The following is a 57,178-nucleotide window of genomic DNA, read 5'->3' as shown; positions in this document are numbered from 1 at the left end:
CCGCCACCTTCTTCGAGTGCCTGACCGGACGCAAGCCCTTCACGGGCGACAACTTCGCCGAACTCGCCCTCCAGCACCTGGAGGCACCCGTCCCCGACGGACAGGCACCGGAGCCGCTGCGCCCGCTCATCCGCCGGGGCCTCGCCAAGGCCCCGCACGAACGGCCGGAGAACGCGGCCGCGTTCGTCGGCGAACTGGAGTCGGTCGCCACGGCCGCGTACGGCCCGGACTGGGAGGAGCGGGGCCGGGGCCGCCTCGCGGCCCTCGCCGCGCTCCTGCCGCTCCTCTTCCCCTCGTCCGGCGGTACGGCCCAGGGCGCGACCGCGCTCGCCACGACCACGCTCACCCGGCCGAGGGCGCCGCGCCTCCGTCGCCGGTTCCCCCGCGGACTGCCCGCCGGGGCGGCCGCGCTCGTCCTGGCGCTGCTGCTGGCCCTCGCCGCGCGGGCCGGGGGAGAGGAGCCGGACGGGGACCGGGCCGCGCAGGCCTTCGCGACGACCGACACCGCGTCGAGCGCGTCCCCACCGGCCCCGGGCACGTCCCCCTCCGCCTCCCCTTCCCCCTCCTCCGGGCCCACGTCCACGTCCGCGCCCGCACCCACGCCGACGCCCACGGAACCCTCCGCCCCGTCGGACACCCCCGCCCCGACGAACAACACGCCGACCGCCACGCCCACCGCCCCGACCGCTCCGGCCACGGAACCTCCGCCGCCGACGCCGCCCCCCACTCCCCCCACCACCCCGCCGACCACGCCCCCGACGACGCCGCCCGTCTCCGTGACGGCCGTCTCCGTCACGAGCCTGCGGCAGACCGGGCCCGCGACCGCCGAGGCCACCGTCGAGATCACGACCGACGGCACGGGACCGGTGACGCTCCTCGTCGAGTGGTCCACCGGCGACGAGAAGGGGTCGCCGGGCGCGCCGGACGGCGCCGAGACCTTCCGGCGCGAGGGGGCCACCCGCTACACCCTCACGCTCCCGCACGCCTTCCGGGGCACCGGGTGCTACTGGGGAGCGCGCGCGACCACCGACCCGGCCGCCGCCGACGGCGGTTCCCTCCAGCAGGTCTTCGCCCGGCGGTGCGTGATCTCGTGAGCGACGACGACTACAGCGCCACCGAACTCGGCAGCCACTGGTTCGAGGGGCCGGGCCCGGAGCCCGACCGGCGGGAGGGCGAGGTCCTGCGCTTCGGGCCGGGGGTGACCGCGGCCGCCGCCCGCCGCGCCGGGAACACCCCCACCGCGGTCGAGATCTGGCACGGCACCCCGCCCGGCACCCCGCCGTCGCGCCCGCCCCGCCCCCGGCGGCCGCGCCGCCACGCGCTCGCCGCGCTGGTCCTCGTCGCCGTCCTGGCCTTCCTCGCGTGGCGGGAGTACGGCCCCCGGGTGGCGGTGCGGGACGTCGCGGTCACCGTCCCCGGGGCGCTCGGCTGCGACGGCACGGCGGACGTCGTGGGCGTCGTGCGCACCGACGGCCGGCCCGGCACCCTGACGTACCACTGGGAGCGCAGCGACGGCACCCGGTCGGCGCCCCTGCGCGAGACCCTGGCCCGGGGGCAGGAGGAGGCCCGGCTCCACCTCCTCTGGACCTTCCACGGACCCGGGGTCCACCGGGCCGTGGCGCGCCTGGTGATCACGTCGCCCGCCGCCCGCACGGCCGAGGGGACCTTCACGTACCGCTGCGGGTGAGCGGATCCCTGCGGGCGGTGGCCGCCCCTCCCCGGACCGGGGCGAGGGCGGCGAACCGCCTCTCGGTGTCGTCGAGCAGCCGCCGGCGCTGCTCCGGGGTCCTCCCGGCGACGCGGTCGAAGTTGATCCACCGCAGGTTCCGGACGCCGATCTTGCCGAAGGTGCCCTTGAAGAGGATCTTGGTCAGCGGGTCGCGGTACCACCAGCGGTAGGCCTTGTCCGGGGTGGTCATGACGGACAGGACGGTGACCCCGCCGAGGCGCGGCATCAGGTTGTGGAACGGATTGCCCTTGGCGCCGGGCCGTTCGGCGAACACCACGCCCTTGGTGAGCACCCGGTCGAGGAAGCCCTTGGTGGCCGCCGGCATCGCCTCCCACCACACCGGGAAGGCGAACACCAGGTGGTCGGCGGCCAGCAGGCGCCGCTGGTAGTCCTCCACCCGCGGGTCGACCACGGCGCCCTGCCGCCAGGCGACGAGGTCCTCCCGGGTCATCACGGGCGAGAACCCGTCGGCGGCCAGGTCGATGACGTCCACTTCGTGCCCGGCCGCGGTGGCGCCCCGGACGGCGGCCGCGGCGACGGCGGCGGTGAAACTGCGCCGGTGCGGCGCGTTCTCGGCCGAGGCGAGGGTGTAGGGGTGGTCGAGGACCAGCAGGACGCGCACGGGGACTCCCGGAGGACGAAGGACCGTTTCGACAACAACCGTTGCAGTTGAAACGGTTGTCTGTCAAACGTATGGGCTACCCTGGCCCCATGGACAACCAGCCGCCGCTGCCCGACGACCTGGCCACGCTCTGGTACCTCACCCGCCGGGTCGCGGGACTGATGGACCGCAGCGGAGAGACGCTGTTCCAGCGGGAGTTGGGCATCTCCCTGGCGCAGTTCCTCGTGCTCTCCGTCATCGACGCCCACCCCGGGACGCTCAACCAGCAGCAGGTCGCCGACCGGCTCGGCCTGACCAAGGGCACCGTCAGCCGCCAGATCGACCACGCGGTCTCCGCCGGTCTCGTGGAGGTCCGGCCGTCCCCGCACAGCCGCCGCGAGAACGCCGTCCGCCTCACCCCGGCCGGCACCGACCTGGTGCGACGCGGCGACGCGGCGTTCGACCGGGCGCGCGAGGGGGTCCTGCCGCTCGTCGACCCCGACGACCTGCGCGCCGCCGTCCGCGTCCTCGCCCGCATGAACGACGCCCTCGGCGCGTACCGCTGAGGCCCGGCCCCGGCCGCGCGGCTATCGTCGGCCCCGCGAGGCGCGGACGTCCGGATCCGGCCGCCTCCCCGCTCTCCTCCGTCACCCGAAAGGCATCCCCATGACCCAGCAGGCCTCCTCCCCCGACGTGCGCCGGGTGGACGCCCGGCACCGCTACGAGATCCTCGTCGACGGCGAGCGCGCCGGTCTGACGGCCTACCGCGACCGCGACGACCGCCGGGTCTTCTTCCACACCGAGGTCGACGACGCCTACGCGGGACAGGGCCTCGCCGGGATCCTCGTCGAGCGGGCCCTCGACGACGTCCGCGCCTCCGGGATGCGCTTCGTCCCCGTCTGCCCGTACGTGGCGAAGTTCCTCAAGAAGCACGAGGAGTTCGCCGACATCGCCGACCCGGTCACCCCCGAGGTCCTCCAGTGGCTGGACGCCCAGCTGGGACGCTGACCCCCGGCCGTTGGCCGACACGCGAACAGATGGCGCGAAAACCTGTGTCCGGGCCGGTAAACCCCGTTCGGATCAAGATCACTGCATGGAGGTAAAGGCCCCGTTCGCATGGGGCGAGGCGGGTGCGACGGCCGTTACTGTTCCCCCGGATCCGGGCGAATCGCCGGGTCTTCGCACCCTGTTTCTCCTTTCGGCGGTGTGACGCGCCCAGGCGCCGGTCACCGCCTTCGTGGAAGAGAGCCCGCCCGATGACCGTTGACGACCGCCCGGAAGCACGGCCAGGGCCGCCCAGGCAGTCCAGTCTGAGCACCTCGGCCGCCCGCAGGCTCGCCCACACGGCCAAGTCCGCCCCGCAGATGCAGGAGATCACCTCCCGCTGGCTGCTGCGGATGCTCCCCTGGGTGGAGACCAAGGGCGGCGCCTACCGGGTGAACCGCCGGCTCAGCCACACCGTCGGCGACGGGGGCGTGGAGTTCGTCCAGGACGGCGCCCGCGTCCGGGTCGTCCCGCGCGAACTCGGCGAACTGGCCCTGCTGCGCGGCTTCGACGACGAACGGGTGCTGACCGCGCTCGCCGCCCGCTGCGTCCAGCGCGACTTCCGCGCCGGGGAGGTGCTGACCCGGCGCGGCGAGCCCGCCGAGGGGATCCACCTGATCGCCCACGGCCGGATCGGCCAGACCTCCGCCGGCAGGTACGGCGGTGAGGACCCCGTCGCCGTCCTCGCCGACGGCGACCACTTCGGCGAGAGCGCCCTCCTCGACGCCGACGCCGGCTGGGACCGCACCGCCACCGCCGAGACCTCCGGCACCCTGCTCACCCTCTCCCGCGCCGACTTCGCCGCCGTACTGGCCTCGGCGCCCGGCCTCCAGGCCCACGTACGGGAGTTCGGCTCCCGGGCGGGCCGGCCGAGGAACAAGTACGGCGAGGCCGCGATCCCGATGTCGTCCGGCCACACGGGCGAGGTCGTGCTGCCGGGCGCCTTCGTCGACTACGAGCCCGCGCCGCGCGAGTACGAACTCTCCGTCGCCCAGACCGTCCTCAAGGTCCACACCCGCGTCGCCGACCTCTACAACGGCCCGATGCACCAGACCGAGGAACAGCTCCGGCTCACCGTCGAGGCGCTGCGCGAGCGCCAGGAGCACGAGCTGATCAACCACCGGGAGTTCGGCCTGCTCCACAACGCCGACTTCAAGCAGCGGATCCAGCCGCACTCCGGCCCGCCCACCCCGGACGACCTCGACGAACTGCTCTGCCGCCGCCGGGGCACCAAGCTCTTCCTCGCCCACCCCCGGACGATCGCGGCGATCGGACGCGAGCTCAACGCCCGCGGGATCTACCCGGACCACGTCGACCTCGACGGACAGCGGGTCCAGGCCTGGCGCGGGGTCCCGATCCTGCCCTGCGACAAGATCCCCGTCAGCGCGGAGAACACCAGCTCGATCCTCGCCATGCGCCTCGGCGAGGACAACCAGGGCGTCGTCGGCCTGCGGCAGACCGGCCTGCCGGAGGAGTACGAACCGGGCCTCTCGGTCCGCTTCATGGGCCTCGACGAGAAGTCGATCGCCTCCTACCTGGTCACCACCTACTACTCCGCCGCCGTCCTGGTGCCCAACGCGCTCGGCGTCCTGGAGAACGTGCAGATCGCCCGCAGGCGCTGACGCCCGGACGCACCGGCGCCCATCGGCCCTCTCCGCACAGCCCGTTCGGCACGGACCGTTCGGCCGGCACAGCCCGTTCGGCACGGTCCATTCGGCACAGACCGTCCAGTACAGCCCGTTCGTCCAGTACAGACCGTTCAGCACGGCCCGGAGCCCCCGGGCCGGGCGAGCGCGCCCGGAACCGGGCCGCCCGCCCACCCCTCCAAGGAGCCACGGATGCCCGAACCCGGGCCTTCCCCCCTGCGGTCGGGCCTGCCCACCGCCGCCTCCCACGCACTCGCCCCGCCGACCGCCCCCGCCCTCCCCGCCACTCCCGAGGCCGCCCCGGCCGCACCGCCCCGGCCCGACCTCGAACGGATCCTGCGCGGCCCCAGCGGCCTGGGCACGGCGGGCCTCTCCCCGATCCCGCGCGCGGAGCCCCCCGTACCCCCGGTGTCCGAAGGACCGCCGGCGGACGGGCGTCCGATCCCCGGCCTCTACTTCCACCCGGTGCCGGAGCCCGACCCCGCGCGCGTGGCGGAGGTCAGCCGCCGGATCAAGGAGTGGGCGGTGGACGAGGTCGACCTGTTCCCCGACGACTGGGAAGGGCAGTTCGACGGCTTCCTGGTCGGCCGCTACATGGTCGCCTGCCACCCCGACGCCCCGACCGTCGACCACCTGATGGTCGCCACCCGGCTGATGGTCGCCGAGAACGCGGTCGACGACTGCTACTGCGAGGACCACGGAGGTTCCCCCGTCGGCCTCGGCGGCCGCCTCCTCCTCGCCCACACCGCCCTCGACCCGCTGCACACGACGGCGGCCTACCAGCCGCGGTGGGCGGAGTCGCTCCACGCGGACGCCCCCCGGCGCGCCTACCGCTCCGCCATGGAGTACTTCGTCCGGCAGGCCACCCCGTCCCAGGCCGACCGGTACCGGCACGACATGGCCCGGCTGCACCTCGGGTACCTCGCCGAGGCCGCCTGGGCCGAGACGGACCACCTGCCGGAGGTGTGGGAGTACCTCGCGATGCGGCAGTTCAACAACTTCCGCCCCTGCCCCACCATCACCGACACCGTCGGCGGCTACGAACTCCCCGCCGACCTGCACGCCCGGCCGGCCATGCAGCGGGTCCTCGCGCTCGCCGGCAACGCCAGCACCATCGTCAACGACCTGTACTCGTACACCAAGGAACTCGACAGTCCAGGCCGTCACCTGAACCTGCCCGTGGTGCTCGCCGCGCGCGAATCCCTCTCGGAGAAGGACGCCTACCTGAAGGCGGTCGAGGTCCACAACGACCTCATGCGCGACTTCGAGAGCGAGGCCGCCGCCCTGGCCGCCGCCTGTCCCGTCCCGAGCGTGCTGCGCTTCCTGCGCGGCGTGGCCGTGTGGGTCGACGGCAACCACCACTGGCACCGGACCAACACCTACCGCTACAGCCTGCCCGACTTCTGGTAAGAAACGGAAACCCCCAGTGACCAGCACCGACACGACCACCACCGACGCCGCGTTCGTCCCCGGCCCCGCGACCCCCTACCAGGGCGACATCGCGCGCTACTGGAACGCCGAGGCCCGGCCCGTGAACCTGCGCCTCGGCGACGTCGACGGGCTCTACCACCACCACTACGGCGTCGGCGACGTCGACCACGCCGCCCTCGGGGACCCGCGGGACGCCGCGTACGAGAAGAGGCTCATCGCCGAGCTGCACCGCCTGGAGTCGGCGCAGACCGACGTCCTCCTCGACCACCTCGGGGACGTCGGGCGCGAGGACACGCTCGTCGACGCCGGCTGCGGCCGGGGCGGTTCGAGCGTCATGGCCCACCAGCGCTTCGGCTGCAGGGTCGAGGGCGTCACCCTCTCCTCCGCGCAGGCCGAGTTCGGCAACCGGCGCGCGAAGGAACTGGGCATCGGGGACCACGTCCGCGCCCGCGTCTGCAACATGCTGGACACCCCCTTCGAGAAGGGCTCCGTCGCCGCCTCGTGGAACAACGAGTCGAGCATGTACGTCGACCTGGACGACCTCTTCGCCGAGCACTCCCGGTTCCTGAAGGTCGGCGGCCGGTACGTCACCGTCACCGGCTGCTGGAACCCGAAGTACGGCCAGCCGTCCAAGTGGGTCTCGCAGATCAACGCGCACTTCGAGTGCAACATCCACTCCCGCCGGGAGTACCTGCGGGCGATGGCCGACAACCGGCTCGTCCCGCAGGCCGTCGTCGACCTGACCCCGGCCACCCTGCCCTACTGGGAGCTGCGGGCCACGTCGTCGCTGGTCACCGGCATCGAGGAGGCGTTCATCGAGTCGTACAGGGACGGCTCCTTCCAGTACGTCCTGATCGCGGCCGACCGGGTCTGAGCCGGTCGCACCGGAAGAGCCCGCCGGGGGCGACGGGACCGACCTCCTACGGTCCCGTCGCCCCCGGCGTCCGCCGTTCCCGCGTCAGCCGTTCCCGGCGCGCCCGGGGCCGTCCCCGAACGCCTCCAGGACGCGCTCGGCGGCCAGCGTCGCCGTCAACTCGCCGTCCCTGACCTGACGTTCGAGCAGGGGCGCGAGCTCCTTGACCGCCGGGTTCGTGCGCAGCCGGTCGAGGAGCTCCTCGCGGACCATGGTCCAGGTCCAGTCGACCTGCTGGTCCTGCCGCTTGGCCGTGAGGCGGCCGGTCGAGTCGAGCAGGGCGCGGTGCCGCTCCAGGCGCCCCCACACCTCGTCGAGGCCCGAGGACTCCCGGGCGCTGCAACTGAGCACCGGTGGCGTCCAGAACGCGTCGGCGCCGTGCATCAGCCGCAGCGCGCCCGCCAGTTCGCGCGCCGCGGCCCGCGCGTCGCGCTCGTGCGGGCCGTCCGCCTTGTTGACGGCGACCACGTCGGCGAGCTCCAGGACGCCCTTCTTGATGCCCTGGAGCTGGTCGCCGGTGCGGGCGAGGGTGAGGAGCAGGAAGGAGTCGACCATGTTGGCGACGGCCGTCTCCGACTGGCCGACGCCGACCGTCTCCACCAGGACCACGTCGTAGCCCGCCGCCTCCATGACGACGATCGACTCCCGGGTCGCCTTCGCGACCCCGCCGAGCGTGCCGGCGGTGGGGGAGGGGCGGACGAACGCCGCCGGGTCGACGGCGAGCCGCTCCATCCGCGTCTTGTCGCCGAGGATGGAGCCGCCCGTACGGCTCGACGACGGGTCCACGGCGAGGACCGCCACCCGGTGGCCGAGCCCGGTCAGCATCGTCCCGAACGCGTCGATGAAGGTCGACTTGCCCACCCCGGGCACCCCGCTGATCCCGATCCGCACCGCCCGGCCGCCGTGCGGCAGCAGCTCGGTCAGCAGTTCCTGGGCGAGGGCCCGGTGCTGGGGCCGGGTGGACTCGACGAGGGTGATCGCCCGGGCGATCAGCGCGCGCTTCCCGTCGAGCACCCCCTTCACGTACGTGTCGAGTCCGATCACAGGTCGTGCCCGAGGCCGGCGGCGAGGCGCGTCACCAGGTCGTGGGCCGCGTCCGGGATGACGGTGCCGGGCGGGAAGACCGCCGCCGCGCCCATCTCCAGGAGCGTCGCCACGTCCTGCGGGGGAATCACCCCGCCGACCACGATCATGATGTCCTCGCGGCCCTCCGCCGCCAGCTCCTCCCGGAGCGCCGGCACGAGGGTCAGGTGACCCGCGGCCAGCGAGGAGACCCCGACGATGTGCACGTCCGCCTCGACGGCCTGGCGGGCGACCTCGGCCGGGGTCTGGAACAGCGGGCCGACGTCCACGTCGAAGCCCAGGTCGGCGAAGGCCGTGGCGATCACCTTCTGGCCGCGGTCGTGGCCGTCCTGGCCCATCTTGGCGACCAGGATGCGCGGACGCCGTCCCTCGGCCTCGCCGAAGGCGTCCACCAGGGTCCGGGTGCGCTCCACGGAGGGCGATTCCCCTGCCTCGTTGCGGTACACACCGGAGATGGTACGGATCTGGCCCGCGTGGCGCCCGTACACCTTCTCCAGGGCGTCCGAGATCTCGCCGACGGTGGCCTTCGCGCGGGCCGCGTTCACGGCCAGTTCGAGCAGGTTGCCCTCGCCGCCCGCCGCGCGGGTGAGCGCGTCGAGCGCGTCCCGGCAGGCGGTCTCGTCCCGCTCCTCGCGCAGCCGCCGCAGCTTGGCGATCTGCTGGGCGCGCACCGAGGAGTTGTCGACCTTGAGCACGTCGATCTGCTCGTCGGTCTCCACCCGGTACTTGTTGACGCCGATCACCGGCTGCCGGCCGGAGTCGATCCGGGCCTGGGTGCGGGCCGCGGCCTCCTCCACGCGCAGCTTGGGGATGCCCGCGTCGATGGCCTGCGCCATGCCGCCGGCGCCCTCGACCTCCTGGATGTGCTGCCAGGCGCGGCGCGCGAGGTCGTAGGTCAGCCGCTCGACGTACGCGCTGCCGCCCCACGGGTCGATGGTCCGGCAGGTGCCCGACTCCTGCTGGAGGAGGAGCTGGGTGTTGCGGGCGATGCGCGCCGAGAAGTCGGTCGGCAGGGCGAGCGCCTCGTCGAGCGCGTTGGTGTGCAGCGACTGGGTGTGGCCCTGGGTCGCCGCCATCGCCTCCACGCACGTGCGGGTGACGTTGTTGAACACGTCCTGCGCGGTCAGCGACCAGCCCGAGGTCTGCGAATGCGTGCGCAGCGAGAGCGACTTGGTGTTCTTCGGGTCGAACTGCCTGACCAGCTTGGCCCACAGGAGGCGGGCCGCGCGCAGCTTGGCGACCTCCATGAAGAAGTTCATGCCGATCGCCCAGAAGAACGACAGGCGCGGTGCGAACGCGTCCACGTCGAGCCCGGCCTCGCGGCCCGCGCGGATGTACTCGACGCCGTCCGCGAGCGTGTACGCCAGCTCCAGGTCGGCCGTCGCGCCCGCCTCCTGGATGTGGTAGCCCGAGATGGAGATCGAGTTGTAGCGCGGCATCCGCTGCGAGGTGTAGGCGAAGATGTCGGAGATGATCCGCATCGAAGGACCGGGCGGGTAGATGTACGTGTTGCGGACCATGAACTCCTTGAGGATGTCGTTCTGGATGGTCCCGGCCAGCTTCTCGGGCGGTACGCCCTGCTCCTCGGCGGCCACGATGTAGAGCGCGAGGACCGGAAGGACCGCGCCGTTCATCGTCATCGACACCGTCATCCTGTCCAGCGGGATGCCGTCGAACAGCTGGCGCATGTCGTAGATCGAGTCGATGGCGACGCCCGCCATGCCGACGTCGCCGGTGACGCGCGGGTGGTCGCTGTCGTAGCCGCGGTGGGTCGGCAGGTCGAAGGCGACCGACAGGCCCTTCTGGCCGGCCGCCAGGTTGCGCCGGTAGAAGGCGTTGGACTCCTCGGCGGTGGAGAAGCCCGCGTACTGGCGGATCGTCCAGGGCTGGTTGACGTACATCGTCGGGTACGGGCCGCGCAGGTACGGCGCCATGCCCGGACGGGTGTCCAGGAAGTCGAGGCCCTCCAGGTCCTGCCCGGTGTACAGCGGCTTGACGCCGATGCCCTCCGGGGTCTCCCAGAGCAGGTCGTCGCCGCCCGCCGCCTTCTTGACGGCCGCGCGCCACTCGTCGGGGCCGCCGCCCGCGGCGGCGGGGGTCCCGAGTTCGATCCCGGAGAAGTCGGGGACGGTCATCGGGACACTCCCATGCGGTCGAGGGCGGTGGTGAGCAGGGCGACGGCGTCACAGCCCGCGAAGAGGTACGTGTCGACACCGGAGTACCGCTGCGGGCGGCCGGCGAGGAACACGTGCCCGGCACCCGCCGCGCGCAGTCCGGCCGCGGTGGCCTCCGCCTGCTCCTCGTACAGCGCGTCGCTGGAGCAGAGGCAGGCCTCGCGGGCGCCGCTCTCCTCGAACGTGCCCTCGGTGACCGGCTCGATGCCGCCCGCCTGGAAGAGGTTGGCGGCGAACGTCAGCCGGGCCGAGTGCGCGGCCGCCGGGCCCAGCGCGGCCAGGTAGACCCTGGGCCGGGCGCCGGTCGCCGCGAGGTGGGCGTCGGAGCGGGCGCGCAGCGCCTCGTACGCCTCGTCGCGCCGGACGCGGGGCAGTCCGCCGGAGGGCGGCTCGGGCGCGGGCGCGCGCTCGACGGGCTTCTCCGCGAGGTGCGGGAACTCGCTGACGCCGGTGATGGGTTCGCGGCGGGTGGCGAGCTTCTTGCTCCGGGCGGCCCAGGTCTCGGCCAGGCGCTCGCCGGTGAAGCCGGAGCGCAGCGCGGCCTCCTGGCCGCCCTCCCGCTCGATCGTGCGGAAGAACTCCCAGGCCGCGTGGGCCAGTTCGTCGGTGAGCCGCTCCACGTACCAGGAGCCACCGGCCGGGTCGATGACCCGGGCGAGGTGGGACTCCTCGATGAGGACGGTGGAGGTGTTGCGGGCGATGCGGCGGGCGAACGCGTCCGGCAGGCCGAGCGCGTCGTCGAAGGACAGCACGGTGACGCTGTCCGCGCCGCCGACCCCGGCGGCGAGCGTGGCGATCGTGGTCCGCAGCATGTTCACCCACGGGTCGCGGCGCGACATCATCACCGGCGAGGTCACCGCGTGCTGGCGCTGCGCGCCCGCCTCCGGGGCGCCGGAGGCCTCGGCCACCCTGGCCCAGAGCCGGCGCGCCGCGCGGAGCTTGGCGATCGTCAGGAACTGGTCGGCGGTGGCCGCGTAGCGGAACTCGAGCTGTCCGCAGGCCTCCGCGACGCTCAGACCGGCCCCGGTGAGTCCGCGCAGGTAGGCCACGCCCGTCGCCAGCGAGCAGCCCAGCTCCTGCGCGGCCGAGCCGCCGGCCTCGTGGTACGGCAGGGCGTCCACGGTCAGGGCCCGCAGGCCCGGGTAGCCGTCGGCGCAGCGGCGCGCGAGGCCGGCGACGGACGCGAGGTCGTAGGAGGCCCGGCCGGTGCGGGCCTCGTGGCCCAGCGGGTCCGCGCCCAGGTTGCCCCGGGCCGCGTCCGGGGCGACGCCCCGCTCCTCGTACAGCCGGAGGAGGCGCTCGGCGGCCGCCGCCGTCTCGTCGCCCGCGTCGAGGACGACGGGCGCGAGGTCGAGGTAGACGCCGTCGAGGGTCCGGTCGAGGGCGTCGACCGGGATGCCCGTGCCGCCGACGCCCAGCCACAGGGAGGTGACGCCGTTCTCCAGGTCGGAGAGGACCGCGCCGTTGTCGGCGGTCAGGTGGCGCTGGCGCACGTCCCAGCCGCCGGTGGTGTTGCCCTCGGCCCGGCCGCCGCGCACGAAGGGCGCGAAGCCGGGGAGGCCGGGGTCGGGCGCGGCATCGCGCGCGGTGTACAGCGGGCGCGTGTCGAGGCCGTCCTCCAGCAGGGTGGACAGGGCGTCCTCGGCTTCGGCGCCGGAGACCTCCTTGCCCGATTTGCGCAGGACGCCCGCCACGAGGTTGTGCCACTGCTCATGTGGCGCGTCTGGAAATTCGGACGCCAGGGAGAGCCCGTCGTCAGGCAGGACCGTCATGTTCGGATGCTAGGGGAGATCTCCAAAGGATCAGGAGAGCGCACGACTGTGACCTTCTTCTCTTCGCCGCGATAAGTTAGGTTAGGCTTGCCTAAGTAACGAGCTCCGGCCTTTCCGTCCCCTGCTCCGGGAGAACCAGCATGCGCCCCTCCAGCACCCGTGTCACCCGCCCCACCCCCGCCGAACGGGTGCGCTCGATCCTCACCGCGGCCCACTCCATGACCGTCGTCACCGACGGGGGCGAGCAGGAGGTGCACCGCCTCGACGGCACGGGCCCGATGGGCCACATCCACCTGCACGACCCCTCCGAGGACTGCCCCGCCGGACGGGCCGCACGCCTCCCCGTACGCCTGGAACTCACCGACATCGCCCCCACCCCGGTCCGCGACCGCCTCCGCGCCCGCGTCACCCTCACCGGACTCCTCGACGCCCCCTACGAGTCCGAGGCGACCCGCAGCACCTGCATGGAGTTCGGCCAGGCCCTCCTGGAGGACGCCGAAGGACGCACCTTCGTCGCGCTCGACGAACTCCAGGCGACCGAGCCCGACCCGATGGCCACCTGCGAGGCGGCCATGCTCACCCATCTGGTCGACGACCACGCCGAACTCGTCCCCCTGCTGCTCCGCCTCGTCCGGCCGCGCCCCGAGCGGGACATGATCCGCGCCCTTCCCGTCGCCCTGGACCGCTACGGCATCACCCTGCGCCTCGAACACCCCACCGGCCACCAGGACGTCCGGCTGCCCTTCCCCACCCCCGTCAGCGACATCGACGAGGCGGGCCCCCGCATCCACGCCCTCCTCGCCGCCGCCCGCCGCTCCTCCCACCCCAACCGCCTGCTGACCTGAACGGCCCCGCCCCGGGTACCGCGCCCCGTCGACATGCCGAAGCGCGGTCGCGGGCGAAGAATGAACGGGTCGGCCCGTACGTCGTCGGCGCCGGAACCGCTCGGGGACTCCCCACCGGACACGGCCACGCCATGAACGCAGGAAGCCCGGCCAAGGGTCGGCCGTCACCGCGGAGAGGCGCCCTGTACCGCACGGGTCACTGGTGCGCCCGCCACTTCGTCGTCGTCATCGTCCTGTGGCTGGCGGCCGTGGCGGGCCTCCAGGTCCTCGACCGGGCCGTCGGCGGCAGTACTCCGACGACTTCGACCTCCCCGGGGTCCAGTCCGCCCAAGGCCTCGACGTCCTCGAGGCGCACGCCCCCGCGGCCGGCGGCTACGGCGCCCAGATCGTCCTGAACCGGCCCTCCGGCCCCCTCGCCGACGAGGCGTCCGCCGTCAACTCCACCGTCGCCGCCCTGGAGAGGCTGCCCGACGTCCTCAGCGCCCAGAACCCGCTGCCGCCGCCGGGCACCACCCCGCCCGCCACCCCCGCGGGGACCCCCGACACCGGACCGCTCTCCGCCGACGGCAAGACCGCCTACATCACCGTCCGCTTCGGCGTGCAGCCCTCCACCCTCGGCACCGACCACCTGAACGGCGTCGACACGGCGGTCCCGCCGCTCCGGGACGTCGGAGTCACCGTCGAGTACGGCGGCACCCTCGGCGAACCGGCCCGCCCCGAGGCCGACGACCGCACCAGCGAGGCCATCGGCTTCGCCGTCGCGATCGTGGTCCTCGTCATCGGCTTCGGCAGTCTCGTCGCCGCCGTCCTGCCCCTCGTCACGGCGCTCCTCGGGGCGGTCTGCGGCCTCGCCCTCCTCGTCCTCGCCTTCGCCCTGCTCTTCATCCAGCTCGGCCACATCGGCGACGGCGCCGATCCCGAGTCCTTCACGGACCGGCGGGCCTACGACCTCGTCTCCACGGCCTTCGGCCCCGGCGCCAACGGCCCCCCGACCCTCGTCGTGGACCAGTCGGCCGTCCCCGCCGACGACCGCTCCTCGGCAGACACGCCTGGTGGATCCCCGACCGCCCCGACCGCCTCCTGCCCCACCTGGACACCGAGGGCGAGGGCGAACCGGAACGGGCCCCGGCGGGCAAGCCCTAGGAGGAGGCGGACAGCTCCCCGAGCAGTTTCCAGGTGCGGCGCCGGTCGTCCTCGCCGTTCACGTCCGTCGCGGTGAACACCACCTCCGTCGCCCCCGCCTCGCGGTAGCGCCGCACCCCCGCGGCCACGGTCTCCTCGTCACCGATCAGGGCCAGGTCGGCGGCCCGCCCGGCCCCCGAGAGCTCGATCACCCGCTGGTAGGAGGGGATCCGCTCGTAGAGCGCGAGGGCCTCGGCCGAGGCCTCCCGCACGGCGTCCGCGTCGGACGTGACCACGCCCGGCACGAGGGCCACGACCCGGGGCGCGGGACGGCCCGCCGCCTCGGCCGCCGCGTTGACCGCGGGCACGATGTGCTCGGCGAGCGCCCGGGGACCCGCCAGGAACGGCAGGATGCCGTCGGCGAGTTCACCGCTCACCCGCAGCGCCTGCGGCCCCATGGCGGCGACCAGGACCGGCACCGGCGGCTCGGCGCCCGGCACCGACGCCGAGTACGGGGTCGTGGCCGTCAGGAGTTCCCCGTGGAAGTCGGCGCTGCCCGTTTCGAGCAGCGGACGCAGAGCGGTGAGGAACTCCCTGAGCAGCCCGATGGGCCGCTCGTACGGGATGCCGAAACCGGTCTCGGTCAGATGGCGGGTGCCCAGGGCGAGCCCGAGGTGGTAGCGGCCGCCGGTGGCGGCCTGCGCGGTCTGCGCCTGCGCCGAGACGACCAGCGGGTGCCGGCCGAAGACCGGGATGGCGGCCGTCCCCACCTGGAGGCCCGGCACCTCGCGCCCGACGATCGCGGCGAGCGAGGGCGAGTCGTACGCGAAGGACTGGCCGAACCACGCGGAGTGCAGGCCGGCGTCGCGCGCCTCCCGCGCGAGCCGCACCGTGTCGTCGATCGGAAGCTGACGGGAGGTCGAACTGAGCGTTGCTCCGAGAGTCATGCACCCGGCAACGGGCCCCTCCCCGAACGGCATTCCCGTTCCCGTGTGACAAACATGTGTCGCGGGGCAGAGGCCGGGAGCGGCCCGCCGCGGCACCGCCCGCCGCATCCCGCGATGATGGGGGCATGAAGACTCTCGCCGAGGTGGACGCACTGGCCGACCGCGCGCACGCCGGACAGGTCGACAAGGCAGGCGTCCCGTACGTCGCACACGTCCGCGCGGTCGCGGCCGGCCTGGAACCCCTCGGCACGCACCTGGCCATGGCCGGACTGCTGCACGACGTCGTCGAGGACACCGAGTGGACGGCGGAGCGGCTCCGCGCCGCCGGGATCCCCGACCGGGTCGTCGCCCTCGTCGAAGCCGTCACCAACCGGGCGGACCTCACCTACGAGGAGAAGATCCGGCGGATCACGGCCGACCCCGACGCCACCCTCGTGAAGATCGCCGACAACGCGCACAACAGCCGCACCGACCGGTCCGCCGCCCTCCCGCCCGACCAGCGGGAACGGCTCGCCGCCAAGTACCGCGCGGCCCGCGCCGTCCTCTGGCCCGCCGCCGACCCCGACCGCATCGCCACCGTCCTGCGCGTGGTCAACCCGGACCTCCTGGCCGAACTCGACGCCCCCGCCCCGGGCACCGGCACACCCTCCTGACCCGGTGTGACCCGGGTCACGGGAACCCGCTCCCGGGGCCGGACAGACCACAGACGTGAACATCGACACGCGCGCACGCATCCGGGACGGGGACCCGTCGGCCTTCGCCGAACTCTTCGACACCCACGCCCGGAGCGTCTACAACCACGCCTTCCGGCTGACCGGAGACTGGTCGGTCGCCGAGGACGTCATGGCGGCGACCTACCTGGAGGCGTGGCGGCTCCGGAACAAGGTCGACCCTGACGGCGGATCGCTCCGGCCCTGGCTCCTCGGCGTCGCCACCAACGTGGCCCGCAACCACTGCCGGGGCAACCGCCGCTACCGGGCGGCCGCCGCCGCGTACGCCGCGGCCACCCCCGAGCCCTCCGTGCCCGACCACGCCTCCGAGGTCGCCGGACGGCTCGACGACCGCCGCCGCATCGCCGCCACCCTGCGGGCGCTCGGCACGCTCCGCCGCACCGAGCGCGAAGTCCTCGTCCTCTGCCTCTGGGAGGGCCTCGCCTACACCGAGGCGGCCCGGGCCCTGCGCGTCCCCGTCGGCACCGTCCGCTCCCGGCTCTCGCGCGCCCGCGCCAAGCTCCGCGACGGCGCCGAGGCGGAACTCGCCCGGGAGGGAGAAGAACTCGACCCGCGAAAACGGGAACCCGCCGCCCGCCCCCGACAGACAACAGGTGATCGCGTGAACGCGGTCCGGCCCGCGCAGGAAGGAATCCGATGAACCCCGAACCGACCGACCCCCGTACGGCGAACCGGCACGAGACCGGAGACCTCTCGGCGATCCTCCCGGCGATCGAGGAACGAGACCTTCCTCCGGGCCGCCACCAGTTCCACAAGGAGCACCTGATGAACCGGATCCACGACGACCGCCGCGCCGCCGCGCCCCGCAACCCCTTCCTGCGGAAGGCCGTCCTCCTGCCGGCCGCGACCGCGCTCGCCGGGGCGCTCGCCGTCGGCGTCCTCGTCCTCACGCCGGGCGGAACCCCCGACACCGACGACCGGGCCACCGGACCCGCCCTCACCACCACCATCGGCGCCGCCGACACCCACGGCGCGCCCCGCCTCCTCGACCGCATCTCGCTCGCCGCCGCCGGGGCCGAGGCCCCGCGCCCCCGCGCGGGCCAGTACGTCTACATCGAGACGCGGAGCGCGTCCACGCACGTGAAGACCGTCGACGGGGTCAGCAGCCTCGTCGGCGTCCCCCTGCACACCCGGCAGTCCTGGCGGTCCCCCGACGGCCGCAGGGGCTGGCTGATCGAGCCCGGTACCACCGGCCCCGAGGGCATCACCCTGGAAGGCACCGACGAGAAGGGGGACCCGCTGGAGCCGCACATGGGCGCGCCCTCGCACGACTATCTGGCCGCCCTGCCCACCGACCCCGACAAGCTGCTGCGGAAGATCTACGAGGAGACCGAGGGACAGGGCAGGGGCAAGCACCAGCAGGCCTTCACGACCATCGGTGACCTGCTCACCGAGAGCTGGCCGTCCCCCGAACTCACGGCGGCGCTCTACCGGGCCGCCGCGAAGATCCCCGGCGTGGTCACGGTCGACGGCGCCACCGACGCCGCCGGCCGCAAGGGCGTCGCGGTCGCGCGGCTCGACGAGACCAGCGGGGACCGCACCGAATGGATCTTCGACGACAAGACCCTGACCTTCCTCGGCGAGCGCACGGTCCAGGTCATGGGCAGCACCGGCGAGAACGGCCTGATCAAGCCCGGGACCGTCGTCTTCACCCACGCGATCATGGTCCGCGCCTTCGTCGACGACATCAAGGCCACGCCCTCCGGCACCGCCTCCTAGGGGGTGGAAGGAGTGCGGACGAGCCGGTGGACCGCATCGCCGCCGGGGCCGGCTTCGGCACCGGGACGGCGATGCGCCGGCACTTCCGCGAAGTCCCCGGAGCGTCACCGCGCGTACCGCGACGCGTTCCGGGGGACGGACTGAGCGGTACGCGCGCGGCGACCCCACCGGACGGGAAGGGCCACGCCCGCGCCGCGCTCGACGGTCCCTAGTCCGCGCTCCGGCCGGCGGTCCAGCCGCTCAGCTCCGCGGGCCTGTTGGTGATGATCCCGTCCACGCCGAGGTCGTCCATGGCCTTCCAGTGGGCGGGGGCGTCGACCGTCCAGACGTTCACCGCCACGCCCGCCGCGTGCAGCGCGCCGACCACCTCGGGCCGCTGGGCCAGGGCGACGTGCGAGACGTTGTACGCGGCGAGCCCCAACTCCCCGGAGAGCGCGACCGGATCGGCGTCCACCGCGTCGCGCAGCAGCCCCAGCGGCAGCTCGGGCGCCAGCTCGCGCACGTACCGCAGGGCGGTGACGTCGAAGCTCTGGACGAAGACCCGGGTCGCCATGTCCTGGTCCCGGACCTCCCGCACGATCCGCGCCACCTCGGCGCGGCTGTGCCGGCCCTTGATCTCCAGGAGCAGGTTCCCGCCGCGCTCCCGCAGGTCCGCCAGCTGGGCGGCCAGGGTCGGCACGCGGGCACCCGCATAGGCCGGGGCGAACCAGGAACCCGCGTCCAGGGCGTCCAGTTGGGCGGAGGTCAGCGACCGGACCGGGCCCGTCCCGTCCGTCGTCCGGTCGACGGTCGAGTCGTGCAGGATGTACGGCACGCCGTCCTTGCTCGGCTGGACGTCGTTCTCGATCCACTTCGCCCCGCCACGCCGGGCGACCTCGTCGGAGACCAGCGTGTTCTCGGGCGCGGCGGAGGAGGTCCCGCGGTGGGCGAACACGGTCATCGGCGCCCCGGCGGGGCGGATCCAGCGGCTCCCCGGCGCCTTGGCGTCCCGCTCCACGGGGCGGGGCGCGGACGGCTCGGAAGTCGAGGACGGCGGGGAGGGCGGGGACGGAGCGGTGACGAACACGGTCGCGAGCGTCGCCACGGCGACGGCCCCGGCGGTGAAGCCGGTGGTCCGACGGCGGAGCGACCGGAAAACGGGCGGAAGTGCGTCTTTCATGAGGGCACACCCTAGAGGGGATGTGTCGGACAACAGCCCGTTCGCGCCACGACGCGCGGTCCGAGCTCCTTCGCCGGAACGTCCGGTCTGCGGCATGGTGGGAGGCGTGCCCGGGAGCCGTGCCGTCGGGGGGCCACGGCCGGGCGTGCGAAGTGAGGGGGACTCATGAACAGGGACAGGGACAGGGACAGGGACAGGGACAGGGACACCGACGCGGACGCGGGACGAGGCGTGGAAGGTGCCGGGGCGGTCGCGACACGGGGCGGGCCGGGGGAGACCCCGCGCGGCCGGGGCGTGCTCGAAGGGGCCTTCGCCCTGCTCGACGCCCTCCGCCGGAACGGCGACGAGGCGGGGGTGACCGAGCTGGCCCTCGCCTGCGGGGTGCCCAAGGGCAGCGTCCACCGGCTGCTCGACCAGCTGGTCGGCGTCGGCGCCGTCGAAAGGACCGGAAATCGCTACCGGGTCGGCCCCCAGCTCTACCGCCTCGGCCAGGCCTGGGAGCCGCACCCCGGCCTCCGCCCCGCCGCCCGGCTGCCGCTCCAGCGGCTTCGGGCCGCCACCGGCGCGAGCGTGGTCCTCGTCGTCCTGCGCGAGGAGACGGCGCTCACGGTCGGCTCGGTGCCGGGGGACCTGGAACCCCTCCTGCCCGTACGGAACGGCCTCGCGTTCCGGCTCGACACCGCCGCCGGAAAGGCCCTGCGCGGACCCCGCGGGGGCGGTGCCGTCCTCGACCGGGAGGACGTGATGGAAGGGGTGTGCTGCGCCTCGCTGCCGGTCCGCGCCCCGGACGGGCGCACGGTCGCCGCCCTCGCCGCCCTGGTCCCGGCGGGCCGCCGCCTCGACGGGCTCGCCCACGCCGTCGCCGGGGCCGGCGCCGCGATCACCCGCGCGCTCGTCGGCGGCGGCCGGCGAAGACCGCTCCCGCCGGCCGTCCTCGTTCCCTGAGGAGGCCCCCGTTCCCCGAAGAGGTCCCAGGCCCCTGGTGAAGAGGTCCTCGGCGTCCCGCGAAGAGGTTTCCGGCAGCCCTGTTCCGTCCAGTGGAACGCGCGTAGAGCCGGGCCGGGGAAGCCGGGCACAGTGGGTGTCGTGCCGGGGGGAAACGGCACACCGGGACCGCCGGGGAAGGCGGCCCGGACCACGTCACACCCGTGACCCGATGTGTGGGGGGACCACATGCGCAAGAACCGAGCCGCCCGACTGGCCGCCGCCGCCCTGCTCGGACTCGGAGGCCTCGGCGCCTTCGCCGGCACCGCGCACGCCGAGCCGATCGACTACGTGCGGATCGAACTCGTCGAACTGCACTGCCAGAAGAACAGCGAGGGCGACCACGACGAGGCCTACCTCAAGATCACCGACGCCAACGGCAACGCCGTCAAGGTCTGGCCCGGCGGCAGCCTCAAGTACCAGACCATGGGCACCGGTTACGTCCGCTCCATGGCCGACGGCAACAGCAGCGCGGCCCTGATCCTGGGCAAGCAGCAGGCCCGCACCCTGACCCTGTGGGACTACGACACCACCAGCGGCGACGACAAGCTCGGCGCCACCCTGGTCACCGGCTCCGAGGTCGGCGCCGAGACCCAGTGGCGCACCGTCGAGGGCTCCGGCGGCGTCTACGTCATCGGCTACCGGGTGATCGACGTCTGACACCCGCCCAGAACGCCCGGAGGGCCGTGCCGGAACCCCGGCACGGCCCTCCGCGCGTCTCCGCCTCAGCCCGCGTCCGGTGCCGACAGCTCGCCCGACCGCGCCACCCGCGCGTACCAGCGGGCGCTCGACTTCGGCGTCCGCTCCAGGGTGTCGTAGTCGACCCGGACCGCCCCGAACCGCTTCGCGTAGCCGTACGCCCACTCGAAGTTGTCGAGCAGCGACCAGAGGAAGTAGCCGCGCACGTCCACGCCGTCCGCGAGCGCCCGGTGCACCGCCTCCAGGTGCGCGTGCACGTAGGCGGCCCGCTCCGGGTCGTGCACCGAACCGTCCGGGCCGACCACGTCCTCGTACGCCGCCCCGTTCTCGCTGATCACCAGCGGAAGACCGGGGTACGCGGCGGACACCCGCTTCAACAGGTCGTACAGCGCGCCCGCGTCGACCGGCCAGCCCATCGCCGTCCGCTCGCCCGGCGCCCGGTGGAAGGCGACCCGGTCCGCCCCCGGCCACGGGGAGTGCGGACTGTCGCCGTGCCCGTCGTCCTGCGGCTTCTCGGCGCCCGCCGCGACCTCCGACACCAGGGTCGGCGCGTAGTAGTTGACCGCGAGCAGGTCCAGCGGCTGCCTCGCCGTCGCCGTGTCCCCGTCCCGCACGAAGGACCAGTCGGTGAGGTGCGCGGTGTCGGCGAGCAGGTCCTCCGGGTAGGCGCCCTCCAGCATCGGCCCCAGCCAGACCCGGTTGCCGACGGCGTCGATGCGGCGGACCGCGTCCAGGTCCCCGGCCGAGCCGGTCAGCGGCCGCACCTCGTGCAGGTTGAGCGAGACGGAGAGCTGCCGCCGGTCCGCCGGCAGCGCGGCCCGCAGCGCCTGGACCGCGAGTCCGTGCCCCAGGTTGAGGTGGTGGGCCGCGCGCAGGGCGGCCACCGGATCGGTGCGGCCCGGCGCGTGCACCCCGGAGCCGTACCCCAAAAAGGCGCTGCACCAGGGCTCGTTGAGCGTGGTCCACCGGGAGACCCGGTCGCCGACGGCGTCCGCGACGATCCCCGCGTACTCGGCGAACCGCTCGGCGGTCGACCGCTCCGGCCAGCCCCCCGCGTCCTCCAGCTCCTGCGGCAGGTCCCAGTGGTAGAGCGTCAGGGCCGGCTCGATCCCGGCGGCCAGCAGCTCGTCCACGAGCGCCCGGTAGAAGTCCAGGCCCTTCTGCACGGCGGGACCGCGCCCCGTGGGCTGCACCCGGGACCAGGAGACGGAGAACCGGTAGGCGTTCAGGCCGAGTTCGGACATCAGGGCGACGTCCTCGCGGAACCGGTGGTAGTGGTCCACGGCCACGTCGCCGGTGTGGCCCTCGAAGACCCTGCCCGGGGTGTGCGAGAAGGTGTCCCAGATGGACGGGGTACGGCCGTCCTCCGCCGCCGCTCCCTCGATCTGGTACGCGGCGGTGGCCGCGCCCCAGAGGAAGCCGGGCGGGAACGAACGGGTGGCGGTGAGCGGCCGGGTTTCGGACGCGGTCATAGGAGGGCGCTCCCAACGCTGGTGCGGGATCGGTACGTTGTGCGGGGAAGGGGCAGGTCAGCTCTTGACGGCGCCGGCCGTGATGCCGCCCACGATGTGCTTGCCGAGGAAGGCGAAGACGAGCAGCAGCGGCACGGTGGAGATCAGGGCGCCGGTCAGCACGATGGCGTGGTCCACGCTGTGGTTGCCCGCGCCGAGCCCGGCGAGCGCCACCTGGAGGGTGGGGTTGCCGTCCGGGGTGAGCGCGATGAACGGCCAGAAGAAGTCGTTCCACGACTGGACGAAGACCAGCATGCCGAGCACCGCCATCGCGGGCCGGGCCACCGGGAAGACCACGTGCCAGATCACCCGGAGGCTGTGCGCGCCGTCCATCCGGGCCGCCTCCACCAGCTCCACGGGCAGTGCCTCGACCAGGAACTGGCGCATGAAGAACACGCCGAAGGCGGCGACGAGGGAGGGCAGGACGACCGACTGGAGCTGGTCGACCCAGCCGAGGTCGGTGACGATCTGGTAGAGCGGGATGACGCTGAGCTGAGGCGGGATCGTCATGGTGGCGACCACGAGCGAGAGCAGCATCGTGCGGCCCCGGAAGGGCAGTTTGGCGAAGGCGAAGCCGGCGAGCGTGGAGAAGAGGACGGTGGACACGGCCACCAGGCTCGCCACGATCGTCGTGTTGACCAGGGCCTCGCCCATGTCGACCTGGTTCCAGGCGAAGGTGAGGTTGTCGAGGAGGCGGGGGCCGGGCAGCAGCGGCGCCGGGGCCTCCACGACCCGCTCGCCGGTGTGCGAGGCGGCGACCACGTTCCAGTACAGCGGGAAGAGCGAGACCACCGCGGCGAGGGCGAGCAGGACGTACGTCAGAGGTCCGGCGTGGTGCTGCTTCCCGGCCGACTGGCGGAAGCGCCGGCCGGGCGCGGGGCGTTCGGCCGCCGGGCTCGCCGGGCGGGGCGTGTCGAGTGTGCGGGCCACGGGTCAGCCCCCCAGCTTCTTGCGGTTGTGGCGGGAGACGAGCGCCTGGACGCCGCCGACGATCAGCAGGAGCAGCAGCATCACCCAGGCGATGGCCGAGGCCTGCCCGAGGGCGCCGGTGACCCACCCCTTCTCGTACATCAGCAGGCTCAGCGTCTGGAACTGGTTGCCGCTGCCGCCACTGATGCCGACGCTGCCGCCGTAGAGCATCGGCTCGCCGAAGAGCTGGGTGGCGCCGATGGTGGAGACCACGATCGTGAAGAGGATGGTGGGCCGGATGGAGGGGATGGTGACGCTGAGGAACTGGCGCCAGCGCGAGGCCCCGTCGAGCGAGGCCGCCTCGTACAGGTCCTGCGGCACGGCCTGCATGGCGGCCAGGTAGATCAGCGCGTTGTAGCCGGTCCAGCGCCAGGTCACGATCGTCGAGATCGCGATCTGCGCCGGCCACTTGGACGCCTCCCAGTCGACCGGGCCGACGCCGGTCCACTCCAGGAGGGTGTTGATCATCCCGTAGTCGGTGTTGAACAGCTGGGCGAAGACCAGGGTCGCCGCCGCGATCGAGGTGGCGTACGGGGCGAGGATCGCGACCCGGAAGAAGCCGCGGCCCCGGAGCCTGTAGTTCAGCAGGTGCGCCAGGCCCAGGGCCATGAGCAGCTGCGGGACGGTCGAGATGACCCCGATGGTGAAGGTGTTGGCGAGCGCGTTCCAGAAGAACTCGCTGGTCGCCAGGTCGCCGTAGTTCTCCAGGCCCTTCCACTCCGCTCCGCCGCCGAGCTCCACCCGGTGGAGGGAGAGCCAGCCCGTGTAGATCAGCGGGAAGAGGCCGAAGGCGGCGAAGGTGAGGAAGAAGGGGGCGACGAAGACGTACGGGACCGCCTTCAGGTCCCAGCGGTAGAGGGTGCTGCGCCAGCCGCCGGGGGCGGTGCGGCGACCGTGCGGGCCGGGGGAGGAGGGCGGTGCGGCGGGCGGCGGGGAGCCGTCGGACCGCGTCCGGACGGAGGTGGCCACGGGGGCGTCCTTCCAGGTCGATGCGTGCGCCGGTGCGGACGGTGCCGGTCCGCCGCCCGGCAGGCGGCGGCGGACCGGCACGCGGCCCCCGCTACTGGTCGATCTTGTCGTCGACCAGCTTCTTGACGTTCTCCCAGGCCTTGGCCGGGTCGGTGCCGCGCTGCTCGATGTCGAGGATGCCGTTGTCGGTGAGGAAGGTCTTCACCTGGCCGTCCCAGCGGCTGATGCTGGCCGGCGTGATCTTGGCGGCGGCGCCGGAGAAGATCCTGCCGACCGGGGCGTCGCCGAAGTACGGCAGCTTCGCCTCCTGGACGGCGACCGAGGTGAGCGTGTCCTTGGACGAGGGGATGTTGCCGTTCACCGCGAACACCTTGGCGTGCTGCTCGGGGGCGGTCAGCCAGGCGGCGAGCTCGGCCGCCTCCTTGGCGTGCTTCCCGGACTTCGGCACGGCGAGGAAGGCGCCGCCCCAGTTGCCGGCCACCGGCGGCGCGGCGATGTCCCACTTGCCCTGGTTGGCCGGTCCGGCCTGGTCCTTGATGATGCCGGTCATCCAGCTCGGGCAGGCGACGGTGGCGAACTTCGAGTTCTTGAAGGCCGCGTTCCAGGTGCCCTTCTCGTCGAACTGGCGCAGCTTGGCGGTGAGTCCGCCCCGCGCCGCCGCGACGGCGGTGTCCCAGGCCTTCTTCACGCCGGGGCTGTTCTCCCAGTCGAGCTTGCCGCTCGCGTCGGCGTACTGCACCGGGTCGCTGGAGACGACCGCGTTGAAGAGGCCGCTCGCCGAGTCGTGGAAGGCGGTGCCGGCGGGTGCGTTCTTCTGGTATGTCTTGCCGACCTCCAGGAACTTGGACCAGTCGCCCGCCCACAGCTTGCCGACGGCGTCGCGGTCGGTCGGCAGCTTGGCCTTGGCGAAGAGGTCCTTGTCGTAGCAGACGGCCATGGGGCCGATGTCGGTGCCGAGGCCGATCACCCTGCCGTCGCCGGTGGTCGCCTGCTTGACCTTCCAGTCGAGGAAGGCGCCGAGGTCCGCGCCCCCCTCCTTGCCCAGGTCGACCCACTTGTCCGCCATGGTGGAACCGGTCGCCTCGGCGATGTAGCCGACCTCGATCGCCTGGACGTCCGCGAGTCCGCTGTTGCGGGAGAGGCGCAGCTTCAGCGTGTCCCAGTACTTCTGCCCGTCGGCGACGTTCGACTCCTCGATCTTGATGCCGGGGTGGGTCTTCTCGTACTCGGCGTAGAGCTTGGCGCCGGTCTTGTCGTCGTAGCCGAAGGAACCGAAGGTCCCGACCCGCAGCGTGATCGCGCCGCCGCTCTTGGCGCCGTCGTCACCGTCGCTGCCGCAGCCGGTGAGCAGGGTCGTGCCGGTCACGGCGACGGCGACCGCCGCGATCGCCGTGCGGCGCCCGCGTCTGCTGCTGGAAGTGCGCATTCCACTCTCCTCGTCCAAGGTGGTGCTCGTTGTGCGCCAAGGGGTCCGGCCGGCTGAACGCGGCTCGGCGGCGGCCGGCCGGGACCCGTCGCGGGGTGTGCGCCTCTGGTTATGGGAGCGCTCCCACGTCGTTGCCGGAAGGTTGCTGCCTGCCGGGTCCAGGTGTCAAGACGTGAAGGCGGATTCGTTACCGGAAGGTTTTCCGGGGGTTTCGCGCCCTCCCGGCGCCCCGGTCCCGTCATCTCCTGAACGATCTCCCGGTCCCGCCTCGTGGCGCGGAAGGGCTTGGGTGATCTAATGTGGGAGCGCTCCCATCAATGAAGGGGCAGGTCGAGCGGTACTTCGCCCTACGAGGGGAGTCACGGAAGTCGTGAACGGACGGCAGAGCGGCAGACCCACCCTGGAACAGGTCGCGGCCAGGGCCGGGGTCGGCCGGGGCACGGTCTCCCGGGTCATCAACGGCTCCCCCCGGGTCAGCGAGCGGACCAGGACGGCCGTCGCCCGAGCCGTCGCGGAACTCGGCTACGTCCCCAACCAGGCCGCCCGCGCCCTGGCCGGCAGTCGCACCGACGCGATCGCGCTCGTCATCCCCGAGGTCGAGGCCCGGCTCTTCGCGGAGCCCTACTTCCTCGACCTCATCCGGGGCGTCAGCGCCGAACTCGCCGACTCCGACAAGCAGTTGCTGCTCACCCTGGTCCGCAGCGAACAGGAGCGGCAGCGCTTCGAGCAGTACCTCGCGGCCCAGCGCGTCGACGGGGTGCTGCTCGCCTCCGTCCACGGCGACGACCCCCTGCCCGACCGGATCGGGGAGCTGGGCCTGCCGGTCGTCATGAACGGGCGCCGCACGGAGGCCGAGCCCGTGCCGTACGTGGACTCCGACAACATCGGGGCGGGGCGGGCGGCCGTCGCCCATCTGGTGGGGCGCGGCCGGAGCGGGATCGCGACCGTCACCGGACCGCTCGACATGTACGTGGCGCGTGCCCGGCTCGGCGGCTACCGGGCCGGCCTCACGGAGGCCGGTCTCGCGCCCGACGAGGAGCTGGTCTCGACGGGCGACTTCACCGAGGAGGGCGGCCGGCGGGCCATGCGCCTGCTGCTCGACCGCAGACCGGACCTGGACGCGGTCTTCGCCGCCTCCGACGTGATGGCGGCCGGGGCGCGCGGGGCCCTGCGGGAGGCGGGCCGCCGGGTGCCCGAGGACGTCGCCCTCGTCGGGGTCGACGACTCGCCGGTGGCGCGGCTCATGGACCCGCCGCTGACCAGCGTGCGGCAGCCGATCGAGGAGATGGGCCGCACGATGGCGCGGATGCTGGTCCGGAGGATCGCGGAGGACTTCGAGGGGCGGGCGGAACCGGCGGAGCTGTGCCGGCACGTACTGCCGACGGAACTGGTGGTGCGCGAGTCGTCCTGAGGGGCCCGGTCCCCGCGGCCCGGTGGGTTCCGGACCGCGGGTTCTTCCGTACGGGGCGCTACGGCCGGGGTGCTGGGGCCGGGGCGCTGTGGCCGAGGCGCTACACGCCGGGGGGCTACGACCGGGGTGCTACAGCGCCGGGTGGGCGTTCTTCAGGAGCTCCTGGAACTGGGCCGAGAACCAGTGGCCCGAGACCGGGGCGTTCGGCAGCGCGCCCGACATGCTGTTCCCGTTGCGGGCGTTGCCCGTGTACGTCGGGTCGCACATCCGGTCGAATCCCTTGCCCTCGTCGTTCGGGATCTCCTTGCTGGCGCCGTCGGACTCGCCCGGGGGCTTCATCCAGACGTACGCGTCGATGCCCGCGGCGGGCGCCGCCTGCGGCCGCTCGCCGAGACCCGCGCCGGACTGGTTGCACCAGTTGCCGAGGTGGATGCGCCGGTCGTAGCGCCCGCCGTTCACGTACGTGTCGACGTTGGTCGTCGCGCCCGGGGCGGTGGGCCGGGCGGTGCCGCCCCAGCCGTTGCGGGAGGTGTCGATCAGCATGCCGAGGTGGGCGTCGAAGCCGAGCGAGACCAGCTTGGCGCGCATGGCCTGGGCGTACGACAGCTCGTCGGTGTACCGGTTCCAGTCGACCCACTTCGACTGGCGCACGGAGACGCCGTTCACGCTGTCGCCGATCCCGAAGTGGGCCTCCTTCAGGGCGCTGTAGTTGGCGGTGTTGACGATGAAGCCGTGCACGTTCGCGACCGTGGAGCCCTCGGCGGTGGCGGCCTGCTTGAACAGTTCGGCGGAGGCGCCGAAGTTGTCGTCCCAGCCCAGCCAGCCGTGGTGGCCGGCATCCACGTAGTTGTAGACGTTGGCGATCGAGCCCAGCTTGTTCAGGGCGTAGCCGACGCCGGTGACGTAGTTGCCGTTGGCCTTCATGACGTCGCAGCCGGGCGTGGCGGTCGGCCGTCCGCTGACGTTGGTGACCAGGTTGGGCAGCGAGTCGATCTCGACGGTGGTGACGATCCGGAGGCCCGCGTACTTGGGGTCGGCGAGGATCGCGGCGATCGGGTCGATGTACTGGGTCTTGTAGCGTCCGATCTCCGTCGGGCCCAGCTCGCCGTTGGAGGCGAGCGCCGCGCAGTCGCGGCCGGGCAGGTTGTAGACCACCAGCTGGACGACGAGCTCGCCGGAGCCCTTCTGCTTCAGGGCCTCGTCCAGGTGGGCGCGCAGGCCCATGGAGGTCGCGGAGCCGTTGACGGCGGCGATCCGGTCGAGCCAGACGCCGGTGGGCTGGTTCGACACCTTGGTGCCGCCCGGCTCGGCCGCGGCCTTCGCGGACCACTCGGGGTTCACGTACACCTTGGCGCCGGCGTAGGGGTTGTCGGCCTTGGAACCGGCGGGCGGGGTGGTGGGAGGCGTGGTGGGCGGTGTGGTCGGGGGGTCCGTGGGAGGGGTGGTGGTCGTGTTGCAGGTGACCCCGTTGAGCTTGAAGGTCGCGGGCACCGCGTTCGTACCGCTGTGGGAGCCGTTGAAGCCGAAGGAGGTCGAACCTCCCGTGGTCAGCGTCCCGTTGTAGGAGAGGCTCTTGGCGGTGACGGCGGTGCCGGACTGGGTGATCGTGGCGTTCCAGCCCTGGGTGACCTGCTGGTTCCCGGCGTAGGACCACTCGACGGTCCAGGAGGCCACCGGGTCACCGGTGTTGGTGACGGTCACGTCGGCGCCGAAGCCGGTGTTCCACTGGTTGGTGATCCGGTAGTCGACCTTGCAGCCGGGGGCGGCGGCGCCGGCGGTGGCGGCGCCGAGGACGGTGGCGGTGGCGCCGGTGGCCGTGATGAGGCCGAGCGCCGCCAGGAGGGCGGTGCGGCTGGTGCGACGGGTGCGGCTCATGCGGGTGGGGTTTCCTTTCGGCCGGGAAGGGGCGATCGCCGGGAAGGGGCGACCGGAAGTGGGCGCGCGGGTGGTCGCGCGGCCCGATGCCGAACGCGGTGGAGGTGCCGTCGTACGCGCTGACCGGAACGGTTCCGGAAGCGCGGTCCCGGGTGTTCCCGGTACGACGGACCGCGGGTGTCGAAGGGGTGGACGTGCCGGGTGGCGGCCGGATTCTCCGCCGGATCGGCGGGGGGCGTGCGCGGGCCACCGGCTCGTGTCGTCGGAGTACGCGCTGCCCGGCACGAGGGCGGGGTTCTTCGCCCCCGTGGCCCGGTCGGCGTCCACCGGGCCCCGCGTGCGGGCGATCGCGTGATCGAGGCCGGCCCGGCGGCCCGCCCGTGTCACGGGGAGCGCCGTCGGGGACGCACGCGGCGGGGGTGGTGTTCGCGGTCGTGGGCGCCGCTCCCGCGAGCGGCACGGACGGACGCGGGAGGGACAGGAGAGGTGCGGGAGGTACGGGATGTCGCATGAGCGAGTCCTCGCAGCGAGGGCACAGGCCTGACGCCGTGCCGACTGGATGGAACCGCTCCCACTGGGTCCGGCAGACCGTAGCGCCAACGGCGGCCAAGGAAAAGAGGAGTTGAGCAAATTCCTCGTCGGCCGCCTTCAACTCTTCGCACGCCTTGACGCCGTCGCGTCCCGACTGCACAGTGGGAGCGCTCCCACTAGTTCACGGCTTGTCTCCGAGCACGTTCCGCTCATCGCACCGGCCCTCCCCTCCGAGCCGCGAGGAGAACCACTCCCGTGCCGAACTCCCCACCGCGAACCGCGGGAACGGGCGCGCCCCGGACCCGCCTGGACAGCCCGTCGCGCCGCCGCTTAGGGTCGGGACCCGAATCGTCGGGCGGCCGCCCGTGACACCGGGAACCGTCCAGGAGCGCGTACGTGGTCACCCTCACCCATGCCCACCGGGAACGCCCGTGGCCGTGACGGACACCGGGGGTGACGACGCCGCGGCCGAGTTCCGGGCCTTCTTCGAGCGCCACTACACCGAACTCGCCCGACTCGCGCACCTGTTGACCGGCGAGACCGATGCCGCCGACGACCTGGCGGCCGACGCGATGCTCGCCCTGTGGCACCGCTGGGACCGGGTCCGCGCCGCCGACCACCCCGCCGCCTACGCCCGGGGCGTCGTCGCCAACCTCGTCCGCACCCGGATCCGGAGCACCGTGCGCGAGCGGCGCAGGATCACCGCCTTCTGGGACCGGCGGCCCGAACACACCGAGGACCCGGACGTCCCCGCCGTCCTCGACGTCCGCACCGCGCTGCGCGCCCTGCCGTTCCGCAAGCGCGCCTGCGTCGTCCTCCGGCACGCCTTCGACCTCTCCGAACGCGACACCGCCCTGGCGCTCGGCGTCTCGGTCGGTACGGTCAAGAGCCAGACCGCCAAGGGCATGGCGGAACTCCAGCGGCTGCTCGGCGACCGGGCCGCGACCGAACTCACCGCGGGAAGGCGCTGATGGACGACACACGGCTCCGCCACGAGCTGCGCGAGGCGGCACTCGCCCACCGGCCCGACCGCGCCCGCATCCTGGCCCGGGTGGAACGCGGCCTCGCCGCGCCCGTGGCCCGGCCGCGTCCCCCGGCCGGATGGACCGGCCGCCGCTGGGCGGCGGTCGCGGCGGTGACGGCGGCGGTCGCCGGGGCGGTGGGTCTGGCAGGAATCACGACCACGGCGTCGACCGACCGCCCGACGCCCCCCGCAAGCACCCCCACCGCCCTGCCCGCCCCCGGCCCGGCGGCACGGGCGACCGGCACGGTCAACCCCGGCAGCAACCGCTGGTGGGCGCAGAGCGACCTCGGCGTGACGACCGGATCGCCCGTCACGGGCCTCGTCGTCGAACTGCGGATCGCCCGCACCGCCGGCGTCGTGAGCACCGGCCACTGGCGCACCCGCCCCGCCGACGACTTCACCACGACGGTGACCGAGGAGCCGGGCTCCCTGGTCTACCGCTGGACCCTCAAGGAGGGCCGCACGCTACCGCCGGGCCCGCACGTCTTCGCCGCCCAGTACAACCACTCCGAGGGGGTACGGGACGCCTCGTCCGACACGTACGGCATCACCCTGACGGCCCCCGACGGCGGCCTGACCACCCTCCGGGGCGGCTTCGCGCCCCTGCCGCCGAGGTGACGGGGGCGGCGGTCCCGGAGCCGCCCGCGTGGAGAGTTCGAGAGAACCGCCAGGTCGGCCACCATGGAGCCATGAGCCACGGATTCGAGACCCGCACCCTGGACGTCACCACCGGATCGTCGGAGACGGTCCACGACCTGACCCGGGAGTGCGCCGCCTTCCTGACGGAGGTCGCGCAGGGCCGGGACGGACTCCTCAACGTCTTCGCGCCCCACGCGACCACGGGGATCGCGCTGATCGAGACGGGGGCGGGCAGCGACGACGACCTCCTGACGGCCCTCCACCGCCTCCTCCCCGCCGACGAACGCTGGCAGCACCGCCACGGATCCCGGGGCCACGGCCGCGACCACGTCCTGCCGGCCCTCGTCCCGCCGCACGCGACACTTCCCGTGATCGGCGGGGAGCTGGCCCTCGGGACGTGGCAGTCGGTGTGCCTGGTGGACACGAACGTCGACAACGCGAACCGTCAGGTGCGGTTGAGCTTCCTCGGATGACCCGGGGCGACCGAGATCGTCCTGGGTGCGGCCGCCGATCCTCCCTACGAGTCGGTGCGCGGTAGCGGGTGCCCACCATCAGCCGGTGTTCGTGGACCGGCTCGTCGCCACGCTCATCCACCCGCGCCACGACCTCCCGCACGCGGTCCCGGCCCTCCACCGCCTCGTCCGGGAAGGCCTGACCCATGCCCACGAGCACGCCTGGGGCGCACCGGTCACCATCCGCATCGACTACGGTCCACCGCCACCGTCATCGAGGCCGTCAACGCCTCCGGCATGCCGGCCGCGCACCCCGCGCCCCCCGGTCACGGGCTGGTGGGCCTGCGTGAACGGGTCCGCGCCGTGATCCACTCCGCCGTCGCCCAATGACGATGCGGTGGGCGCGGGCAGCGGTGATGTCGACCGTGCGGCCGGGCAGCGCGGGTGAGTACCAGATGAACTCGCCGGCGGGATCGGTGACGGCCTGGACGTTCACTCCGTGCCGTCCACCAGGACGTACTCGGGGCGCGCCCGGCGCAGGGCCTGTGCCAGGGACGGTGCCCTCGAAGCGAAAAGCTTGATCACGCCCTGGGTGTGCTCGCGCGGGCGGACCAGGGCGATGACGGCGCGTCGCGAGGGCCGCGACGTGCACCGGCGGTCACCCTCGCGGGTGACGATCGGGATCGTGAACCACTCCACAAGCGCGTGCGGCGGGGTGGGGGACCAACGAGGCCTCCGGTCGAAGTGGTGGAGACGTCAGACATCTCGCATCACTGCCCGAAGGCCACGCCTGCTGTCCAGCCCCGGCCGTCACCCGATCGGTGACCACTCCGAAGATCCTCAGCGGACCTCTTCTCGTTCTGTCAGCGCGAGTTTCGAGAGCGGCGCTTCTCGTGCCGCTTGCCGGTGAGACCGACGGCGATCCAGAAGGCCATGATCACGGCACCGATGATCAGGCTCTTCGGGGGAAAGAGGAAGCCTGTGACGATGACGAGGAAAGACATGAGCACGATGCCTCGGGGCGTGTTCATGAACCGGTCGGCGGCAAGGACCATGCCGAGGGATTTCGAGGGGGTGACAGAGCCGTGCTCTTCTGCCATCTGCGCACTTCACCTTTCCGTTGTGCTTGGTCGTTCCTGCTGTACGCCCCTGGTGGGGTCCCGGATGTCTCCGGGACCCCACCAGGGTTTCACCACGCGTGGTCAGCGGATCCAGCGGGTGCCGAAGCCCCAGTGCTGGTTCACCTTGGCGCGACGCTTGCCGTAGCTCTTCTCACGACGGAACGTGTCCATCCACCGGCGCGCGCTCTGCGGGGTGCCGACCTGCCGCATCCGGGCCCAGGAGCCGGGCAGGAAGGCCGCGGCGGCGCCGTAGGCCCCGCTGCGGGCGTAGCCGCCACGTGTGCGGCGTGCCGTACCGATGCGGTAGTTGGCCATTCCTCCGCCGGCGCCGATCGCCGCGCCGATGATCAGGCCGCCCGCTCCGGCGCAGATTCCCGCGGTCGCCGCGATGCACGCGGCGCCGAGGACGCCGATGCCCGCCGCGGCCGCCCAGCCGTAGAACTTGCGGTGCCTGCGAATGTGGCGGCCCACCGAGCTCTTCTTGAAGCTGTTCCACTTCTTCTTGAACCACCCCCACTTGCCGTCGAGGTCGTAGCGGTTGACCGGATCGCCGTTGACGTACTCGTAGGCGTTCGCGTTGCCCCCGTATACGGGGTCGGCCGACAGGAACCGTCCGCTGACGGGGTTGTACAGGCGCACGCCCATGAGCATGAGCCCGGTCAGGGTCTCGGACGAACGCTGCTTGCCACCCAGCCAGCTGTAGCGGGCCGCCGGCTGGCCGGTGCGGGCGTTGCCGTACTCGTCGGCGTCCAGTGCCACGGGGGCCTTGCTCGTGTCCAGGGGAAGCTGGAGCGCGACGTCGCCGTGGATGGTGGTCAGCTGCAAAGTGGTGTCGCCGGTCTTGCTCGTCGTGGCCGCGAGGTCACCGCCGGTCGACTCGACGTTGCGCGACAGCGTCCCGGCGGTGTCCTCGGTCACCCATCGCGGGCTGTCGCCGTCGTCACCGTAGTGGTTGACCTTGGAACCGGTCTGGGTCCAGGTGGTGCCCGAGCCCGTCGCGGTCGTGAACGAGCGGTAGCGCAGTGCGGCGTCCAGCTGCCAGGTCTGCCGGCTGCCGTTCGCGGTCTGCTGGTAGGCGAGGTCGTTGGCGTAGTAGGCGAGGCTTCCGTGACCGGGAAGCGCCGTCGTACGGCCGTAGGCGTCGTAGGTGTAGCCCGCGTCGACGAGGCGGTCGGCGCTGTCGTAGGTGTGGCTGGTGGTGGTGCCTCCCGTGGTGGGGCAGTCGGCGCCGGCGGCACCGGCCGCCGTGGTGAGCGAGGTGCGGTTGGTACGCGCGTCGAAGGTGTAGTCGCGGCGGGTGCAGATGCCGTCCGCGGTGTCCTCGACCTTGGTCAGACGCCCGATCCGGTCGTAGCGGTAGTTCTGCTCCGACCAGCCGGAGTGTGCGGTGACCTGGCCGTGGACGGACTCGTCCACGGTGTCGGAGTAGACGAGGGTTCCGTCACTGTCCCGCGTGTAGACACGGGAGGAGGGCGAACCGGTGGTGTCCTCGTCGAGGGTGAGGGTGTAGCCGCCGGGCAGCTTCTCCGTACGGACGGAGCCGTCCGCGTCGTAGGCGGCCTGGAAGACGCCCGCGACGGAGTCGGTGGTCCTGGTGGCCAGACCGCGCGGTTCGGCCGCGTGGTCGTAGGTGTACGTGACCGTGGACGGCACCGAGTCGGACACCTTCACCGGACGGCTCAGGAGGTCGTACTCGGTCTTCGTGGTGCCGCCGTCGGCGTCGGTGTAGGAGATCAGGCGGCCGAGCTTGTCGAACGCCTTGGTGATGGTGCCGGCGGTGGGGGAAACCGTCTTGACCACCTGTCCCGTGGCCGGGTCGTACTCGGTGGTGGTCTCCGGCACGCCCTGGCCCAGGCCGCCGGTGACCTTCACCGCGGTCGCCCGGCCCGCGGAGTCGTGGGAGGTGACCGTGGTGCGGGTGACGCCGTTCGCGGTCTCGGTGACCGTGGCGGCATTGCCCCAGCGGTCGTACTCGGTGACCGTGGTGGGCAGTTCCTTGGGCTGCGAGCTGCCGGTGACCGTACCGGCCGGGCCGGTCGAGCACAGCAGATCGGCCCACTCGGGCCGGCCCTGGCAGGTGCCGGTGCCGGTGGCGGACCAGTAGGTGCTCACCCGCGTCGCCGCGTCCGTCCCCGTGGCACCGGGCGGCAGCTGCTTGACGACACGGCCCTGAGCGTCGTACTGGGTCTCCGTGGTCAGCGCCAGGCCGCCGGGGTCCTGGACGGTCTTGACGGCAAGGCCCTTGGCCCAGTCGAAGACGGTCTGCACCTGGCGGGTCTCACCCTGCACACCGGGGTGCTCGCGCACCTGTGCGCCGGTGGTGACCCTGGTGACCTGGTCCTTGACCTTTGCCGTGCCGTCCGTGGGCCGGCCCGCGTCGAACTCCTTGACCGTCCAGGAACGCGCGGTCACCGAGGAGCCCGCGGGGACCAGGGTGTTCGTGCCGTCCTTGAGGTCGGCGGTGAGGTCGATCCGGCGCAGCGGACCGAACTCTTCCAGCTCCCGGGTGCCGGAGTCGTTGTAGACGGAGCGGTTCGCCAGCAGGTCGGCGCGCTCGGCGGAGGTCAGCTGGGCGATGCCCAGCTGAGCCTGGGTGGCGCGGTCGCTGTCGGTGAGGCCGAGGGCGACGGCGCGGTTTCCCGGTGACAGTTCCCGTACGGCGTTGCCGAAACGGTCGTATTCGCTGGTGCTGATGTGTCCGCCGGGGATGGCGGAGTTGACCTCGCGGCCGGAGACGCCCAGGTAGTGCACGGCGGCACGCTGGTAGTCACTGGCGCCCAGGGCGGAACCGGCGTGGCCGGTGGGAACCGCGTCGGCGGGGAAGACGGCGGTGGCATCGGTCGGTGCGTCGGTCTGGCCCCAGTTGCGCACCTGGGCCGGAGCCATGGCGTAGGGAGCGGAGCCGCCCGTCAGGGGCACCTCGTAGACGACGCTCGTCGCGGCCTGTCCCTCGACGACGTCCGGGGTGCCCTGCTTGAGCGCCCCCCGGGCCGCCTTGAGGAGCATGCCGTCACCGGAGGCCGAGCTGGTGCCCGCCTTGCCGTAGGTGAAGACCCACGGCAGCTCGCCGGCGGGGGTGAGGCTCGTGACGCGGCCTGCGGCGTCGTAGTCGTACGCCGTCTTCAGCGCGGGCACGATCTGCGGGTTCCACGCCTCGCGCAGTCGCCCGGAGGCGTCATAGGCGTAGGACTGCACGGGCTTGGCCGTCGCGCTGGTGGCGCCGGGATCGGTCGCCCAGAGGCGGATCTCCTTGACCTGGCCGCTGTAGTCACCGTACGTGGTGGTGGTGGCGGACGTCGTGGTCGCGTACACGTACTCGACGACGCGGCAGCCCTTGGTGGTCGAGTCCGCCGTGCAGGCCGCGGCCGAGGCGGCGGAGTTGGGGGCGATGACCTTCTTCGGGCGAACCAGCTTCTTGCCGTCCACGGTCACGGTCTCGGACACGACGGTGGTGGCCGAGTTGTTCATGCCGTCGAGCAGCGTGCTGGAGACCGGCCAGGTGGTGGCGGTGGCATCCGGCTTGGTGAACTCGGTGACATTGCCCTCGGTGTCCGAGAGGGTGAACGAGCCGGAGGTGGAGCCCTTCAGGGTGAGCACCTCGGAGCCGGGCTCGGGGATCCAGCCGTTCTTCGCGGCGTTGGCCGTGAAGTGGACCGCCTCGCCCTCGGCGAGCACCACGTCGACCGCGGTGTCGGAGACCTTGCGGATGTGGGAGTAGTCGGACTCCTCCTCCTCGGCCGCCGTTCCCGCGACCCACTCCTTGCCGAAGATCGCCGCCTGGCCCTCCTGCTTGGCGCCCTGGTCGGGCATGCGGGAGGAGGCGGTCCGCGAGACACCGAGGTCGAACGCGGACGCATCGGTGGCGGAGAGGGTGTAGTCGCCGGTGAGGAGGTTCAGAGAACCGGGGCCGATGTCGTCGGACGCGGCACCGGAGGCACCGCGGTCGACGACGACGGTCAGCGGCTGGGTGGTGCCGCTGCCGCCGGGGCCGGTGAAGTCGGCCTTGATCTGGACGGTGCCGTCGGGGTTGACCGTGTCGGTGGTGTTCCAGACGAGCGGGGCGTTCTTGCCGCCGGTCATCGGGACGGGCCACGCGGTCAGCGGGGTGCCGCCGGAGGTGACGTCACCCGCGGGGATGACCGTCCACGCGTCGGCCTCGGAACGACGCCAGGAGAAGGACACCTTGTCGTACTTGGCGCCGTCCGCGTCCGCCACGAGGGACAGACGGCGGGCGGTGCGCTCGCCCTCGCTCGGCTGGACGAAGCCACCGGGACCGGCGTGGAAGGTGTACTCGATCGCCTCGGACTTGTTGTCGGCCTTGTCGACCGAGCGGACCTGCAGGGTGTGGGTGCCGTCCTTGGGCGGGGCGACGGAGAGGGCTTTGGCGCCGCTCGTGCCGCCGGTGGCGACCTTGGTCCAGGTCACGCCGTCGAGTGACCACTCGAGCCAGTTGTGGTCGGTGCCGTTGGGGGTGACGGTGAAGACGCCTGCCTGGCCTGCGCCCTTGACCCAGGCGCTGGACGGGTAGTCGGTCGAGGTCACGCCGGTGGGGGCGGAGGGCGCGGTGGTGTCGACCGTGAAGGTCTTCCACGCGGACCAGCCCAGGTTGTAGTGGGCCCCGTCGTAGGGGTTGGTGCGGAACTTGTACGTCTTGCCGTTGGTGAGCACGCCGGCCGGGACGGTCACGGAGGCGACCTGGCCGGAGCTCACCCAGGGGGAGACGATGACGTTGCCGACCTGCGTGTCGGTGACGGCGTCGAAGATCTGGAAGGTGCCGTTGACCTTGTCACCGTTGACGTCGACGAAGGTGTCGCGCAGCGTCGGGGTGAGGGTGTTGACGGTGTAGGCGCCGCCGTAGGAGAAGAACGGCGGACCGGCCTCCTGCTTGGTGCCGGTGCGCGGCCGGTAGTTGTAGGTGACCGTCAGCTTGGGGACGTTGGAGGAGGCGTTGGCGGAGTTGACCCGCTTCCACTCCTTGGCGTCGTTCTCGTCCGTCGCCTTGAGACCCATGCCGGCGTGGGACCACTTGTTGTTCGCCCAGTGCTGGACCAGGCTGGTGACGTCGGCGTTGATCCACCCGTCGGGCTGCGCCGAGCAGTTCGGGCTTCCCTTGGTCTGGGTGGAGGTGGCCATCTTGGTCACCATGGACGGCTGGTTCGTCCAGCGCGAGGCGGTGGAGGCGTTGTTCGCCGTCCACACCTCCCACGGCTGCGCGGTGCAGTCGGTGTTGCCGGAGTGGAAGTTCCACAGGCTCAGGGTGGCGCTGGAGACCAGGGCGTCGGAGACCGGCGCGGTGTTCCAGGTGATGAAGGAACGGGCCGTGCGCCAGGTGCCGTCACCGTTCTTCGTACCGGGGTTGCCCAGGTCGAGCTCGACGTCGTTGGACCAGTCGACGGTCTCGCCCTGCTGGACGTAGGTGTCGAAGATGTTGCCCAGGTTGGAGGTCGAGGGATCGACCGTCACCGGGTACTTCGTGGCCGGATCCGCGAGGAACTTCGCGTCCGGGGTGACGACCAGGTCCACCCCGCCCTTGGTCTTGACGACCTTCATCGCGACCTTGACCCGGCGGGTGTGCTCACCCGAGACGGGGTCCACCGTGGCGTCCCACATCACCGGGGCCGGCATCGTCGCGGTCTTCTTCGACTTCTTGTCGGTGAACAGCACACTGCCGTCGGCCTGCTGCTCGACCTTCAGGCCCTTGGTCTTCAGCGGCAGGGTGTAGGAGAAGCCGTCGGTGGCGGGCTTGGCCTTGAGCTCGACGAACTGCTCGAAACCGGTACGAGTGGCCTCGACCACCACGTCCGCGCCGGGCACCGCGTTCACGTAGGTGGCGCGCGTGCCGTCCAGCTCGGGCGCGGGCAGTCCGCCGCGCCACTGCAGCGTGATCTGCTCCTCACCCGTGCCCAGGGTGACCAGATCGGTGGCGGGAGCGGCCTGCGCCGCACGCAGCGAGGACGCCTTGACGCCCTTCTTGCCCGACAGCCTCAGCCCGGCCGGGTGCGCCTTGGCGGCGACCGAACCGTCGGCCTGGGCGGCCAGGTCGACGTCGACGCCGCGCCAGGTCCCCGTGGCGGGGTCCTGGAATCGCACCGGCCCGGCGGCCAGCTCGGTGGTGAGCGAGCCGTCCTTGTTGGCCCAGGTCGTCGAGGTCTCGGTCCGCTCGGAGAGCGCCTCGACCCGCTTGCCGGACAGCTTCGCCGCCACGCGCGCCGACGCGATGTCGGCCGCCTGCGTCACCGCCTGGGGCTTGGGTTCGGCCATGGGCGCCTGCTGGGTCTGGGCCACGGCGGAGCCGGCGCTGTCCAGCATGCTGATGGCCAGGGCCAGGGCGAGACCACCCGCGATGTGCCGCAGGCTTCTCCCGGTCCATGGCCGGTCCCGCTCCTGCGGAGCGGGTATATGGATCGTCATACTTCCTCTGTCTCACAGTTTCTGACGCACCGTCTTGTGGTGCGGTCGTAAAAGTACCTGCGGAAAAAGGGCAAAGACTTCACATAGGTCACACAAGTGACAGTATGAGTTCCGTTTTTTCGAGTGATCTGCAACACCACCCTGCGAAGAAAGCCTCCCGTTGACCTGCATCTTCGAGGCGAGTTCCACCAGCCGGCGCCCGAGGGCACTACAACGGCGAGCTCCGAAGGCCCGTGCCGACGCCGAGGCGGGATCGGTAGGTGTGGTCGAAGGCCCTGGTGGGCCAGGCGGTCAAGCGGACGATGCGCTGCACCGCCGCCCGCCGGTTCTACGAACGCGCAGGGCACCTGGCCCCGACCAGGGGAAGCAGGTCGAGATGTCGTCCTCGGCGGTGACGGCGAGGGCGAGGAGCGGCGGGACGTGCCGCTGAAACTGGCGGCGTGGGCCTGGGTCGCTCGCGCGGTGGCTTCACCAGTCGGCAAAGGAGGAGCGGCATCAGGGGGAGTCGTACGACGCGGACACTTGCGGGCTGGAGCCGGCCCGGATCCGCCGACACCAGGACGGTGTGGTGAACACCCTCCTGGAGGTGTTCTCCGAAGCCCTGCTCACCGTCGAACGTATGAAGAACGCCGCCGCCCAGCCGACCGAAGGCAGACCGCAACCGAAAGACCGCAGCCGACGCGTCGATACGGGCCGGTCCGGCAGACGAGGCCACGGGGCAGGGCGTGCCACTGGTGTAGTGGAAGCGGCGGCACGCCCGCGTCCCGGTGCGCGCGGCTCACCGGGACGCGGGTCGGCAGGGAACCAACGAGGCTCCCGTGCTGATGATTCGAGACGTCGAACGCCTCTCTCAACAGCTCAGGAGCCTCGTGCGTCGCGGGGGACCGGCCCGTCACCCGATCAGCGGCCACTCTGAAAGGGCTCGATGACCATCAGCAGGCCGGCTGCCCGGCCGTTATGGGCGGGCCAGGACGTCGCTCAGCTGATGGGCGTAGATCACCCGGCCGCACGGGGAGCCCTCGTCTTCGCAGCCCGCCGTACCGTCCGCACGGTGTTCGGTCAGCGACCAGAGGTACTGGGGGGCGCCCGGCACGCTCTGACCGTGTTCGACGTACAGGTCCTCGGGGCCGACCGCGTTGGTGATGTTGCTTCCGTAGTCCGTCAGACGGCCTCCGGTGACGGTGGCGCGGCGCAGACTTCCGCTGTTGTCGAGGTAACTGCGGTTGAAGTAGTACATGCCGTTGTACCGAGCGGCACCCTGGGTGAGGTCACGGGGCAGGTAGTACGCCGAGGTCGCGGTGACCGTCCCGCCTGCCTCTTTGAGCAGACCCGTAGCGTCTTCGATGGGAACCGCGCCGACGCGGCCCTTCTCCGGGTGCTCGGTGTCGGAGTCGCAGTACTCGCCCATGATCAGTGCGGGGGCGGTGGGGGCGCTGCGGTCCACGGAGACGTACGACGCCTTGGGGGCCCCGGTGGCCACGCAGGTGCCCGCGGACGAGTTGCCCTGGGGGGCGACGAATCTGTACGACGCCACCTGTGGCATCACGTACCGGTAGGTATGGCTGTAGTAGACGTTGCTCTGACGGCCGATCTTGTTCTCGTCCGTGACGTTGCTCTTCAGCCCGTTGAGCGTGGTGTCGTCCACCGAGGCGTTCTGGTCGGGGTTGAGGTCCAGGATGGAGCGCATGTCGAAGACCCGCAGGCCGTTCATGGTGTCTGCGACGTAGAGGTAGTACTTGTACCAGGCGATGCCCCCGGCGTGGACGTCGACGGCCTTGTAGGAGGCGTTGCCGTACGAGTTGAAGTACGGCTCGACCAGGAGGGCGTGGCGGTAGCGGCGCCCGTCGGGGGTGCCGGCCACGGGCGTTTCCGGGTCCAGGAACGACAACCGCACGCCCTTGTCGGGGCACGTGCCGGGGTCGGCCGTACACAGGCTGGTACTGGCCTTGTCGTACCAGGCGGTGACCAGCGGCTTACGGGCTCCCCAGAGCTCGTCGGCCTGGGCGTCCGAGACGCCCGTGATGCCCTGCGGGATCCACTCCGCGGTTCCGGCGTCGCCCGCGTCCCAGCAGACCTTTCTGGCCGGGGCGAGTACGGCGCCGTTGTCACCGGTGCCGAACGGATCGGTGGTGCACGACGTGCCGGTCTTCGCGACGCGATTGCCGTCGTCGAGCAGATCCTGGACGCCTTCTGTCGGCAGGGCCGCCTTCAACGCGGTCACCGCGCTGCTCAGGTCCGGGCCGGGCTTGAGGTTGAAGGAGGAAGCGGCGGCGGGGTCCCCGGGGGCCGCAGCCCGTGCCGGAGTGACGAGGACCGGTATGGCCAGGACCGCCGCGGCAAGCGCGGCGACCCAGCCGGCGTGCCGGTGGGAACGGGACCTCGGGGGCTGATGCGGAGTCAACGTGCTCTGGCCTTCGTGTAAGCGAAAACGGGTGAGGGCCGAGATCATTTCAACCCGTGTGGAGCCGCGTCCAGGCCGATGACCGGATTTTGCCCTTGTGCCCGCTGCTGGGCACTGTCCGGCGGATCAAGCCTCGGGGTCGGGGGCCCGGAGGTCGTAGAGGTAGGAGCGGTCGTCTTTGAAGCTGCGCCAGACGGTGGCCGGGGGTTCGGGTTCGTCAGCGTGGTTACCGAGGGGACGCGCGGTGACGAGACCGTCAGCGATCTCGCAATGCCAGCCGTCGGTCGGCGACCAGACACACCGCACGTGCCCGTCCGTCCGGCGGTAGGCGGGGCGTCCGTTGTGCTCGCCGTCGCGTTCGAAGTGGTGGCGGAGCCCGTCCATGTGGCGCACGAAGGCGAAGGACGCGAGTGCCGTCATGCTTTCGGCACTGTAGGGGACGGCGCTGCCGGCGGCTGAGCAGTTCCGGGCGCAATCGGCTGCGGCGCTTCGGAACACGGGTGCGCGTCCTGCCGGGCACCGGTCGCACCCCGCACCGCGACGACCCGGCGGCCTTCCTGGACGCGCCGCGCGTCTGGGACGAGGCCGTGCCCGGTGCCGCACACGGCCTCGTCGGCCGAGGGAAGGCGGCCGGAACGACGGCCCCGGGAGGACCACCTGCGAGGGCCCTTGACCGGCGGGGCCCGGTCAGTGGTTCGTCAGGGCGGTGTCGCCTCCGTAGTGGGCGAGGAGCCGTCGGTCCATCACCCGGCGCCACAGGGGCGGGAACCAGGCCAGGGCGATCATGGTGGCGTAGCCGGACGGGAGCTGGGGCGCCTCTTCGAAGTGGCGCAGGGTCTGGTAGCGGCGCAGTGGGTTGGCGTGGTGGTCCGAGTGCCGCTGGAGCTGGAAGAGGAACAGGTTGCTGAGGGTGTGGTCACTGTTCCAGCTGTGGGACGGTGTCACGCGCTCGTACCGGCCGTCCGGCCGTCGCTGCCGGAGCAGTCCGTAGTGCTCCAGGTAGTTCACCGTCTCCAGCAGGCAGAAGCCCAGCACGGCCTGCAGGAGCAGGAAGGGCAGGACGACCGGACCGAAGACGACGGTCAGCGCGCCGAACAGCACGACCGTCATGGACCAGGCCGTGAGGACGTCGTTGTGCCGGCTCCACACCGGCCGGTCGCGCCGTTCCAGCCTGCGTCGTTCCAGGTGCCACGCCGAGCGCACGCCGCCTCCCACCGTGCGCGGGAGGAAGCGCCAGAAGCTCTCGCCCATGCGGGAGCTGGCGGGATCCTCGGGGGTGGCGACGCGCACGTGGTGGCCGTGGTTGTGCTCCACGCCGAAGTGCCCGTAACCGGCCTGTGCCAGTGCCATGCGGCTCAGCCGCCGCTCCAGCTCCTCGCGCTTGTGGCCGAGTTCGTGGGCGGTGTTGATGGCGACCCCGGCCACGACGCCCGTGGTCGCGGCGAGGCCCAGGCCCTCCGCCGTGGAGAGCCCGCCCCCGGCCCACCTGTCGCAGGCCCACACCAGCGCGCCGAACTGCAGTGGCAGGTAGAGGTAGGTGCACCAGCGGTAGTAGCGGTCCGCCTCCAGCAGTTCCATCACCGCTTCCGGAGGGTTGGTGTCGTCGGCCCCCAGCACCTGGTCGAGCAGGGGCACCAGGACGAAGGTGAAGAAGGGGCCCCACCACCAGAACAGGCCGATTCCCGTCAGCTCGGCCAGGCCGCCCGCCTGGAAGGGAAGCGTGGGGACGGCCAGGGCGAGCAGCCACAGGTGGCGTTTCGGATCACGCCACGTCAGGGCGGCGGGGGAAGGGCGGTCGGCCACGGGGACTCCTCTGTGGGGGAGGGCCGAGCGTGACACCTCCACGCTTCGCTGACAAAGGTTGCTCCGTGTCAATATTCTGATGATCCATCACATGGGGAGGGTGGGGTACGTGATCGATGCGCAGGTGCCCGTCTCCGATCCGCCCGACCCTCCCCGGGTCGCCTGGCGCAAGCGGATGCGGGAGCGGGTACTGGAAGAGGCGTGGCTACTCGCTGCCGAGGCGGGCTGGGACCGGGTGCGGATGGCCGACCTCGCCCGGCGTGCCGAGGTCTCCCGGCCTTCCGTCTACGCGGAGTTCGGCGACCGCGCCGGAGTCGGGCGGGCCTTGGTCGAACGGGAGACCGGAAGGTTTCTGCTCGCCGTCGGCGCCGCCCTCGAAAGCCGGCCCGGTGATGTCGGCGCCGCCCTGACGACCGGCGTCGCCCATGCCTTGATCGAGGCGGAGCGCAACCCCTTCATCGCCGCGGTGGTACGGGCGGCCCGGGGCGGCACGGACGCGCTGCTCCCGTTCCTGACCAGCCGGCCGGAACCGGTGCTCACCGCCGCACGAGAACTGGTCGCCGCGTGGCTGGACGTCGTGGCGGCCGAAGCGCCCTCGTGGCGACGGTCCGAGGCCGCCGACGCGGTGGTGCGCCTGACGATCAGCCACATGCTGTCGCCGTCCCCCGACTCCGCTTCCACGCCCGAACGGGTTGCCGGGGTCGGGTGTGCCGTCCTGGGCCTACCCTCGCCCGCCGAGCCCGGCTGACGGGCCGTCCGGGCCGTGCCCGCGCGGCCCCCGGGCCGCCGACGGCGTGGATTCGCTCGTCCGGCACGAGCGGGCCGGGTCGCACTCGGGGGGTGCGCGACCCGGCCGCCAGTAGCCCCTGTACAGGGCTGGAGCCGCACTGCGGAAGATCACTTCTCGCCATTCCGACTCGAATGAGACCATAGAATAGAATTGCAGTGGCTGCAAATACTGCAGGCTGTGCAATCATGTGAACATGGATGGCGAACGGCCTGCACCGCCCGAAGGCCTGAGGGACCGGCGACGCCGCGAGACGAAGGCGCTGTTGCGTTCGGTGGCCCTGCGGTTGATGGAAGAGCGCGGTTTCGACGACGTGACGGTCGAGGCCGTGGCGCAGGAGGCGGGGGTGTCACCCCGTACCTTCTTCAACTACTTCCCGTCGAAGGAATCCGTACTGGCCGTGTGGCCCGCCGCACCGGCGGCGGAGGCCGCCGAGAGATTCGCCGCCTCGCCCGATGTCGACCTGCGTTCCGTGGTGGAGGACCTCGGTGACCTGCTCGCGACGCCTCTGGAGCGGCTGGAGGTCGACCACGACGAAGCCGCCAGGGCGGTACGCGTCGCCGAAGGGACCCCCGCGGTTCTCGCGGCACTGAGCGCCGGGTTCGCGGCGGTGGAGAGAGATCTCGCGTCTCTCGTCGCGCGCCGCACCCGCCGCCCGGCCACGGACGAGACGGCCGTGCTGTTGGCGGGCATGTGTGCGGTGGCACTGCGTGCGGGGACGATGCGCTGGGCCCACCGGGCCGATGACGGGAACGGCGCGGCGCGGTCCGTGCGCCAGTCCTTCGCCCTGCTCCGCTCGCTCTTGACCACGGACCCCGAATGGCTCGACTCCCCGCACCTCGGCCCGAGCCCCGCACCACCCCCAGCTCCCTGACCCAGGAAGACGACACGATGGCCGCCCCTCGCCCCGCCCTCGAACGCCGACACCCCCCTACCGTTCTCATGAAAGTCGTCAACCCGGTGGTACGACGACTGGCCGCACGCGGCAAAGCGGGGGACACGCTGCTGATCCTGCACTTCACGGGACGCAAGAGCGGCCGCCCCTTCGACGTACCGGCCGGTTACCACCTCGTCGACGGCCGAGTCACGGTGTTCACCAACAGCGGCTGGCGTCACAACTTCGCCGGCGGCCGCGACATCCACGTCACCCTGCACGGCGCCCGGCGCCCGGCTCGCGCCGTCCTGGTCGCCGAACCCGACGAGGTCACCACCGTCTACCGCGGCCTCATCACCGAGCTCGGTCCCGCGAAGGCGCAACGCCGCCTCGGCATACGGATCAACGTCGACCGAGTCCCCTCCTACGACGAGATCCGCGAGGCCGTCACCGCCTCGGGACTCTCCATGATCCACGTCACCCCGTGAATGCCCCGGCGAGACCCCCCTCCGCCGGTCCCCTACGGCGCGGCGCGCGGCGACCGGTGGGACGAGCCGGGACCATGACGTGCACACCGGACGCCGTGACTCGGCGACCGCACGAGGAGGGACCATGACCGTTCTGGTCACCGGCGCGACCGGCAGGGTCGGCCGCCACGTACTGCGCGAACTGACTGAGCAGGGCGTGCCTGCCCGCGCGGCTGTCCACCGGCCCGCCCCCGACGCCGCTGCGACGGCCGTGCCCTTCTCCTTCACGGATCCGCGGACCTGGCGGGGAGCGATGCGCGGGGCGACATCCATGTTCGTGATGCGGCCGCCCCGGATCTCCCGCGTCGAGGAAGACATGCTGCCGGCCCTGTCCGCGGCTCGTGGGTACGGCGTCGAACGGATGGTCCTGCTCTCCCTGCAGGGCGCCGACCGCAACCCGGCCGTTCCCCACCACGCCCTGGAGAGCTGGCTGCGCACCTCTGGCGTGGAGTGGACGTTCGTCCGTGCCGGGTTCTTCATGCAGAACCTCTCCACGACCCATGCCGCCGAGATCCGCGACCTGGGCCGGATCATCGTTCCCGCCGGCGGCGGCCGGACCTCCTTCGTCGACGTCCGAGACGTCGCCGCCGTCGCCGCCCGTGCCCTGACCGGTGACTCCCTGGTGCGGGAGGCTGTCACCCCCACCGGCGCCACCGCCCTGAACTACACCGAAGCCGCCGACCTGATCAGCGGGGAGCTGGGCCGACCCGTCCGCTACACGTCACCAGGACCACTGGAGTTCTGGCGCCACCGCCGGGCGCTGGGGACACCGCGCGCCGAGGCGGCTGTCATGCTCGCGCTCTACAGCGCCTGCCGCTTCAACCTGGCCGCAGGCGTCACCGACGACGTCCGTACCGTCCTCGGCCGGGAGCCGATCTCCTTCGCCCGCTTCGCCCACGATGAGCGCACGGCCTGGCTGACCCGTCCGTAGCCCCCGCCACGGCGATGGCCGGCGGGTCGGAGCCGAGCGTGTCGTGCGGCGGGCACAGGAGGACGCCGCACGGGAGATGCCAGAGGCGGAGGGGAGGGCGAGGGGGGCGCGGCCTGTTCCGCCGCCGGACCTGGCCCGGACAAGCCTTCTGAGGTGGTGACGAACCGCCTTTCGAGGACGGCTTGCCCAGCAGGAGACGACCGGGCCCAGGAGCGTGATGGGCCGGGGCCGGGAGGGGCGCTGTGGCGCGCGCGGCGGAGCCGGCCGTGTGCGCCTTCCAAGGCCGCGCCCTCGCCGCGGTCGCCGTACGCCCCGCGGACCTCTGGCCCGTGGCCGTCGCCGCGGCGCACAGGTGCGCAATGGGGCGGACCTCTCCGCATGGTCCAAGGGCGGAGGAGTCCGTGCCTGCTCCCGCGTGGAGCCGGAGGAGGCGGTGCGCACTCTGCGGGTTCCCTGCGGCTCGTACGTAACAGGCGATACATTTGGCGAAGGAGAAAGCGCCGCCTGTACGTCCGGAGTCTTCAGTACGGGGGCGGGTCCGTCAGGTCGCAGCCGGGAACGGCGGCAAGCCACGGCGATCTGACCACGCAGGGAGGAAAGTCCATGAGTCCTACGCTGGCCGATGAGATCCGCGACAGGCTGGGGGATCTCAGTCCGGCCGAGCGCAAGGTCGCACGGGTCTTGCTGGCAGGATATCCGGCCGCGGTTTTCGAGACGGTCGCCACGATCGCGGCGCGCGCCTCGGTCTCCGCTCCCACGGTGCTGCGCTGTGCGTCCCGGCTGGGCTACAAGGGCTTCCCCGACCTGCAGGCCGCTCTGCGGCTCGAACTCGACGCGCGCACCGCTTCCCCGATCACCTTGTACGAGACCTCCGGGTCGTCCCGGCACGACGCACCGGACCGTTCGGAAGAGGCGTCCGGTCCCCGCCTCGGAGAGCGCCTGGCGCTCGTGCAGCAGGCCGTGTCCCAGACCTTCAAGGAGGTCGCCCCGCAGGAGTTCGGCGACGCGGTGCGTCTCCTGAGCGACCCACGACGCCGCGTTCACGTCGCGGGCGGCAGGTTCACCCATCTGCTGGCCCGGTATCTGGGTCTGCATCTGACACAGTTCCGCGACCAGGTGAGCCTCTTTCCCGACAGGGATGTGGAACGGGCTTCCTTCCTCACACAACTCGCTCGTCGCGACGTCACCGTACTTTTCGACTACCGGCGTTACGAGGCCGACAAGACCGTCATCGCCGAGTTGGCCCGCGAACGCGGGGGGAAGGTCATCGTCTTCACGGACCCCTGGCTCTCCCCGGCCGCGGCTCACGCCGACGTCGTCCTCGTCACCCAGGTGACGTCCGACTCCCCGTACGACAGTCTCACGCCGGCACTGGCTCTCATCGAGTCGTTGGTCGCCGCCGTGCTCGACCGGGTCGGAGGCGAGGGGCACGAAAGGATGAAGCTGGCCGAGAGCGTGGCCCGCCGCACCGGCCTGCTGTGAGAGGAAGGCGCCCGCGGCCCGGGCTTCGGGGCACTGCGCGGGGCGACGGCCGGTCTTTCGGGTCAGACCAGGTGCACGCGGCGGGCGATCTCCTCGCCGTGCTTCATGCGCCGGTAGGCGGCGTTGCCGAGGGTGACGACGAGGTCGGCGACCACGGTCTCGACGACGGCGAGCGTGGGGACGAGGCTGTCGTAAGGAGAAGGGGTGTCGACACGGCTGGGGAGCACGACTTCCGCGTGGGCGCCGGCCGGTGACAGCCACGCGTCGGTGAAGACGATGACTCTGCCGCCGTTCTCCCGGACGAGTCGCGCCACGGCCTGCTTGTCGTCCTCGTAGCGCCGGTGGTCGAAGACGACCAGGACATCACGCCTGCCGAAGGTGGTGAGTGCGGCCGCGCGCTCGACGTCCCGGTCGGGCAGGAAGCGGACCTCTTCGCGGAGTTGCATGAGGTGCAGTCCGAGGTACTGGGCCAGGACGTGGGTGAACCGGCCGCCGGTCAGAGTGACGCGGCGCTTGCGGTCGGCGAGGAGCGAGACGGCGGTCCGGAGGTCGTGGGGCGGTATCTCGGCGAACGTCCGGGCCAGGGCGCTGCCGAAGAGGCCCGCGCTGTGGGCCATCAGGCCGTCCGGGGACCGAGGGAAGGCCGCCTCGCCCGCTGTTTCGTAGAGATGGACCGGGGAGGCGTTGCGTTCGTCGAGTTCGTGGCGCAGGGCGGCCTGGAAGTCCGGGTATCCGTGGTAACCCAGGCGTGCCGCGAAGCGCAGGACGGTCGGGGCGCTGACGCCCGCGCGTTCGGCGACGGTGGCGACGGTCTCGAAGCCCGCCGAGGGGTAGGCGGCGAGCAGGACGCGGGCGACTCTGCGTTCTGCCGGCGTGAGCGTGCCGAGTCCGCGCCGGATGTCGTCGGCGAGGAGGCCGGTTGTCATGGGGCCCTCCGTGTGAGCCGAGGTCCTCGGGACCGGTGGCAGGCCGAGCGGGGCCGGTACGTGTGGACCGGCCCCGCCGAGACGGTCATCGTGGCGCGATGTCGACGCGCAGATCGACGAGCGTCTGCGGAACGGCGCCGTCGTTCGTCCAGGCGCTGAAGCCTTCGGCCTTGGTGAAGGTGACGGTGAAGCGGGGATCGGCCTCGAAGGTGGTGGCGGTCGCGGTGCTCTGTGTCCTGGTCGACGCGAGAGCGCGCGCGGTGGTGCGGAAGGAGTACGGCGTGCCGGCGGGGTTGGACACGGAGAAGAAGACGTCGTTGTTGGCGGGGACAGGTGTCGTGCCGACGGGGCGCAGGCGCCGCTTGTCCGGAGCGGGACGGACCGACCAGCTGTTCGGGTGGTAGCGGTCCGCTCGGGTGAGATAGGTGTACCGGGCCCCGCGCATGCTCCAGCCGGCGTCGGACCGGGTGCGTACGTCGCGCAGGTCCAGGACGGCGACGCCGTTGGGGCCGAGGACCGTCATCCGCTCGTGCCGGCTGCCCGGGGCGTCGACGACCAGGGCGGTGTTCTCCTCCAGCGCGTAGACACGGTCGTGGCCGGTGTCGGCGGCCAGGCGGAACGCCCGGCCTTCCCGCCCGTAGGCTCCGGTGTGCGTGTCGATGAGTCCGGACCGCAGGAACCCGAAGCCGCCCTGAGGGATGTAGCCGAGTCTGCTGGGGTCGTCGAAGTATCCGGGGGCGCTGCCGTCCCTCAGACCTTCGTGGGATTCGCCGCCGCTGACCATGTCCGGGCCGGCGGCGATCTGCGCGCCGGCGGAGGAGCCGGAGACCACCGCTCCCCGGGCGAGCTTGGCACGGATGGCGGCGAGGACCTTGGAATCCGCGTGCCGGTCGCCGCGCAGCAGGGTGGTGACGTAGCGGTACTGGTCGCCGCCGCCGAAGAAGAAGCCGGTCATGGAGTTGACCTGGGCGACGACGGCGTCCGATTCGGCGTTCGCCACGTGGTCGATGTCGAGCGGGATCCACTCGGCGTCGGCCGCGCCGTGCCTCTTGAAGAGATCGGCGTAGTAGGCCCCGTTGCACGCGGAATTGCCGCACAGGTCCGGGTCGTCGGCGTCGGGGTCCTGGCTCTCGGGCACGGAGGCGGCGGTGATGACTCCGATGCGCGCGGCGGGCCCGCCGGCGCGCCGGATGATCTCGCCGTAGACCGCCGTGTTGCTCTCTTCGAGCGCTCCGCCGATCAGGACGAGGGAGCCGGCGTGGCGACCGGGGCGTTCGGGCTCGGCTCGGGCGGCAGGGGCCGCGGCGAGGAGGGCGAGGGCGATGCCGCACGTGAGAACGGTGCGGCGGGCGGGTCCTGAGGACGCGCGCATGAGTACCTCCGTGGATCGGGTGGTGGATGAGTCGGACCGGACCCTTGCCCGCGTACGGGTGCCGAGGCCGGTTCCGCGCGGGCGCGGGGGTGCGGCAGGTGCTTCCGCCGGACGGGGGAGGGCGGGCAACGGCGTGCGAGGGACCTCGCGGGTGCGCCCGGCCGGAGACGTTTCAGGCGTTCCTCACGTCACCGAGGGAGGCGATGAGCACGGCGAGTACGGCGACGCGATGGGGGACGCTGGAGATGTCCAGCCATTCCTGGGGGGTGTGGTCGGCGCCGCCGATGGGTCCGAGCCCGTCGAGGGTCGGGACTCCCGCTCCGGCGATGAGGTTGGCGTCCCCGACTCCGCCCGTGGCCGTGGCGCCCAGTTCCACGCCGACCGCCCGTGCTGCCTGCCGGGCCTTGTCGAGCATGCGGCGCGAGGCAGGGGTCTCCTCCATCGGCGGGCAGAGGTCGAGCTGCTCGACGACGACGCTGGTGCCGGGTACGGCGGGACGGTCCGCGGCTTCCTGGATGGCCCGCTTCATGCGCCGGACGCCGGCCGTGGTGGCCGCTCGCACTTCGACGCGCAGTTCGGCTTCCGGGCAGACGATGTTGGCACGCGTGCCGGCCCTGACCACGCCCACGTTGAGGGTCACGTCGGCCCAGTGGCCGTTGAGGGCTTGGAGGGCGACGATCAGGTGCGCGGCCGCGAGGGCGGCATTGGAGCCGCGCTCCGGTTCGATGCCGGCGTGCGCCGCTCTGCCGGTGACGGTGAGGCGGAAGTCGGCTACGCCTTTGCGGGCGATGACGAGGTCGCCGTTCTCCCGGGCGCATTCGAGTCCGAGACCGTAGTGCACGCCCGTGGCCGTGCGCTCGATGAGGCCACGGCTGGCCGGTGAGCCGATCTCCTCGTCGGGCGTGGCCAGGAACACCAGTTCGTCGTAGGCCTCGGTACCGTGTTCGGCGAGGACCTCCAGGGCGGTGAGGCCTGCCAGCAGGCCTCCCTTGTCGTCGCTCACCCCCGGGCCGTAGGCGAGGGAGCCGTCCGTCCGGAAGGGGCGCGCGGCGGCGGTTCCGTCCTCGAAGACGGTGTCCATGTGGCCCGCGAGCAGAATCCTCCGGCCGCCCTGGGATTCGGGGAGCGTGCCTCGTCTGCGGCCGATCAGCGCGTCGCCGGACCGCTGTCCGGCTTCCGGCGGAAAGCTGACGCGTTCGACGTCGAATCCGAGGAGGCCCAGGCGCCGCTCCACCCAGTTCGCCACCTTGTCGACTCCGGTGGCGCTGTAGGACCCGGAGTCGATGGAGACGAGCGTCTCGAGATCGCGCAGGTACGCGGAGCGGCGGGCGCGGGCCAGGTCGAGGAGTTCCGTGGCCAGTTCCCGCCGGCGGGCAGGGGCGCTCACAGGACCTTGGACAGGAACGCGCGGGTGCGTTCCTGTTCCGGGTCGACGAGTACCTGACGGGGGTCGCCGGTTTCGACGACGACGCCTTCGTCCATGAAGACGGCGGTGTCGCCGACCTCGCGGGCGAAGCCGATCTCGTGGGTGACGACGACCATGGTCATGCCGTCGGCGGCGAGCTGCCGCATGACGTCGAGGACGTCGCCGACGAGTTCGGGGTCCAGGGCGGAGGTGGGCTCGTCGAAGAGCATCAGCTTGGGCTTCATGGCGAGTGCGCGGGCGATGGCGACGCGCTGCTGCTGTCCGCCGGACAGCTGGGCGGGATAGTGGCGGGCCCTGTCCGCCAGACCTACCTGTTCGAGGAGGCTCTGTGCGTGTTCGTGGGCGGCGCTCCTGGCGACGGAGCCGACCTTGACGGGGGCCTCCATGACGTTCTCCAGAGCTGTCATGTGCGGGAAGAGGTTGAAGCGCTGGAAGACCATGCCGATGTTCCGTCGGTGCTCGGCGACTTCGCGCTCGCGCAGTTCGTGCAGCCTGTTGCCGTGCTGCCGGTATCCGACCAGTTCTCCGTCGACGGTGAGTCTGCCGCCGTCGACCTTCTCCAGGTGGTTGATGCAGCGCAGGAAGGTCGACTTGCCGGAACCGGAGGGTCCCAGGAGGCAGCAGACCTGCCCGCGCTCCACGGTCAGGTCGATGCCCTTGAGCACCTCGAGCCTGCCGAAATGCTTGCGTACGCCCTGGGCACGCACCATGGGAGTGCTCATCGGATCCGCTCCTTGTCGTTCCCGCCGATCCGCTCCATGGCTCCGCCGAGCACGCGCCGGAGCGGAGAGACCTGCTCGGCCCCCGTGGTACCGCGGCCGTAGCGTCGCTCCAGCCGGGCCTGGGGGATGCCGAGCAGGGTGACGAGAGCGAGGTACCAGAGGCTGGCGACTACCAGCATGGGGATGACCTGGTAGTTCTGGGCGTACACGTCCTGGATGTTCGACATGAGGTCGTGGGCGGAGATGACCGAGACCAGGGCGGTCATCTTGAGCATGTTGATGGTCTCGTTGCCCATCGGCGGGATGATGACGCGCATGGCCTGGGGCAGGACGATCCGTCGCATGGTGAGCGCGGGCCGCATGCCGAGCGAGTGCGCGGCCTCGGTCTGGCCGGGGTCGACGGACTGGATGCCGGCGCGGACGATCTCCGAGGCGTAGGCGGCCTCGTTGAGGCCCAGGGCGAGCAGGGCCGCGATCGCGGGGGTGAGCAGGGAGTTGGTCTCGGCCTGGAAGAACGTGATGTCGGTGAACGGGACGCCGATCTTCACGTACTGGTAGAGAGCGGCCGCGTAACCCCAGAAGATGATCTGCACGAGCAGCGGGGTGCCGCGGAAGACCCAGACGAACGCGGTGGCGAGACCGTGGAGCACGGGGCTGGTGGACAGCCTCATGACGGCGATCAGTGTTCCGAGGGCCAGGCCGAGGGCCATGGCGGCGGCGGTCAACCAGAGGGTGGTGGCGAGTCCGTCGAAGATGAGGTCGGCGAAGAGGTAGTGGCCGACGACGTCCCAGCGCAGGTTGTCGTTCTTGGCGAGAGAGCCGATCAGTCCGACGAGGGCCAGCAGCGACGCGACCGCGGCGATCCAGCGCCCGTAGTTGCGGAGGGGGACGACTTCGAGGTCCTGGGCGTGCGGATCGCCCTTGGGGACGGTCACGACGGGTGCTTCGGTGCTGATCATCTCTAGTCCACCGCCGCGTTCTTGGTGGCCTTCGGGACGGCGATCGACGCGACGCCGTACCGGTCGTAGATCTTGGTGAGGGTGCCGTCGTCGATGAGGGCCTGCAGGGCCTTGAGGATCGCGTCGGTCAGTTCGGGCAGTCGCTTGCTGACGGCGATGCCGTTGGGAGAGGCGTTGTAGCCGCCGGGCGCCTCGGGGTCGTCGACGAGGTCGAAGGCCTTGCCGTCGTCGGCGGTCTTGGCGACCCATCCGGCGGCGGGCTTGGTGAGGACCTGGGCGACGGCCTTGCCGGAGCGCAGGGCGAGCTGGGCGTCGGAGTCCTTGGGGAAGGTCTGGATGTCGATCTTCCCCTTGCCCGCCTTCGCGCAGACCGCCTGATGGCCCTTCAGCAGATCGAGCTGGTTGGTCGCGGCCTGTACCGCGACCTTCTGTCCGCACAGGGTGTCCAGGGTGGTGATCTCGGCCGGGTTGCCCTCCGGAACGAGGATGCCCGAGCCGGACCGCGAGTAGTCGACGAAGTCCACGACCTTCTGCCGGTCCTTGTTGTCGGTGATGGCCGACATCGCGACGTCGAACTTGCCGGCCTGGATGGACGGGACGATGCCGTCGAACTTCTGCGGGGTGAAGGCGAACGTCACGCCGAGCTTGCCGCCGAGCGCCTGGCCCAGGTCGTAGTCCAGGCCGGTCAGCTCGCTCCCGCCCTCCTCGACGAACATCTCGAAGGGCGGGTAGGGGACGTCGGTGGCCACCCTGACCTTGCCGGCCTTCTTGATCTCCTCGGGCAGCACGTCGTGCAGGGACTGGTCCTTCTCGATCTCCACACCGGCGACGGAGACCTTGTCGGCCGCCTTGGGGGTGGAGCCGCCGCCCCCGCAGGCGGAGAGGGACATGAGTGCTGTGGTCGCCATGGCGGCGGCTGCTGCACGTTGGGCGAGACGCGTGTTCATCGGGGTGGATCCTCTCGAGGATTCTTGCCGGCGGATTCTGGCCGTCGGCCACAACCGGGAAGTTACATATCAATCCACAAGTTGACTAGATGTATCTAGCGTTACGTTCATGTAACGCGAACTCCGAGATGCTTTGCGTGCCGTTTGGCCCGTATTTGTCTGTCGGATTCGGTGGTTCTTAACGGTTCGAAGGTTTGCTGACGGATTACGTCTTCCCGTTTCATCGGATGACTTGTATGTTCCGCTACCACACTTCGGAGTCTGCGAGGGGAGCAGCCGTCCTCGTGGCGTCGGTCCGCGGTGCCGTACGCAACACCCCTTCCTCTGGAGCACAGATGACGTCACGTCTCCCGCGCAAGACCGCACCGATCGCTGTCGCCCTGATGGTGGTGACCATGGCCATGGCGAGCCAACAGCCCGCTCGCGCGGCCGCGGACAGGGTCAGGCTGGGCAACGCCTCCGACGCGAGTCGCGCCTCGTGGAACGGGCCCGCGTTCACGATGAACGGCGCCGGCGGCGTCGTCGCGGCCTCGATGACGCGGGCCATCGACGAGATCCGCGGCGGAACCGGCGGCATCGATGTCGTCGTCCTCGCCGGATCGGCGCCCACCTCGGGCAGCAGGACACCCGAATGCGACACCGTCATGGGCCTGACCGGCGTGAACTCCTGCACGACATGGACCCTGACGACGGCGGGCGACGCGAACAACAGTCAAGTCAACGCGGACGTCCGCAACGCCGAGTTCGTCTACTTCGCCGGTGGGAACCAATGCGGGTACGCCGCATGGAAGGGGACCGCGCTCGAGTCGTCCGTCGAGTCCGTCGTGGCCAAGGGCGGCGGCTCCGGCGGAGGAAGCGCGGGCCACCACATCAACAGCCCCCTCGTCTACGACGCCTGCAACGGGAGCGTCACCAGCTCCGAGGCTCTCGCCAACCCCTACGACCGTTACATCAGCTTCACCACCGGCATGTTCGAGTGGGCGAACTACGGCGGCGTCGTCAACGACTCCCACTTCGTGACCCGCGACCGGATGGGCCGGACCATGGCGTTCCTCGCCCGTGCGGTGAAGGACGGACTCGTACCGGGTGGTGCCGCCTGGGGCGTCGGCGTGGAGGAGGGCGGCGGCTCGCTGTTCGTCGACCGCAACGGCACGGCCACCCCATACGGCCAGGACGCCTATGTCGTCCTCGCCGACCACCGGCCCGAGCAGGCCGTCGACCGCAAACCGCTGACGTACTCCGGCTTCAAGATCTGGCGCCTCACGCCCGGGGCGACCTTCGACTTCAAGAACCGTCCCACCTGCGGCTACTACCTGCGCAGCGTCACCAATGGCGTCCCCGACGCCGATCTCTACAACGGCACGCCCGTGGCGAACTGCGGCAGCCAGGGCGGGAGCACGCTCGTCGAGAGCGAGCCGAACGACACCCGGGGCACGGCCGACGACGCCACCACCCTGGCGTCACCCGGCTCCGTCACCGGCACCATGAAGTCGACGAGCGACCGCGACTACTTCAAGATCAGCCTGGCCGCCGGCCGGACCGCCACCCTGAACTGCGCCGTCCCCGCAGCGTACGACGCCGACGTCTACCTCCTGGACTCGGCCGGCGGCACTCTGGAGCGCTCCGTCGATGACGGCGCCGGCACCGACGAGAACCTCACCTTCACCAGAACCGCCTCCGGGACCGGCACGTACTACGTCGATGTGGAGGCCTACAGCGGCAGCGGAACCGCCACGTATACCTGCACCCTGACCAAGAGTTGACGACAGCGCCGGGTCCTCGACCGAGACCTGACGCGAGGATCCGGCCGGTCACGCTCGCCGATCCGACCCGGCTCCGCCGGGTCGGATCTCCCACGGCCTCCTGTGGACAGGCGCGTCCCCGGAGACCGAGAAGCGCGTCGTCAGCCAGGAATCCGAGCTCCGCGAGCATCGCGCAGTAGTCGGCCGGCCGGAAGAGGAAGTCCTCCCAGGGGTCACCGCCCGCAGTGCCGGCCCCGATGTCGAGGGCGACCCCGCGCCGTTCGACGGCCGCCGGCGCGGTCCGCGGTCCTCGCGCAGGCCAGGGCGGTCCGCGGTCCTCGCGGCAGGCCAGGGCGGGCACCGGACCGGCATCGGATGACGAGACCTGCAGGACGCGCCATGGGGTGGCGGTCCTGGTCCCGAGCGAAACCACGCGGCCGAGGAGCTGCCTGGCGGCGTCCTCGGCCGCCGACTCGACGGGCCCGCGCCGCTCGGCTGTCCCCGCCGCGAGCTTGTGCCAGCCGCTGACGTCGTCCACCACACCACGCAGGTGATGACGTGCTTCTCGTTCCATCGCCCGTCGACAAATCCCTCGACACGGGTCGCGGCGATCGGGGACGCTTCGCGCGATGACAAGAATCGATGACACACCGCCCGCGTGGGACGAGCGCACCCAGCTCACCACGTTTCTCGACTACACGCGTGGCACCGCTCGTGCCAAGTGCGAAGGCGTCTCTGCGGAGAACGCCCGCAAGGCGCTCCTGCCGGGCTCACCGCTGATGACCATGAGCGGAGTGATCAACCACCTCCGCTGGGTCGAGTACTACTGGTTCCAGGTGGTCTTCCTCGGCGAGGAAGACCGGGCCCCCATGACGGATGAGGACCCCGACCGCGAGATGCGGATCGCCGTCGACTTCCCGCTCGCGCAGCTGCTCGACGAATACGCCGAACAGAGCGCCCGCTACCGCGAACTGGTCGCCGGGAACGACCTGGACAAGCAGGCCCGGGGAACCATCCGCAACGGCCTCCACGTCGACCTGCGCTGGATCCTGCACCACCTCACCGAGGAAACGGCCCGCCACAACGGCCACTTGGACATCCTGCGCGAGATGCTCGACGGCACAACCGGCTGCTAAAGGGTGTTGCAGAAGGCTCAGTTCTGAGCATTTTACCTGTATGGGTGGGGTGTTGGGGGCTGAGCCGGTGTGGGTGGAGGCGTTCACGGGCTTGCGGATGGACCGCTTCGTGAAGCTGGTGAAGGCGGTACGCGAACGGGGCGGGAACGGGCCCGGGTGGTGGCCGGCCGTGGTGTCTGCCGCTGCCGGACCGGGTGCTGCTGGT

General features: G+C 71.9%; 46 protein-coding genes and 3 pseudogenes (1 of these 49 cut by a window edge). 26 read left to right on the top strand and 23 right to left on the bottom strand.

All coding sequences use genetic code 11. The features are described from left to right. Both ADL08_RS15370 and ADL08_RS15365 read left to right on the top strand, forming a co-directional pair. On the top strand, nt 1-1,094 hold the 3' portion of the coding sequence (locus ADL08_RS15370) for a serine/threonine-protein kinase (RefSeq protein ID WP_053643153.1). Its footprint begins 568 nt before the window's first position; only the last 1,094 of its 1,662 coding nucleotides appear in the window; its start codon lies off the left edge, out of view; its stop codon occupies nt 1,092-1,094. Continuing rightward, entirely contained in the window at nt 1,091-1,687 is a 597-nt protein-coding gene (locus ADL08_RS15365) for a hypothetical protein (protein WP_234352149.1), read from the top strand. Before ADL08_RS15370 ends, ADL08_RS15365 begins: the two co-directional genes overlap by 4 nt. Here ADL08_RS15365 and ADL08_RS15360 read toward each other — a convergent pair. Continuing rightward, nucleotides 1,668-2,351, bottom strand: a complete 684-nt coding sequence (locus tag ADL08_RS15360; protein ID WP_063885292.1) for an NAD(P)H-dependent oxidoreductase — start codon at nt 2,349-2,351, stop codon at nt 1,668-1,670. The genes ADL08_RS15365 and ADL08_RS15360 overlap by 20 nt on opposite strands. An 89-nt stretch (nt 2,352-2,440) precedes the next feature. On the opposite strand from ADL08_RS15360, the gene ADL08_RS15355 reads away from it, so the two are divergent. From ADL08_RS15355 to ADL08_RS15335, 5 genes are all read left to right on the top strand, one after another. Further along, nucleotides 2,441-2,896: a MarR family winged helix-turn-helix transcriptional regulator gene (locus ADL08_RS15355; protein ID WP_053643149.1), complete on the top strand. Its 456-nt coding sequence runs from the start codon at nt 2,441-2,443 to the stop codon at nt 2,894-2,896. Between the two features lie 100 nt (nt 2,897-2,996). Next, the gene (locus ADL08_RS15350; protein WP_053643147.1) at nt 2,997-3,338 is read left to right on the top strand and encodes a GNAT family N-acetyltransferase; all 342 of its coding nucleotides are present in this window, start codon (nt 2,997-2,999) and stop codon (nt 3,336-3,338) included. A 248-nt stretch (nt 3,339-3,586) separates the two neighbouring features. Next, complete coding sequence (locus ADL08_RS15345) at nt 3,587-4,996, top strand: family 2B encapsulin nanocompartment shell protein (protein ID WP_053643146.1); 1,410 nt, start codon at nt 3,587-3,589, stop codon at nt 4,994-4,996. A gap of 216 nt (nt 4,997-5,212) precedes the next feature. Next, on the top strand, nt 5,213-6,430 hold the full coding sequence (locus ADL08_RS15340) for a family 2 encapsulin nanocompartment cargo protein terpene cyclase (RefSeq protein WP_053643143.1): 1,218 nt from the start codon (nt 5,213-5,215) through the stop codon (nt 6,428-6,430). Nucleotides 6,431-6,446: 16 nt separating this feature from the next. Then, nucleotides 6,447-7,325 carry a geranyl diphosphate 2-C-methyltransferase gene (locus tag ADL08_RS15335; protein WP_053643141.1) on the top strand — a complete coding sequence of 293 codons (879 nt, stop codon included), beginning with the start codon at nt 6,447-6,449 and terminating at the stop codon, nt 7,323-7,325. An 84-nt stretch (nt 7,326-7,409) separates the two neighbouring features. Here ADL08_RS15335 and meaB read toward each other — a convergent pair whose 3' ends face one another. From meaB to ADL08_RS15320, 3 genes are read right to left on the bottom strand one after another with little or no spacing between them, the layout of a single operon-like run. Next, nucleotides 7,410-8,408, bottom strand: a complete 999-nt coding sequence (gene meaB / locus ADL08_RS15330) for a methylmalonyl Co-A mutase-associated GTPase MeaB (RefSeq protein ID WP_053643140.1) — start codon at nt 8,406-8,408, stop codon at nt 7,410-7,412. After that, nucleotides 8,405-10,582, bottom strand: a complete 2,178-nt coding sequence (gene scpA, locus ADL08_RS15325) for a methylmalonyl-CoA mutase (protein WP_053643138.1) — start codon at nt 10,580-10,582, stop codon at nt 8,405-8,407. Before scpA ends, meaB begins: the two co-directional genes overlap by 4 nt. Then, nucleotides 10,579-12,393: a methylmalonyl-CoA mutase subunit beta gene (locus tag ADL08_RS15320; protein ID WP_053643136.1), complete on the bottom strand. Its 1,815-nt coding sequence runs from the start codon at nt 12,391-12,393 to the stop codon at nt 10,579-10,581. Before ADL08_RS15320 ends, scpA begins: the two co-directional genes overlap by 4 nt. Before the next feature lie 140 nt (nt 12,394-12,533). Here ADL08_RS15320 and ADL08_RS15315 point away from each other — a divergent pair, with 140 nt between their 5' ends. Then, nucleotides 12,534-13,238, top strand: a complete 705-nt coding sequence (locus tag ADL08_RS15315; RefSeq protein WP_053643134.1) for a DUF2470 domain-containing protein — start codon at nt 12,534-12,536, stop codon at nt 13,236-13,238. A 131-nt stretch (nt 13,239-13,369) separates the two neighbouring features. Beyond that, nucleotides 13,370-14,277 (top strand): annotated as a pseudogene (locus ADL08_RS15310) (MMPL family transporter); the annotation flags it as partial. A 100-nt stretch (nt 14,278-14,377) separates the two neighbouring features. Here the strand turns inward: ADL08_RS15310 and ADL08_RS15305 are convergent. After that, nucleotides 14,378-15,307, bottom strand: a complete 930-nt coding sequence (locus ADL08_RS15305) for a TIGR03564 family F420-dependent LLM class oxidoreductase (RefSeq protein ID WP_053643130.1) — start codon at nt 15,305-15,307, stop codon at nt 14,378-14,380. A gap of 125 nt (nt 15,308-15,432) precedes the next feature. Here ADL08_RS15305 and ADL08_RS15300 point away from each other — a divergent pair, with 125 nt between their 5' ends. The 3 genes from ADL08_RS15300 to ADL08_RS15290 are packed head-to-tail and all read left to right on the top strand — an operon-like array spanning nt 15,433 to nt 17,757. After that, nucleotides 15,433-15,960, top strand: coding sequence for an HD domain-containing protein (locus ADL08_RS15300; protein WP_053643128.1), 528 nt, complete (start codon nt 15,433-15,435; stop codon nt 15,958-15,960). Between the two features lie 55 nt (nt 15,961-16,015). Next, a complete protein-coding gene (locus tag ADL08_RS15295) occupies nt 16,016-16,678 on the top strand; it encodes an RNA polymerase sigma factor (RefSeq protein ID WP_053643126.1) in 663 nt (220 codons plus the stop codon). Further along, nucleotides 16,675-17,757: a CU044_5270 family protein gene (locus ADL08_RS15290; RefSeq protein ID WP_053643124.1), complete on the top strand. Its 1,083-nt coding sequence runs from the start codon at nt 16,675-16,677 to the stop codon at nt 17,755-17,757. Before ADL08_RS15295 ends, ADL08_RS15290 begins: the two co-directional genes overlap by 4 nt. A gap of 208 nt (nt 17,758-17,965) precedes the next feature. Here the strand turns inward: ADL08_RS15290 and ADL08_RS15280 are convergent, their stop codons facing one another. After that, nucleotides 17,966-18,916, bottom strand: coding sequence for a glycerophosphodiester phosphodiesterase (locus ADL08_RS15280; protein ID WP_053643120.1), 951 nt, complete (start codon nt 18,914-18,916; stop codon nt 17,966-17,968). A 165-nt stretch (nt 18,917-19,081) separates the two neighbouring features. Between ADL08_RS15280 and ADL08_RS15275 the strand changes: the two genes are divergently transcribed. Both ADL08_RS15275 and ADL08_RS15270 read left to right on the top strand, forming a co-directional pair. Beyond that, the gene (locus tag ADL08_RS15275; RefSeq protein WP_078968369.1) at nt 19,082-19,861 is read left to right on the top strand and encodes a helix-turn-helix domain-containing protein; all 780 of its coding nucleotides are present in this window, start codon (nt 19,082-19,084) and stop codon (nt 19,859-19,861) included. Between the two features lie 228 nt (nt 19,862-20,089). Next, nucleotides 20,090-20,560 (top strand): hypothetical protein, encoded by a 471-nt coding sequence (locus tag ADL08_RS15270; RefSeq protein WP_234352148.1) that lies wholly within the window; start codon nt 20,090-20,092, stop codon nt 20,558-20,560. A gap of 65 nt (nt 20,561-20,625) precedes the next feature. On the opposite strand, the gene ADL08_RS15265 is transcribed toward ADL08_RS15270, so the two are convergent. The 4 genes from ADL08_RS15265 to ADL08_RS15250 all read right to left on the bottom strand — a co-directional run bounded on the left by ADL08_RS15265 (nt 20,626) and on the right by ADL08_RS15250 (nt 25,474). Continuing rightward, on the bottom strand, nt 20,626-22,071 hold the full coding sequence (locus ADL08_RS15265; protein ID WP_053643114.1) for a GH1 family beta-glucosidase: 1,446 nt from the start codon (nt 22,069-22,071) through the stop codon (nt 20,626-20,628). Nucleotides 22,072-22,128: 57 nt separating this feature from the next. Further along, nucleotides 22,129-23,040 carry a carbohydrate ABC transporter permease gene (locus ADL08_RS15260; RefSeq protein WP_053643111.1) on the bottom strand — a complete coding sequence of 304 codons (912 nt, stop codon included), beginning with the start codon at nt 23,038-23,040 and terminating at the stop codon, nt 22,129-22,131. 3 nt (nt 23,041-23,043) lie between these two features. Further along, nucleotides 23,044-24,048, bottom strand: a complete 1,005-nt coding sequence (locus ADL08_RS15255) for a carbohydrate ABC transporter permease (RefSeq protein WP_053643109.1) — start codon at nt 24,046-24,048, stop codon at nt 23,044-23,046. A gap of 91 nt (nt 24,049-24,139) precedes the next feature. Further along, entirely contained in the window at nt 24,140-25,474 is a 1,335-nt protein-coding gene (locus ADL08_RS15250; RefSeq protein WP_053643107.1) for an ABC transporter substrate-binding protein, read from the bottom strand. A gap of 370 nt (nt 25,475-25,844) precedes the next feature. Here ADL08_RS15250 and ADL08_RS15245 point away from each other — a divergent pair, with 370 nt between their 5' ends. After that, nucleotides 25,845-26,885, top strand: a complete 1,041-nt coding sequence (locus ADL08_RS15245) for a LacI family DNA-binding transcriptional regulator (RefSeq protein WP_053643105.1) — start codon at nt 25,845-25,847, stop codon at nt 26,883-26,885. 129 nt (nt 26,886-27,014) lie between these two features. On the opposite strand, the gene ADL08_RS15240 is transcribed toward ADL08_RS15245, so the two are convergent. Then, a complete protein-coding gene (locus ADL08_RS15240; RefSeq protein WP_053643104.1) occupies nt 27,015-28,760 on the bottom strand; it encodes a glycoside hydrolase family 6 protein in 1,746 nt (581 codons plus the stop codon). 968 nt (nt 28,761-29,728) lie between these two features. On the opposite strand from ADL08_RS15240, the gene ADL08_RS15235 reads away from it, so the two are divergent. The 3 genes from ADL08_RS15235 (at nt 29,729) to ADL08_RS15225 (ending at nt 31,427) form a co-directional block, all read left to right on the top strand. Continuing rightward, nucleotides 29,729-30,262: a SigE family RNA polymerase sigma factor gene (locus tag ADL08_RS15235; RefSeq protein ID WP_053643251.1), complete on the top strand. Its 534-nt coding sequence runs from the start codon at nt 29,729-29,731 to the stop codon at nt 30,260-30,262. Then, a complete protein-coding gene (locus ADL08_RS15230; protein ID WP_053643102.1) occupies nt 30,262-30,933 on the top strand; it encodes a hypothetical protein in 672 nt (223 codons plus the stop codon). Before ADL08_RS15235 ends, ADL08_RS15230 begins: the two co-directional genes overlap by 1 nt. Nucleotides 30,934-31,004: 71 nt before the next feature. Continuing rightward, nucleotides 31,005-31,427 carry a secondary thiamine-phosphate synthase enzyme YjbQ gene (locus tag ADL08_RS15225; protein ID WP_053643100.1) on the top strand — a complete coding sequence of 141 codons (423 nt, stop codon included), beginning with the start codon at nt 31,005-31,007 and terminating at the stop codon, nt 31,425-31,427. A 346-nt stretch (nt 31,428-31,773) separates the two neighbouring features. On the opposite strand, the pseudogene ADL08_RS15220 reads toward ADL08_RS15225, so the two are convergent. The 6 genes and pseudogenes from ADL08_RS15220 to ADL08_RS15195 form a co-directional block, all read right to left on the bottom strand. Beyond that, nucleotides 31,774-32,105 (bottom strand): annotated as a pseudogene (locus ADL08_RS15220) (IS5/IS1182 family transposase); the annotation flags it as partial. A gap of 164 nt (nt 32,106-32,269) precedes the next feature. Next, the gene (locus ADL08_RS15215; RefSeq protein WP_053643096.1) at nt 32,270-32,506 is read right to left on the bottom strand and encodes a hypothetical protein; all 237 of its coding nucleotides are present in this window, start codon (nt 32,504-32,506) and stop codon (nt 32,270-32,272) included. Between the two features lie 102 nt (nt 32,507-32,608). Then, entirely contained in the window at nt 32,609-38,836 is a 6,228-nt protein-coding gene (locus ADL08_RS15210) for a DNRLRE domain-containing protein (RefSeq protein ID WP_107092091.1), read from the bottom strand. Between the two features lie 1,057 nt (nt 38,837-39,893). Next, nucleotides 39,894-41,339, bottom strand: coding sequence for a hypothetical protein (locus ADL08_RS15205; protein WP_053643094.1), 1,446 nt, complete (start codon nt 41,337-41,339; stop codon nt 39,894-39,896). Between the two features lie 126 nt (nt 41,340-41,465). After that, a complete protein-coding gene (locus tag ADL08_RS15200; RefSeq protein WP_053643092.1) occupies nt 41,466-41,759 on the bottom strand; it encodes a hypothetical protein in 294 nt (97 codons plus the stop codon). A gap of 267 nt (nt 41,760-42,026) precedes the next feature. Further along, nucleotides 42,027-43,142, bottom strand: coding sequence for an alkane 1-monooxygenase (locus ADL08_RS15195; RefSeq protein WP_234352147.1), 1,116 nt, complete (start codon nt 43,140-43,142; stop codon nt 42,027-42,029). Nucleotides 43,143-43,251: 109 nt separating this feature from the next. Here ADL08_RS15195 and ADL08_RS15190 point away from each other — a divergent pair, with 109 nt between their 5' ends. The 5 genes from ADL08_RS15190 (at nt 43,252) to ADL08_RS15170 (ending at nt 47,743) form a co-directional block, all read left to right on the top strand. Next, nucleotides 43,252-43,890, top strand: coding sequence for a TetR family transcriptional regulator (locus tag ADL08_RS15190; protein ID WP_053643090.1), 639 nt, complete (start codon nt 43,252-43,254; stop codon nt 43,888-43,890). A gap of 235 nt (nt 43,891-44,125) precedes the next feature. Then, nucleotides 44,126-44,803 carry a TetR/AcrR family transcriptional regulator gene (locus tag ADL08_RS15185; RefSeq protein ID WP_078968366.1) on the top strand — a complete coding sequence of 226 codons (678 nt, stop codon included), beginning with the start codon at nt 44,126-44,128 and terminating at the stop codon, nt 44,801-44,803. 68 nt (nt 44,804-44,871) lie between these two features. After that, nucleotides 44,872-45,291: a nitroreductase/quinone reductase family protein gene (locus ADL08_RS15180; RefSeq protein ID WP_053643085.1), complete on the top strand. Its 420-nt coding sequence runs from the start codon at nt 44,872-44,874 to the stop codon at nt 45,289-45,291. A 124-nt stretch (nt 45,292-45,415) separates the two neighbouring features. Then, nucleotides 45,416-46,261 carry an NmrA family NAD(P)-binding protein gene (locus tag ADL08_RS15175; protein ID WP_053643083.1) on the top strand — a complete coding sequence of 282 codons (846 nt, stop codon included), beginning with the start codon at nt 45,416-45,418 and terminating at the stop codon, nt 46,259-46,261. 603 nt (nt 46,262-46,864) lie between these two features. Beyond that, nucleotides 46,865-47,743, top strand: a complete 879-nt coding sequence (locus ADL08_RS15170; RefSeq protein WP_053643081.1) for a MurR/RpiR family transcriptional regulator — start codon at nt 46,865-46,867, stop codon at nt 47,741-47,743. Between the two features lie 62 nt (nt 47,744-47,805). Here ADL08_RS15170 and ADL08_RS15165 read toward each other — a convergent pair whose 3' ends face one another. From ADL08_RS15165 to ADL08_RS15140, 6 genes are all read right to left on the bottom strand, one after another. Beyond that, nucleotides 47,806-48,669, bottom strand: coding sequence for a MurR/RpiR family transcriptional regulator (locus tag ADL08_RS15165; RefSeq protein ID WP_053643080.1), 864 nt, complete (start codon nt 48,667-48,669; stop codon nt 47,806-47,808). An 85-nt stretch (nt 48,670-48,754) separates the two neighbouring features. Next, nucleotides 48,755-50,041, bottom strand: a complete 1,287-nt coding sequence (locus ADL08_RS15160) for a cyanophycinase (protein ID WP_053643078.1) — start codon at nt 50,039-50,041, stop codon at nt 48,755-48,757. 172 nt (nt 50,042-50,213) lie between these two features. After that, on the bottom strand, nt 50,214-51,428 hold the full coding sequence (locus ADL08_RS15155) for a M20 family metallopeptidase (protein WP_053643076.1): 1,215 nt from the start codon (nt 51,426-51,428) through the stop codon (nt 50,214-50,216). Beyond that, the gene (locus ADL08_RS15150) at nt 51,425-52,189 is read right to left on the bottom strand and encodes an amino acid ABC transporter ATP-binding protein (protein ID WP_420709636.1); all 765 of its coding nucleotides are present in this window, start codon (nt 52,187-52,189) and stop codon (nt 51,425-51,427) included. The genes ADL08_RS15155 and ADL08_RS15150 overlap by 4 nt, the downstream gene beginning before the upstream one ends. Then, complete coding sequence (locus ADL08_RS15145) at nt 52,186-53,148, bottom strand: amino acid ABC transporter permease (protein ID WP_053643072.1); 963 nt, start codon at nt 53,146-53,148, stop codon at nt 52,186-52,188. The genes ADL08_RS15150 and ADL08_RS15145 overlap by 4 nt, the downstream gene beginning before the upstream one ends. Nucleotides 53,149-53,150: 2 nt before the next feature. Continuing rightward, nucleotides 53,151-54,095, bottom strand: coding sequence for an ABC transporter substrate-binding protein (locus ADL08_RS15140; RefSeq protein ID WP_078968365.1), 945 nt, complete (start codon nt 54,093-54,095; stop codon nt 53,151-53,153). Nucleotides 54,096-54,430: 335 nt separating this feature from the next. Between ADL08_RS15140 and ADL08_RS15135 the strand changes: the two genes are divergently transcribed. From ADL08_RS15135 to ADL08_RS38205, 3 genes and pseudogenes are all read left to right on the top strand, one after another. Next, complete coding sequence (locus tag ADL08_RS15135; RefSeq protein WP_234352146.1) at nt 54,431-55,858, top strand: pre-peptidase C-terminal domain-containing protein; 1,428 nt, start codon at nt 54,431-54,433, stop codon at nt 55,856-55,858. Nucleotides 55,859-56,466: 608 nt separating this feature from the next. Then, entirely contained in the window at nt 56,467-56,973 is a 507-nt protein-coding gene (locus tag ADL08_RS15130; protein ID WP_053643068.1) for a DinB family protein, read from the top strand. Nucleotides 56,974-57,013: 40 nt separating this feature from the next. Next, a pseudogene (locus tag ADL08_RS38205) lies at nt 57,014-57,178 on the top strand (IS5/IS1182 family transposase); the annotation flags it as partial.

The organism is Streptomyces sp. NRRL F-6492, from assembly GCF_001280125.1.
Lineage (GTDB): Bacteria > Actinomycetota > Actinomycetes > Streptomycetales > Streptomycetaceae > Streptomyces.
The sequence above is the reverse complement of the archived record's forward strand: the minus strand, read 5'-3'. Positions and strand labels throughout refer to the sequence as shown.

What these genes read in the sequence shown, in the direction of transcription:
- ADL08_RS15355 (WP_053643149.1), top strand. Translation starts at nt 2,441, where the DNA reads ATGGACAACCAGCCGCCGCTGCCCGACGACCTGGCCACGCTCTGGTAC.
- ADL08_RS15350 (WP_053643147.1), top strand. Translation starts at nt 2,997, where the DNA reads ATGACCCAGCAGGCCTCCTCCCCCGACGTGCGCCGGGTGGACGCCCGG.
- ADL08_RS15345 (WP_053643146.1), top strand. Translation starts at nt 3,587, where the DNA reads ATGACCGTTGACGACCGCCCGGAAGCACGGCCAGGGCCGCCCAGGCAG.
- ADL08_RS15340 (WP_053643143.1), top strand. Translation starts at nt 5,213, where the DNA reads ATGCCCGAACCCGGGCCTTCCCCCCTGCGGTCGGGCCTGCCCACCGCC.
- scpA (WP_053643138.1), bottom strand. Translation starts at nt 10,582, where the DNA reads ATGACCGTCCCCGACTTCTCCGGGATCGAACTCGGGACCCCCGCCGCC.
- ADL08_RS15320 (WP_053643136.1), bottom strand. Translation starts at nt 12,393, where the DNA reads ATGACGGTCCTGCCTGACGACGGGCTCTCCCTGGCGTCCGAATTTCCA.
- ADL08_RS15315 (WP_053643134.1), top strand. Translation starts at nt 12,534, where the DNA reads ATGCGCCCCTCCAGCACCCGTGTCACCCGCCCCACCCCCGCCGAACGG.
- ADL08_RS15305 (WP_053643130.1), bottom strand. Translation starts at nt 15,307, where the DNA reads ATGACTCTCGGAGCAACGCTCAGTTCGACCTCCCGTCAGCTTCCGATC.
- ADL08_RS15300 (WP_053643128.1), top strand. Translation starts at nt 15,433, where the DNA reads ATGAAGACTCTCGCCGAGGTGGACGCACTGGCCGACCGCGCGCACGCC.
- ADL08_RS15290 (WP_053643124.1), top strand. Translation starts at nt 16,675, where the DNA reads ATGAACCCCGAACCGACCGACCCCCGTACGGCGAACCGGCACGAGACC.
- ADL08_RS15280 (WP_053643120.1), bottom strand. Translation starts at nt 18,916, where the DNA reads ATGAAAGACGCACTTCCGCCCGTTTTCCGGTCGCTCCGCCGTCGGACC.
- ADL08_RS15275 (WP_078968369.1), top strand. Translation starts at nt 19,082, where the DNA reads ATGAACAGGGACAGGGACAGGGACAGGGACAGGGACAGGGACACCGAC.
- ADL08_RS15270 (WP_234352148.1), top strand. Translation starts at nt 20,090, where the DNA reads ATGCGCAAGAACCGAGCCGCCCGACTGGCCGCCGCCGCCCTGCTCGGA.
- ADL08_RS15265 (WP_053643114.1), bottom strand. Translation starts at nt 22,071, where the DNA reads ATGACCGCGTCCGAAACCCGGCCGCTCACCGCCACCCGTTCGTTCCCG.
- ADL08_RS15250 (WP_053643107.1), bottom strand. Translation starts at nt 25,474, where the DNA reads ATGCGCACTTCCAGCAGCAGACGCGGGCGCCGCACGGCGATCGCGGCG.
- ADL08_RS15240 (WP_053643104.1), bottom strand. Translation starts at nt 28,760, where the DNA reads ATGAGCCGCACCCGTCGCACCAGCCGCACCGCCCTCCTGGCGGCGCTC.
- ADL08_RS15230 (WP_053643102.1), top strand. Translation starts at nt 30,262, where the DNA reads ATGGACGACACACGGCTCCGCCACGAGCTGCGCGAGGCGGCACTCGCC.
- ADL08_RS15225 (WP_053643100.1), top strand. Translation starts at nt 31,005, where the DNA reads ATGAGCCACGGATTCGAGACCCGCACCCTGGACGTCACCACCGGATCG.
- ADL08_RS15215 (WP_053643096.1), bottom strand. Translation starts at nt 32,506, where the DNA reads ATGGCAGAAGAGCACGGCTCTGTCACCCCCTCGAAATCCCTCGGCATG.
- ADL08_RS15210 (WP_107092091.1), bottom strand. Translation starts at nt 38,836, where the DNA reads ATGCTGGACAGCGCCGGCTCCGCCGTGGCCCAGACCCAGCAGGCGCCC.
- ADL08_RS15200 (WP_053643092.1), bottom strand. Translation starts at nt 41,759, where the DNA reads ATGACGGCACTCGCGTCCTTCGCCTTCGTGCGCCACATGGACGGGCTC.
- ADL08_RS15185 (WP_078968366.1), top strand. Translation starts at nt 44,126, where the DNA reads ATGGATGGCGAACGGCCTGCACCGCCCGAAGGCCTGAGGGACCGGCGA.
- ADL08_RS15180 (WP_053643085.1), top strand. Translation starts at nt 44,872, where the DNA reads ATGAAAGTCGTCAACCCGGTGGTACGACGACTGGCCGCACGCGGCAAA.
- ADL08_RS15175 (WP_053643083.1), top strand. Translation starts at nt 45,416, where the DNA reads ATGACCGTTCTGGTCACCGGCGCGACCGGCAGGGTCGGCCGCCACGTA.
- ADL08_RS15170 (WP_053643081.1), top strand. Translation starts at nt 46,865, where the DNA reads ATGAGTCCTACGCTGGCCGATGAGATCCGCGACAGGCTGGGGGATCTC.
- ADL08_RS15165 (WP_053643080.1), bottom strand. Translation starts at nt 48,669, where the DNA reads ATGACAACCGGCCTCCTCGCCGACGACATCCGGCGCGGACTCGGCACG.
- ADL08_RS15160 (WP_053643078.1), bottom strand. Translation starts at nt 50,041, where the DNA reads ATGCGCGCGTCCTCAGGACCCGCCCGCCGCACCGTTCTCACGTGCGGC.
- ADL08_RS15150 (WP_420709636.1), bottom strand. Translation starts at nt 52,189, where the DNA reads ATGAGCACTCCCATGGTGCGTGCCCAGGGCGTACGCAAGCATTTCGGC.
- ADL08_RS15145 (WP_053643072.1), bottom strand. Translation starts at nt 53,148, where the DNA reads ATGATCAGCACCGAAGCACCCGTCGTGACCGTCCCCAAGGGCGATCCG.
- ADL08_RS15140 (WP_078968365.1), bottom strand. Translation starts at nt 54,095, where the DNA reads ATGAACACGCGTCTCGCCCAACGTGCAGCAGCCGCCGCCATGGCGACC.
- ADL08_RS15135 (WP_234352146.1), top strand. Translation starts at nt 54,431, where the DNA reads ATGACGTCACGTCTCCCGCGCAAGACCGCACCGATCGCTGTCGCCCTG.
- ADL08_RS15130 (WP_053643068.1), top strand. Translation starts at nt 56,467, where the DNA reads ATGACAAGAATCGATGACACACCGCCCGCGTGGGACGAGCGCACCCAG.